This window comes from Kitasatospora sp. NPDC089797 (assembly GCF_040684795.1).
Taxonomy (GTDB): Bacteria; Actinomycetota; Actinomycetes; order Streptomycetales; family Streptomycetaceae; genus Kitasatospora.
The window spans coordinates 52778-103407 of record NZ_JBFBGS010000025.1 but is presented as its reverse complement, the minus strand read 5'-3'; the positions used below and the strand labels follow the sequence as shown (position 1 = coordinate 103407).

40 protein-coding genes and 3 tRNA genes (1 of these 43 cut by a window edge) are annotated in these 50630 nt (G+C 73.5%); 36 read left to right on the top strand and 7 right to left on the bottom strand.

Annotation, left to right across the window (positions count from 1 at the left end; translation table 11 throughout):
• Window positions 1–69: 69 nt before the first annotated feature.
• Together AB0O91_RS21485 and AB0O91_RS21480 are read right to left on the bottom strand one after the other, a co-directional pair.
• Window positions 70–867: a hypothetical protein gene (locus AB0O91_RS21485; protein WP_363435560.1), complete on the bottom strand. Its 798-nt coding sequence runs from the start codon at window positions 865–867 to the stop codon at window positions 70–72.
• An 88-nt stretch (window positions 868–955) separates the two neighbouring features.
• On the bottom strand, window positions 956–1822 hold the full coding sequence (locus tag AB0O91_RS21480; RefSeq protein WP_363435557.1) for a hypothetical protein: 867 nt from the start codon (window positions 1820–1822) through the stop codon (window positions 956–958).
• 194 nt (window positions 1823–2016) lie between these two features.
• On the opposite strand from AB0O91_RS21480, the gene AB0O91_RS21475 reads away from it, so the two are divergent.
• Both AB0O91_RS21475 and AB0O91_RS21470 read left to right on the top strand, forming a co-directional pair.
• A complete protein-coding gene (locus tag AB0O91_RS21475; protein ID WP_363435554.1) occupies window positions 2017–4656 on the top strand; it encodes a valine--tRNA ligase in 2640 nt (879 codons plus the stop codon).
• Window positions 4657–4979: 323 nt separating this feature from the next.
• Entirely contained in the window at window positions 4980–5504 is a 525-nt protein-coding gene (locus AB0O91_RS21470) for a hypothetical protein (protein WP_363435552.1), read from the top strand.
• 22 nt (window positions 5505–5526) lie between these two features.
• Here the strand turns inward: AB0O91_RS21470 and AB0O91_RS21465 are convergent, their stop codons facing one another.
• The 3 genes from AB0O91_RS21465 to AB0O91_RS21455 form a co-directional block, all read right to left on the bottom strand.
• Window positions 5527–7083 carry a glycosyl hydrolase family 18 protein gene (locus AB0O91_RS21465; protein ID WP_363435549.1) on the bottom strand — a complete coding sequence of 519 codons (1557 nt, stop codon included), beginning with the start codon at window positions 7081–7083 and terminating at the stop codon, window positions 5527–5529.
• Window positions 7084–7245: 162 nt separating this feature from the next.
• The gene (gene wecB, locus AB0O91_RS21460; RefSeq protein ID WP_363435546.1) at window positions 7246–8391 is read right to left on the bottom strand and encodes a UDP-N-acetylglucosamine 2-epimerase (non-hydrolyzing); all 1146 of its coding nucleotides are present in this window, start codon (window positions 8389–8391) and stop codon (window positions 7246–7248) included.
• 58 nt (window positions 8392–8449) lie between these two features.
• A complete protein-coding gene (locus tag AB0O91_RS21455; RefSeq protein WP_363435543.1) occupies window positions 8450–9883 on the bottom strand; it encodes a glycosyltransferase family 2 protein in 1434 nt (477 codons plus the stop codon).
• Between the two features lie 242 nt (window positions 9884–10125).
• On the opposite strand from AB0O91_RS21455, the gene AB0O91_RS21450 reads away from it, so the two are divergent.
• The 8 genes from AB0O91_RS21450 to rodA all read left to right on the top strand — a co-directional run bounded on the left by AB0O91_RS21450 (window position 10126) and on the right by rodA (window position 19029).
• The gene (locus AB0O91_RS21450) at window positions 10126–11517 is read left to right on the top strand and encodes a folylpolyglutamate synthase/dihydrofolate synthase family protein (RefSeq protein ID WP_363435541.1); all 1392 of its coding nucleotides are present in this window, start codon (window positions 10126–10128) and stop codon (window positions 11515–11517) included.
• Window position 11518: 1 nt separating this feature from the next.
• Window positions 11519–11863, top strand: a complete 345-nt coding sequence (locus AB0O91_RS21445) for a DUF4233 domain-containing protein (RefSeq protein WP_363435538.1) — start codon at window positions 11519–11521, stop codon at window positions 11861–11863.
• A gap of 88 nt (window positions 11864–11951) precedes the next feature.
• Complete coding sequence (gene ndk, locus AB0O91_RS21440) at window positions 11952–12365, top strand: nucleoside-diphosphate kinase (RefSeq protein WP_350505447.1); 414 nt, start codon at window positions 11952–11954, stop codon at window positions 12363–12365.
• Window positions 12366–12683: 318 nt separating this feature from the next.
• Window positions 12684–13709, top strand: coding sequence for a rod shape-determining protein (locus AB0O91_RS21435; protein ID WP_030283777.1), 1026 nt, complete (start codon window positions 12684–12686; stop codon window positions 13707–13709).
• Between the two features lie 97 nt (window positions 13710–13806).
• Window positions 13807–14736, top strand: a complete 930-nt coding sequence (mreC, locus tag AB0O91_RS21430; protein WP_363435535.1) for a rod shape-determining protein MreC — start codon at window positions 13807–13809, stop codon at window positions 14734–14736.
• A gap of 3 nt (window positions 14737–14739) precedes the next feature.
• A complete protein-coding gene (gene mreD / locus AB0O91_RS21425) occupies window positions 14740–15381 on the top strand; it encodes a rod shape-determining protein MreD (RefSeq protein WP_363435532.1) in 642 nt (213 codons plus the stop codon).
• A 100-nt stretch (window positions 15382–15481) separates the two neighbouring features.
• Window positions 15482–17833 (top strand): penicillin-binding protein 2, encoded by a 2352-nt coding sequence (mrdA, locus tag AB0O91_RS21420; RefSeq protein ID WP_363435529.1) that lies wholly within the window; start codon window positions 15482–15484, stop codon window positions 17831–17833.
• A complete protein-coding gene (gene rodA, locus AB0O91_RS21415; RefSeq protein ID WP_363435526.1) occupies window positions 17830–19029 on the top strand; it encodes a rod shape-determining protein RodA in 1200 nt (399 codons plus the stop codon). The genes mrdA and rodA overlap by 4 nt, the downstream gene beginning before the upstream one ends.
• Window positions 19030–19144: 115 nt before the next feature.
• Here the strand turns inward: rodA and AB0O91_RS21410 are convergent, their stop codons facing one another.
• A complete protein-coding gene (locus AB0O91_RS21410; RefSeq protein ID WP_363435524.1) occupies window positions 19145–20452 on the bottom strand; it encodes a M14 family zinc carboxypeptidase in 1308 nt (435 codons plus the stop codon).
• A gap of 452 nt (window positions 20453–20904) precedes the next feature.
• Here AB0O91_RS21410 and AB0O91_RS21405 point away from each other — a divergent pair, with 452 nt between their 5' ends.
• The 11 genes from AB0O91_RS21405 (at window position 20905) to AB0O91_RS21355 (ending at window position 35691) form a co-directional block, all read left to right on the top strand.
• The gene (locus AB0O91_RS21405; RefSeq protein WP_363435521.1) at window positions 20905–22833 is read left to right on the top strand and encodes a TIGR03960 family B12-binding radical SAM protein; all 1929 of its coding nucleotides are present in this window, start codon (window positions 20905–20907) and stop codon (window positions 22831–22833) included.
• A 253-nt stretch (window positions 22834–23086) separates the two neighbouring features.
• Window positions 23087–23848, top strand: a complete 762-nt coding sequence (locus AB0O91_RS21400; RefSeq protein WP_363435519.1) for a TIGR03936 family radical SAM-associated protein — start codon at window positions 23087–23089, stop codon at window positions 23846–23848.
• Window positions 23849–24283: 435 nt separating this feature from the next.
• Entirely contained in the window at window positions 24284–27829 is a 3546-nt protein-coding gene (locus tag AB0O91_RS21395) for an Rne/Rng family ribonuclease (protein WP_363435516.1), read from the top strand.
• Between the two features lie 230 nt (window positions 27830–28059).
• Entirely contained in the window at window positions 28060–28377 is a 318-nt protein-coding gene (gene rplU, locus AB0O91_RS21390) for a 50S ribosomal protein L21 (RefSeq protein WP_188307842.1), read from the top strand.
• Window positions 28378–28391: 14 nt separating this feature from the next.
• A complete protein-coding gene (rpmA, locus tag AB0O91_RS21385) occupies window positions 28392–28649 on the top strand; it encodes a 50S ribosomal protein L27 (RefSeq protein WP_363435514.1) in 258 nt (85 codons plus the stop codon).
• A gap of 120 nt (window positions 28650–28769) precedes the next feature.
• Window positions 28770–30245 (top strand): GTPase ObgE, encoded by a 1476-nt coding sequence (obgE, locus tag AB0O91_RS21380; protein ID WP_363435511.1) that lies wholly within the window; start codon window positions 28770–28772, stop codon window positions 30243–30245.
• A 311-nt stretch (window positions 30246–30556) separates the two neighbouring features.
• The gene (proB, locus tag AB0O91_RS21375; protein ID WP_363435509.1) at window positions 30557–31693 is read left to right on the top strand and encodes a glutamate 5-kinase; all 1137 of its coding nucleotides are present in this window, start codon (window positions 30557–30559) and stop codon (window positions 31691–31693) included.
• Window positions 31694–31841: 148 nt separating this feature from the next.
• Window positions 31842–32366 (top strand): hypothetical protein, encoded by a 525-nt coding sequence (locus tag AB0O91_RS21370; RefSeq protein ID WP_363435506.1) that lies wholly within the window; start codon window positions 31842–31844, stop codon window positions 32364–32366.
• Between the two features lie 130 nt (window positions 32367–32496).
• The gene (locus AB0O91_RS21365; RefSeq protein ID WP_363435503.1) at window positions 32497–33819 is read left to right on the top strand and encodes a glutamate-5-semialdehyde dehydrogenase; all 1323 of its coding nucleotides are present in this window, start codon (window positions 32497–32499) and stop codon (window positions 33817–33819) included.
• A 136-nt stretch (window positions 33820–33955) separates the two neighbouring features.
• The gene (locus AB0O91_RS21360; protein WP_363435644.1) at window positions 33956–34525 is read left to right on the top strand and encodes a hypothetical protein; all 570 of its coding nucleotides are present in this window, start codon (window positions 33956–33958) and stop codon (window positions 34523–34525) included.
• A 104-nt stretch (window positions 34526–34629) separates the two neighbouring features.
• Window positions 34630–35691, top strand: a complete 1062-nt coding sequence (locus tag AB0O91_RS21355; RefSeq protein ID WP_363435500.1) for a hypothetical protein — start codon at window positions 34630–34632, stop codon at window positions 35689–35691.
• An 87-nt stretch (window positions 35692–35778) separates the two neighbouring features.
• Here the strand turns inward: AB0O91_RS21355 and AB0O91_RS21350 are convergent, their stop codons facing one another.
• Window positions 35779–36846 (bottom strand): M48 family metallopeptidase, encoded by a 1068-nt coding sequence (locus AB0O91_RS21350; protein WP_363435497.1) that lies wholly within the window; start codon window positions 36844–36846, stop codon window positions 35779–35781.
• Between the two features lie 281 nt (window positions 36847–37127).
• Between AB0O91_RS21350 and AB0O91_RS21345 the strand changes: the two genes are divergently transcribed.
• The 15 genes from AB0O91_RS21345 to AB0O91_RS21275 form a co-directional block, all read left to right on the top strand.
• Window positions 37128–37274, top strand: coding sequence for a hypothetical protein (locus tag AB0O91_RS21345; RefSeq protein ID WP_363435494.1), 147 nt, complete (start codon window positions 37128–37130; stop codon window positions 37272–37274).
• Window positions 37275–37479: 205 nt separating this feature from the next.
• Complete coding sequence (locus tag AB0O91_RS21340) at window positions 37480–37635, top strand: hypothetical protein (protein ID WP_350525618.1); 156 nt, start codon at window positions 37480–37482, stop codon at window positions 37633–37635.
• A gap of 124 nt (window positions 37636–37759) precedes the next feature.
• Entirely contained in the window at window positions 37760–38395 is a 636-nt protein-coding gene (gene nadD, locus AB0O91_RS21335; RefSeq protein WP_350510949.1) for a nicotinate-nucleotide adenylyltransferase, read from the top strand.
• A 13-nt stretch (window positions 38396–38408) separates the two neighbouring features.
• Window positions 38409–40277 (top strand): LytR C-terminal domain-containing protein, encoded by a 1869-nt coding sequence (locus AB0O91_RS21330; protein WP_363435490.1) that lies wholly within the window; start codon window positions 38409–38411, stop codon window positions 40275–40277.
• A gap of 137 nt (window positions 40278–40414) precedes the next feature.
• Window positions 40415–40873 carry a ribosome silencing factor gene (gene rsfS, locus AB0O91_RS21325; RefSeq protein WP_363435487.1) on the top strand — a complete coding sequence of 153 codons (459 nt, stop codon included), beginning with the start codon at window positions 40415–40417 and terminating at the stop codon, window positions 40871–40873.
• Window positions 40870–41517: a histidine phosphatase family protein gene (locus AB0O91_RS21320; protein WP_363435641.1), complete on the top strand. Its 648-nt coding sequence runs from the start codon at window positions 40870–40872 to the stop codon at window positions 41515–41517. Before rsfS ends, AB0O91_RS21320 begins: the two co-directional genes overlap by 4 nt.
• Before the next feature lie 300 nt (window positions 41518–41817).
• Window positions 41818–41890: transfer RNA gene (locus tag AB0O91_RS21315), tRNA-Ala, on the top strand.
• A 56-nt stretch (window positions 41891–41946) separates the two neighbouring features.
• A tRNA-Ala gene (locus AB0O91_RS21310) sits at window positions 41947–42019 on the top strand.
• 391 nt (window positions 42020–42410) lie between these two features.
• Window positions 42411–42483, top strand: a tRNA-Ala gene (locus AB0O91_RS21305).
• 97 nt (window positions 42484–42580) lie between these two features.
• A complete protein-coding gene (locus tag AB0O91_RS21300) occupies window positions 42581–43879 on the top strand; it encodes a hypothetical protein (protein WP_363435484.1) in 1299 nt (432 codons plus the stop codon).
• A 336-nt stretch (window positions 43880–44215) separates the two neighbouring features.
• Complete coding sequence (gene leuS / locus AB0O91_RS21295; RefSeq protein WP_363435481.1) at window positions 44216–47101, top strand: leucine--tRNA ligase; 2886 nt, start codon at window positions 44216–44218, stop codon at window positions 47099–47101.
• A gap of 299 nt (window positions 47102–47400) precedes the next feature.
• A complete protein-coding gene (locus AB0O91_RS21290) occupies window positions 47401–48207 on the top strand; it encodes a hypothetical protein (RefSeq protein WP_363435479.1) in 807 nt (268 codons plus the stop codon).
• Window positions 48208–48300: 93 nt separating this feature from the next.
• Window positions 48301–49146 carry a DegV family protein gene (locus tag AB0O91_RS21285; protein WP_363435477.1) on the top strand — a complete coding sequence of 282 codons (846 nt, stop codon included), beginning with the start codon at window positions 48301–48303 and terminating at the stop codon, window positions 49144–49146.
• 201 nt (window positions 49147–49347) lie between these two features.
• On the top strand, window positions 49348–50241 hold the full coding sequence (locus AB0O91_RS21280) for a helix-hairpin-helix domain-containing protein (RefSeq protein ID WP_363435474.1): 894 nt from the start codon (window positions 49348–49350) through the stop codon (window positions 50239–50241).
• Between the two features lie 131 nt (window positions 50242–50372).
• Window positions 50373–50630: the 5' portion of a ComEC/Rec2 family competence protein gene (locus AB0O91_RS21275; RefSeq protein WP_363435472.1), read on the top strand. The gene runs 2343 nt beyond the window's last position; only the first 258 of its 2601 coding nucleotides appear in the window; the start codon lies at window positions 50373–50375; the stop codon falls past the right edge of the window.

Genomic DNA, 50630 nt, shown 5'->3' with positions numbered 1-50630 from the left:
ACGCGCAGGGGCCCCGCACCGGATCCGGTGCGGGGCCCCTGCGCGTACGGGCCGTGTACGGGGTGGGCCTTACTTGGCGACCTCGGCCACCGCGCGCAGGTCGCGGGTGTCGGCGGCGATCTTGTCGAGGTCGGGCTGGCCGCCGGCGTCGGACGGCATCTGCATCACGATGACCAGGCTGCTGTTGTCGGCCCAGGCGCACATGCCGACCTTGCTGTCGGTCTCGGTCATCACGCCGCACTCCATGGTGCCGCCCTTGGGGCCGGCGTCCACCGTGCGGCGGTCGGTGACGGTCGCGCCGCCCTTGCCGCCGACGCCGTTGAAGGCCTGGTCCAGCTCCTGCTTGGGCAGCAGGACCTTGCCGTAGGCCCCGGCGACGAGTATCTGCGGCTCGGACTGGGCGTTCTGGTACATGCCGGCCACGCCGGTCGGCTTCCAGTTGCCGTCGCCCTGACCGAGGCTGTCGGTCATCGCCTTCTCCATGGCGGAGGTGACCTCGCTGTCGTCGTTGCGGCTGAGGTCCTTGAAGGTGGCCGGCAGGACGATCTTCTGGGTGCCCGCGCTGCTCGCCTTGTCCCAGATGAAGTAGGCGAGCGTGCCGCCGCCGAGCACCACGACGGCGGCGATGGTCCCCAGCACGATCCAGAGCGTCTTGCGGGACTTGCGCGGCGGCGGCACCGGCGGGTACCCGCCGTACCCGGGCGCCGCCTCCGCGTACCCCGGGTAGCCGCCGGCCGCCGGCGCGCCGGGCGCGGGGTAGCCGGGCGGCGGGGCCTGCGGCGGGACGCCGCCGTAGCCGGGGTCGGCCGGCGGCGGGGTCGCCGGGTAGCCGGGCTGCGGAGGCCCGTACGGGTTCTGATCGGACATGCGAGGCCCTTTCTGGACGTCACGCGGAAATGCCGCCGGGGGCTCCGGCGGTGGGGTGCGGTGTGGGGGTTCCGGGCCGCTGCCCGGACTACTTGGCGACCTTCATGGCGTCGCGGACGGCGCGGGTCCGCTCGGCCGCCTGGGCCGGGGTGAGGGCGCTGCCGCCGGTGCCGGTGAGGCCGCCCTTGAGGAAGGTCACCCGGGCGTAGGTCGACCGGTCGGCCCAGATGCAGACCGTGGACTGGCTCTTGCCGCCCAGCAGTGAGTAGACGCCGCAGGCGAGCCGGGCGGAGGAGCTGTGGCCGTCCTGGGCGGGGAAGTCGGTCAGCGGGGTGGTCCAGGTGAGGCTGCTGCCGCCGGTCCTGGAGTCCTCGATGATCCGGTCGGGGCTGTTGAGCGTCCCGTACAGGCCGGCCACCGTCACGGCGTCCAGCGGGTCGCCGCCCTTGGTGTAGTTGGCGACCACGACGGTGAGGTCGCTGCCGTACTTGACGGCCTCCTTGGCGTCCGCCTTGGCGGGGTCGACCGCCTCCTCCTTGGCCGTCTTCTGGACGTAGCCGTCCGGGAGGGTCTGCGGGGTGGAGATCTTGTACGTGCCGCCCGGGTCGCCGTCGGAGCCGAGGAACTTCCAGGCGGCGAAACCGCCGCCGCCGAGCACCAGGGCGCCGATCACCAGGCCGGCCACCAGGCCGCCCCGGCCCTTGCGCGGGGGTGGAGGGTAGCCCGGCTGGCCGTACGGGGCCTGCGGGGGGTAGCCCGGCTGGCCGTACGGGGCCTGCGGGGGGTAGCCGGGCGGGCCGTACGGGGGCTGCGGCGCGCCGTACGGCTGCTGGGGCGGGTACCCGTACGGCTGCTGGGGGGCGCCGTGGGGCGGCTGCTGCGGCGGCGGGCCGCCGTACGGCTGGCCCCCGTAGGGCGGCTGTCCTTGCGGGTACTGCTGTCCCTGGCCGTACATCTGTCCTCGTGCTCCCCCGCCGCACCCGCGGCCGTTCCTCTGGTGTGGGTAGTTCTCCGTGCACGTCCGGTCACCTGGACGAGTGCCCGGGCACGCTACCGCACGGCACCCACACCGGGAGGGCCCGGAGGGGCCGGGCCCGCGGACCGAAAGCGGTTCGTAACCAGCGCCCGCGGTTACGTAAACTGTGCGTCGTGACCGACACGACGAACCAGCGCCCCGTGAGCACCTTTGCCGGGGACGATGCGGCAACCCTCCCGACGACCTACACCCCCGCGGACGTAGAGGGCGAGCTGTACGAGCGCTGGGTGGAGCGTGGTTACTTCACCGCGGACGCGAAGAGCGACAAGCCCGCGTACACGATCGTCATCCCCCCGCCGAACGTCACCGGCGTGCTGCACCTGGGCCACGCGTTCCAGCACACGCTGATGGACGCGCTGACCCGCCGCAAGCGCATGCAGGGCTTCGAGACGCTCTGGCTGCCCGGCATGGACCACGCCGGCATCGCCACCCAGAACAAGGTCGAGCAGCAGCTCGCCGAGGCCGGGCTGTCCCGGCACGACCTGGGCCGGGAGGCCTTCGTCGAGAAGGTCTGGGACTGGAAGAAGAGCTACGGCGGCCGCATCCTGGGCCAGATGCGCCGCCTCGGCGACGGCGTGGACTGGTCGCGCGAGCGCTTCACCATGGACGAGGGCCTGTCGCAGGCCGTCCAGACCATCTTCAAGCGGCTGTTCGACGACGGCCTGATCTACCGCGCCGAGCGCATCATCAACTGGTGCCCGCGCTGCCTCACCGCGCTGTCCGACATCGAGGTGGAGCACGAGGACACCCCGGGCGAGCTGGTCTCGATCCGCTACGGGGACGGCGAGGACTCCATCGTCGTCGCCACCACCCGGGCCGAGACGATGCTGGGCGACACCGCCGTGGCCGTCCACCCGGACGACGAGCGGTACCGGCACCTGGTCGGCCGGACCATCAAGCTGCCGCTGACCGACCGGGAGATCCCGGTCGTCGCGGACGAGCACGTCGACCCGGAGTTCGGCACCGGCGCCGTCAAGGTGACGCCCGCGCACGACCCGAACGACTTCGCCATCGGCCAGCGTCACGACCTGCCGAACCTGACGGTGATGGACGAGCGCGGCGCGATCACCGTGCACGGCCCGTTCCTCGGCCTGGACCGGATGGAGGCCCGCTCGGCCGTCGTCGGCGCGCTGCGCGAGCAGGGCCGGATCGTCGCCGAGAAGCGTCCGTACATGCACGCCGTCGGCCACTGCTCGCGCTGCCACACGGTGGTCGAGCCGCGGCTGTCGCTGCAGTGGTGGGTCAAGGTCGAGCCGCTGGCCAAGGCCGCCGGCGACGCCGTCCGGGACGGCAAGGTCGAGATCCACCCGAAGTCGCTGGAGCGCCGCTACTTCGACTGGGTCGACAACATGTACGACTGGTGCATCTCGCGCCAGCTCTGGTGGGGCCACCGGATCCCGGTCTGGTACGGCCCCGAGGGCCAGGTCGTCTGCGTCGGCCCCGACGAGCAGCCGCCGACCGGCGAGGGCTGGGTGCAGGACCCGGACGTCCTGGACACCTGGTTCTCCTCCGGCCTGTGGCCGTTCTCCACGCTGGGCTGGCCGGAGAAGACGGCCGACCTGGAGAAGTTCTACCCGACCGACGTCCTGGTCACGGGCCACGACATCATCTTCTTCTGGGTCGCCCGGATGATGATGTTCGGCCTGTACGCGATGGACGGCGAGGCGCCGTTCAAGACCGTCGCGCTGACCGGTCTGGTGCGTGACGAGTTCGGCAAGAAGATGTCGAAGTCCTCCGGCACCGCCGTGGACCCGCTGGACTGGATGGACGCCTACGGCGCCGACGCCGTCCGCTTCACCCTGGCCCGCGGCGCCAACCCGGGCGCCGACGTGCCGATCGGCGAGGACTGGGTCAAGGGCTCGCGCAACTTCTGCAACAAGATCTGGAACGCGACCCGCTTCGCGCTGATGAACGGCGCCACCGTCGAGGGCCCGCTGCCCGCGCCGGAGGAGCTGACCGCGGCCGACCGCTGGATCCTGTCGCGGCTGAACGCCACCGTCGCCGAGGTGGACGCGCTGTACGACGGCTACGAGTTCGCCAAGGTCTCGGACGCGCTGTTCCACTTCGCCTGGGACGAGGTCTTCGACTGGTACGTCGAGCTCTCCAAGACCACCCTGGCCAAGGGCGGCCCGCAGGCGGACGCCTCGCGCCGGGTGCTGGGCGAGGTCCTGGACGTCACCCTCCGGCTGCTGCACCCGGTGGTCCCGTTCGTCACCGAGACCCTGTGGACCCGGCTCACCGGCGCCGAGTCGCTGGTCGTCGCCGAGTGGCCGAAGGACAGCGGCTTCCGCGACGCCGGGGCCGAGGCCGAGGTCGCCACGGTGCAGCAGGTGGTCACCGAGGTCCGCCGGTTCCGCATCGACCAGGGTCTGCAGGACCGCCAGCGCGTCCCGGCCGTCCTGGAGCTGGGCGGTACCGCGCTGGTCGCGCACGAGGACGCGATCCGCTCGCTGCTGTGGCTGACCGCGCCCGGCGAGGGCTTCGCGGCCACCGCCTCGCTGCCGGTGGCCGGCGCCACCGTCGCGCTGGACCTCTCCGGCACCATCGACGTCGCGGCGGAGCGCAAGCGCCTCGCCAAGGACCTCGCGGCCGCCGAGAAGGAGAAGTCCCAGACCACCGCCAAGCTCGGCAACGAGGCCTTCCTGGCCAAGGCGCCGGACGAGGTGGTCGCCAAGATCCGGGGCCGTCAGGAGGCCGCCGAGGCCGACATCGCCCGGATCACCGCCCAGCTCGCGGCGCTGCCGCAGGGCTGAGCCCGCACCGGCCCGGAGGGGCCGCACTCCGCGACGCGCGGGGTGCGGCCCCTCGGCTTTTTCCGGATCGCCGCGCGCCGGTTCCGGCGCTCGGTCTCTGCGGCTAATACGCCAGCCGCTACGCCTAATAGCGCAGCAACATTGCTCCCTTCCGGCGAATATTCATCCTGGACCGGGTGAGGTCCTATTCGGAGCGAATTGATTCCGGTCTTGCCCGCGCGCGTTCGCGGAAGTTTCCAGGTCGGATGTGTACGGTGTGCACGGAGTTTCCGAAGGTGTTTCTGCTGAGCGTTCCTGCTGAGCGACGGACGGGAGGGCATGGCGTGGTGGTGACCGAGGAGTTGGCCCAGGAACTGCCTGCCGAGGCGGTCGAGGAGGCCAAGGCCAGGGCGGCGACGCTGCTGCTCGCCTTCCGGCACGGGAACCAGCTCGCTTTCGACCACGAGCTGGACCTGCTGCTGGCGGAGAACGCCGAGCGGGAGGTGGCCACCCTGCTCACCTGGATCGCCGCCGAGGCCGTCCGCAAGGCCTACGCCCCCGAGGTCGGCGACCGGGTGCTGCGGGCGATGGCCCGGCGGGCCCCGGACGACACCGCCGCGGTCCAGGTGGACGAGGAGACCGCGAGCGCGGCCCAGCTGATCGAGGCGGTCGCGGACGGCCGGGTGGCCGAGGTGCGCGGCCTGGTCGCCGCGACGGCGGACACCACCTACCTGCTCGGCGGGCTGCTGCAGGGCGTCGCGATGATGCTGCCGCTGCTGCCCGAGGGCGAACTGGCCGAGATCACCGCCGAGTTGCGCCGCCGGCACGGCGGCGCGGTGCACGTCCCGGAGGCCCGGGCCGGGGTCTGACGCCCCGGCTCGGGCGGCCCGCTCAGTTCATCGCGTGCAGATGGGCGCCGATGGTGCCGGCGACCGGACCGCCCGCCCCGGCGTCCCAGTTGGTGGACCAGGTCATCGCCCCGCCGATGCCGGGCCAGGTGGTGTCCGGCTTGTAGCTGCCGCAGTTGGTCCCGGTGGCCAGGCAGTCCAGCGCGTTGTCCACGGTGCCCGGGTCGATGTAGCCGCCGCCCGCGGCGCTGGTGGAGGCCGGCACCCCGAGGCCCACCTGGTCGGGCCGCAGCCCGCCCTTGAGCTGGATGCAGGCCAGCGCGGTGAGGAAGTTCTCGGTGCCCTGGGAGTAGACGTTGCCGTCGCAGCCGTTCATCGCACCGGAGTTGTAGTACTGCATGTTGACGATGGTCAGGATGTCCTGCACGTTCAGCGCCAGCTTGAAGTACTCCATCCCGGTCGACTGCATGTCGATGGTCTGCGGCGCCATGGTGAGGGTGAACCCGCTGCCCGCCTTCGCCGCGAGGGAGTGCAGCGCCTGCGCCAGGTAGGTCGAGCTGACGCCGTTCTCCAGGTCGATGTCGATCCCGTCGAAGCCGTAACTCTGCATCAGTGCCCAGGCGGAGTCGGTGAAGGCGGCGGCGGAGGCGGAGTCGCCCACCCAGACCGTGCCGTTCTGGCCGCCGATCGAGAGCACCACGCGTTTGCCGGCCGCCCGTTTGGCCGCGATGTCGGCCTTGAACTGGGCGTCGGTGTAGCCGCCGAGCTTGGCGGAGAGCGCGGGGTCGAGGGTGAAGCCGAGCCCGCCGCGGGTGGCGGTGGCGTCGGCGAAGGAGACCGCGATGATGTCGTAGGCGGCCGGGACGTCGCTGATCCGCTGCGGGGTGGCGCCGTTGTCGAAGTCCTGCCAGTAGCCGGTGAGGACGTGCTTGGGCAGGCCGGGCGGTCTGGTCGGGGTCGCCGTGCCGGTGGGGGAGGAACTGCCGGTGCCGCTGGGCGAGGGGCTGCCGGTGTCGGTGGCCGTCGCGCTGGGGCTCGGGGACGCCGGGCCGGTGGGGCTCTGCGAGGGCTGGGACCCGCCCGGGCCGAGCAGGGAGACGTCGTCGGCGAGGAAGGCCGGCTGCCCGTACCAGCCGTGCAGGTAGACGGTGACGCTGGTGGTGTTCGCGCCGGTGGTGAAGCCGGTGCTCAACTGGCTCCAGCCGGTGCCGCCCGGGGTCCAGGTGCTCGGGTCGGTGCCGCCGGTGCCGCGGGCGCCCAGGTAGACGTACGAGCCCTGGACCCAGGAGGTCAGGGTGTACGTGGAGGACGGCAGGACGGCGACGGTCTGGGAGCACTCGCCGGTGTCGGAGCCGGCGGGGGTGGACTGCAGGGCGTACCGGCCGGAGTGCACGGTGGCGCTCTGGACCGTCCCGTTCGCACAGGTCCAGCCGGACAGGTTCCCGGTCTCGAAGCCTCCGTTGGTGATCAGGTCGGTGTCGGCGGCGTGCGCGCCGGTGCCGTCGGCCACGGCGAGCCCGCCGAGGCCGAGCACGACGGCGCTCACTCCGGCGAGCAGGGGGTGGACGGCGCGCGGGCGCCGCGGTCGGACAGGTGGCATGACTCCAGCTCCAGTGGGGGAGGCCCGGCGGCACTGGGTGGGGGCGGTGCCGTCCGGGGTGTCGATGGTGCGTGTGCGGGAGCTACCGACAACTCAAGTCCCTGGTGGGAAAGGGGACTTGCCTCACAAGGTGGAGTAGACCAATCCGGCTGTCAAGAGGACCTACGCGGCCTGCGGCAGCGCTGTGGCGGGGCTGTGCCCGGCCAGTTCGGCGGTCAGTCCGGCGATCCGGGCCGAGGCCAGGCCGTCGCCGTACGGGCTCGGGGTGGCGGCCAGCCGGGCCAGCCGCTCGGGGGTGTCGGACAGCCAGGCGCGGGCCTGCCCGCCCAGTTCCTCGCCGGGCCGCACCAGCGCGGCGAAGCCGGCGTCCACCGCCTCCGGGCGCTCGGTGGAGCGGCGCACCACCAGCAGCGGGCGGCCGAGCACGGTGCACTCCTCCTGCACGCCGCCGGAGTCGGAGACCAGCAGCGCGGCGTGGCTCGCCAGGCCCAGGAAGTCGCCGTAGCCGACCGGCTCGGTGACGGCGAGCCGCTCCAGCAGGGCGTCCAGCCCGAAGCGCTCGACGGCGGCCCGGGTGCGCGGGTGCATCGGGAACAGCACCGGGGTGCCGGCCCGGGCGATCCGGTCCAGCTCGGCCAGCACCGCGCCGAGCGCCTCGGCGGTGTCGGTGTTCTCCGGGCGGTGCACGGTGGCCAGCACGTAGGCGTCCGGGCGCAGCCCGTGCGCGGCGAGCAGTGCGGCGCGGGTGGCCTCGTCCGGCAGCTGACGGCGGACCACCTCGACGACGGTGTTGCCGGTGAGCTCGATCCGCCCGCCGTCGAGGGACTCGGCCCGCAGGTTGGCGACGTTGTCCTCGGTGGCGGCGCAGAGCAGGTCGGCGACGTGGTCGACCATCACCCGGTTGTGCTCCTCGGGCATCGCCCGGTCGTAGCTGCGCAGCCCGGCCTCGACGTGCACCAGCGGGATCTCCCGGGCGTTGGCGGCCAGCGCCCCGGCGAGGGTGGCGTTGGTGTCGCCCTGGACGACGACGGCGGCGGGGCGGTCCTGGGCGAAGGCGGCGTCCAGCTGGCCGAGGGATTGGGCGATCTGGCCGGCCCGGGGGCGGCCGCCGACGCCGGTGAGCAGTTCGGGCTCCGGCAGGTCGAGGTCGCGCAGGAAGCGGCCGGACATCGCCTCGTCCCAGTGCTGGCCGGTGTGGACCAGGCGGGTGGCGTCGCCGAGCTCGTGGATCAGCGGGGCGAGCTTGACCAGCTCGGGGCGGGTGCCGAGGACGACGGCGACGCTGTTCGGGGGCAGGCACATGCTCATGGGGAGGCTCCGGTGGGGCGGCGGCGGGTGGGGGAGGTGCGGGGCGCGGTGGGGCGGCTCAGGACTCGAGCGCGGTGGGGGCGCCGACGGCGACCTTCTCGGCGTTGCGCCGGGTCTTGGCCCAGCCGTTGCGGCCGAGCAGCAGCCGGACGGCGGCCCGGACGGCGACCACGAAGAGGTGGTAGGCGTACAGCCAGACCAGGACGCCCCAGAGCAGCCCGGTGAGCCGGCTGCGGTCGGGGTGGACGGCCGTGCGGTAGGCGAAGCCCCAGAACACCATCGGCAGCGTGGCGAGCGCGAAGGCCAGCAGCATCCACGGGCCCCAGCGGAGCTGGAACTCGGCGGTCTCGGCGGGGAAGAGCACCAGCCCGGCGGTGGTGATGGCGAGCGAGAGCGGGAGGAGCAGCACCAGCAGCACGCAGACCACGGGCTGGAGGAAGGTGTACAGCACCTCGGCCTTGCCGGCCGGCGTGTAGTGCGGGGAGCGCAGGATCCGGCCGGTGTAGCGCAGGCACTGCATGTTGCCCTGGGCCCAGCGGGTGCGCTGGGTGAGGAAGCGGCGCAGCGAGATCAGACCCTCCTGGGAGACGCTGGTCTCGGTGACGTGGGTGAGCCGCCAGCCGGCCAGCCGCAGGTCGAGGCCGGACTCGTAGTCCTCCAGCAGGGCGCGTTCGGGCCAGGGGCGGCCGGCCCGGCCCTCCTCGGCGGTGAGCGAGTCGAGGGCGGTCAGCCGGACGAACTGGCCGTTGCCGCCGAGGCCGACGCTGCCGGTGCGGCGGCGCAGCAGCTGCATGCCGGCGTTGTTGGCCTGGAACTCGACGTCCTGCATCCGGACCAGGGCGCGGGCGAGGGCGTTGGCGGTGCGGCCGCGACCGGGCAGCGGGCGTTCGTCGTCGGCGTTGCGCATCCGGACGCCGATCTGCACGGCGCCGGTGTCGGGGCGGCCGAGGGCCTTGGGGTTGCAGACCTGGCCGAGGGTGCCCGGGTCGAGCTGCCCGTCGGCGTCGACCACGCCGATCACCACCCGGGAGCGGTCGGTGCCCTCGGGCAGCCGGGCGGAGATCTCCCGGTAGGCGGCGTTGAGCGCGGCGCCCTTGCCGATCCGGGCGTGCGGGCGGCGGCGCTGGACGAGGTGGATCCGCGGGTCGCGGGCCGCGGCGGCGAGCACCAGCTCGCGGGTGGCGTCCTCGCTGTCGTCGTCGATCACCCAGAGGTGGGCCTCGGGCGCGCCGGCCCGCAGGCCGTCCAGGGTCTGGGTGACCACGGCCTCCTCGTCGCGGCAGGGGATGACCAGGTGCCACTGGAAGGCGGCGGGGTCGCCGGGGTGGGCGGGGCGGCCGTGCTTGAAGGCGTGGCGGGAGCCGGCCCAGTACACGAGGAAGCGTCCGAAGACGAAGGCCATGTAGCCGACGAGCGCCAGGGAGATCAGTCCGGCGAACCAGACGACGGCGTCCTGGCGGAGCACGATCCAGTCGTGCAGGGCGTCGGGCATGGCGCAGTGCTCCTTGTGATCAAAGGTTCGCGGCTCCTCGTGGTTGCGAATCGATGCTCCATTGCGGTTCAAATCGCCAAAAAGATAGTAAAGGGAGGAAACTAGATGATCATGGCAAAGTACGGGCAAAGTGGTCGTTCTCACCTCGGCCACCGCCCCGGCGGCCGCTCCGCCGCCACGCCGCCGCCACCCCCGCCGTCACCCCGTGAGGACGGACCGCCGACGCTCCGTAGACTGTGGTCGTGAGCGACAAGGCCGACCCGAACCCGTACACCCTCCGCCCCGCCGACGGCGAGAGCGGCGACGCCCTGCGCGACGTCGAGCTCGAACTCTCCAAGCGCTGGCCGGAGAACAAACTGGAGCCCTCGCTCGACCGGATCGAGGCGCTGATGGACATCCTGGGCCAGCCCCAGCGGGCCTTCCCGTCCATCCACATCACCGGCACCAACGGCAAGACCTCCACCGCCCGGATGATCGAGCAGCTGCTCAACGCCTTCGAGCTGCGCACCGGGCGCTACACCAGCCCGCACGTGGAGAGCGTCACCGAGCGGATCAGCCTGGACGGCGCCCCGATCAGCCCCGAGCGCTTCGTCGAGGTCTACCGCGACATCGAGCCCTACGTGCAGATGGTCGACGCCGCGCAGCCCGTCCCGATGTCCTTCTTCGAGGTGCTCACCGGCATGGCCTACGCCGCCTTCGCCGACGCCCCGGTGGACGTCGCGGTGGTCGAGGTCGGCATGGGCGGCTCCTGGGACGCCACCAACGTCATCGACTCCGCCGTCGCCGTGATCACCCCGATCGGCCTCGACCACACCGACAAGCTCGGCGACACCACCGGCGAGATCGCGGTCGAGAAGTCCGGGATCATCAAGTCCGGCGCCGTCGCCGTGGTCGCCCAGCAGCAGCTGGACGCCGCCGAGGTCATCCTGCGCCGGGCCGTCGAGGTGGACGCCACGGTCGCCCGCGAGGGCATGGAGTTCGGCGTGATCCGCCGGGAGCTCGCCGTCGGCGGCCAGCTGGTGACGCTGCGCGGCCTCGGCGGCGAGGAGTACGAGGACGTCTTCATCCCGCTGCACGGCGAGTACCAGGCGCACAACGCGGCACTCGCCCTGGCCGCGGTCGAGGCCTTCTTCGGCGTCGGCGGCGCCCGCGGCGGGCAGCTCGACGTGGACAAGATCCGCCAGGCCTTCTCCGGCGTCTCCTCGCCGGGCCGCCTGGAGGTCGTCCGCCGCAGCCCCACGATCATCCTGGACGCCGCGCACAACCCGCACGGCGCCCGGGCCACCGTCGCCGCGATCACCGAGTCCTTCGGCTTCACCCGCCTGGTCGGCGTGATCGGCACCTCCGGGGACAAGGACGTGGCCGGCGTGCTGGAGGCCTTCGAGCCGATCCTGGCCGAGGTCGTCATCACCCGGAACTCCACCCACCGCGCGATGGACGTGGACGCGCTCGCGGCCCTCGCCGTCGAGGTCTTCGGCGACGACCGGGTCCAGGTCGAGCCCCGGCTCGACGACGCCATCGCCGCCGCCGTCACCCTGGCCGAGGAGGAGGGCGACCTCGGCGGCGCCGGGGTGCTGGTCACCGGTTCGGTCATCACGGTGGGCGAGGCCCGCCTGCTGCTCGGGAGGAAGTGACATGAGGACGCTCTGTGCCTCGACGCTGATCGGCGAGGCCCTGCTGGTGCTCTTCGCCGCGCTGGTCGCGATGCAGCTCTCCAGCGTCTCGACGGCCACGGTGTGGATCGTCAGCGGCATCGCGATGGCGCTCTGCATCGCGCTCTGCGGCATGATCAACCGCCCCGGGGCGGTGCAGATCGGCTGGGCCCTGCAGATCGGCCTGATCGCCAGCGGCTTCGTGCTGCCGACCATGTTCGGCCTCGGTGTGGTCTTCGCCGGCCTGTGGTGGTGCTCGGTGCACTACGGCCGCAAGGTGGACGAGTTCAAGGCCGCCCGCGCCGCCGCCGAGGCGCAGGCCGTCTGACCGCGGGCCTGCGGAACCGACCGGTCGTTCACGCAAGGTAACCTCTGCCCCATACCGCATGCCGCACCAAATCCCCAGGAGACGCACCGTGTCCCAGCGCACTCTCGTCCTGCTCAAGCCCGACGCCGTCCGCCGCGGCCTGGCGGGCGAGATCATCAGCCGCATCGAGCGCAAGGCCGGCTGGCAGCTGACCGCCGTCGAGCTGCGCACCTTCGACCGGGAGACCCTGGAGACGCACTACGCCGAGCACGTCGGCCGCCCGTTCTACGAGCCGCTGCTGGAGTTCATGACCTCCGGCCCGTCGATCGCGATGATCGTCGAGGGCGAGGAGGTCGTGAAGGGCATCCGGATGCTGGCCGGCGCCACCAACCCGCTGGAGGCCGGCTCCGGCACCATCCGCGGCGACTACGCGACCATCACCCGCGAGAACCTGATCCACGCCTCCGACTCCCCGGAGTCCGCCGAGCGCGAGATCAAGATCTTCTTCCCCGCGAACGCCTGACCCGTCGGGCGACACGCCCGACAGGACGTTCGTGCCGCCCCGGTCGGGACCATTGGCCCGGCCGGGGCATTCTTATCGTGAAATAGGGAACTGAGGACGCCGACACGGCGTCCCAATCCTCGGAGAAGCGATCACGCTCCGGACAATGGACGGTATGCCCCGCGTCGATGTCCGTGCCGTGCGGCGTGACTACGATGGACGCGACTCAAGGGCCCGGTCAGGCAGCTCAGCTGGTCTCCGCCCACGCGTGGGCGCGCATCCGTCCACCCCCCAAGAACTCCGAGCCCGGGAAGGCACCCACACCCCATGGCGAGCAACCTGTCGTTCATCGGCCGCGACTTGGCGATCGACCTCGGAACAGCCAACACGCTGGTGTACGTCAGGGGCAAGGGGATCGTCCTCAACGAGCCGTCCGTCGTCGCGGTCAACACCAACACCGGCGGCATCCTGGCGGTCGGCGCCGAGGCCAAGAAGATGATCGGGCGCACGCCCGGCAACATCGTCGCCATCCGCCCGCTCAAGGACGGCGTGATCGCCGACTTCGAGATCACCGAGCGGATGCTGCGCTACTTCATCCTCAAGATCCACCGCCGCCGCTACCTCGCCCGCCCCCGGGTCGTGGTCTGCGTCCCCTCCGGCATCACCGGCGTCGAGCGCCGCGCCGTCATCGAGGCCTCCTCGCAGGCCGGCGCGCGCCAGGTGCACATCATCGAGGAGCCGATGGCCGCCGCGATCGGCGCCGGACTGCCCGTCCACGAGGCCACCGGCAACATGGTCGTCGACATCGGCGGCGGCACCACCGAGGTCGCCGTGATCTCCCTCGGCGGCATCGTCACCGCCCAGTCCATCCGGGTGGCCGGCGACGAGCTGGACAACGCGATCGTCCAGCACATCAAGAAGGAGTACTCGCTCCTCCTCGGTGAGCGCAGCGCCGAGCAGATCAAGATGAGCATCGGCAGCGCCTACGGCCTGGAGGGGGAGAAGGACGAGCACGCCGAGATCCGCGGCCGCGACCTGGTCAGCGGCCTGCCCAAGACCGTGGTCATCTCCGCCGCCGAGGTCCGCGCCGCCATCGACGAGCCGGTCAACTCGATCATCGACGCGGTCAAGACCACCCTCGACCAGTGCCCGCCCGAGCTGGCCGGCGACGTCATGGACCGCGGCATCGTGCTCACCGGCGGCGGGGCGCTGCTCCGCGGCCTGGACGAACGGCTGCGCCGCGAGACCGGCATGCCGATCCACATCGCCGAGAACCCGCTCGACTCCGTCGCGCTCGGCTCCGGCAAGTGCGTCGAGGAGTTCGAGGCGCTCCAGCAGGTGCTGGACGCTTCGCCGCGCCGTTAGCACCACGACGACACATCCGACACTCAACTGAACGGGCCGCCGCCCGGGCCCCACAGCCCCGGGCGGCCGCCAGGTACGAAGGGGCAGTACCAGCATCGTGAGGGACACACGAGAGAGTCGGCTGCTGCTCATCCTGCTGGTGGCCGTCGCCTTCGCGCTCATCACCGTGGACATCAAGGGCGGGGAGGACTCCCCGCTCGGCCCGGCCCGGCACGCGGCGGCCAGCGCCCTCGGCCCGGTCGAACGCGGCGCGGCCACCATCGTGGACCCGGTCGCGGACACCGTCCGCGCCTTCCGCGACGCCGCCACCGACAGCGGCCGCAGCGACCAACTCGCCCGCGAGAACACCGAACTGCGGCAGAAGCTCGCCTCCTCCGACATGGCCACCGGCCGCACCAAGCAGCTGGACGACCTGCTGCGCACCGCCGGGGCCGGCGGATACACCGTCAAGGCCGCCCAGGTCATCGCGATCGGCCCGGCCCAGGGCTTCTCCTGGACCATCACCATCGACGCCGGCAGCGACGACGGCCTCACCCGCGACATGACGGTCATCAACGGCCAGGGCCTGGTCGGCCGGATCACCACCGTCGCCCCCACCACCGCCACCGTGCTGCTCGCCTCCGACCCCGGCTTCTCGGCCGGCACCCGGCTGGAGGGCAGCGGCGAGATCGGCTTCGCCTCCGGCGGCGGCGACAGCCCGATGAAGGTCTCCCTGCTCAACGGCAAGGCCCAGGTCAAGGCCGGCGACCGGCTGGTCACCTTCGGCTCGCAGAGCGGCCGCCCGTTCGTGCCCGGCGTCCCGGTCGGCAAGGTCACCGAGGTCCAGGCCAACGCGGGCCAGCTGACCAAGACCGTCCTGGTCGAGCCCTTCGTCCAGTTCACCCGGCTGGACCTGGTCGGCGTGGTGGTCGTGCCGCCGCGCACCGACCCGCGCGACGCCGTCCTGCCGCCCGCCCCCACCCCGGGGCAGGGCCAGGCCCCGACCGCGCCCGCCGCCCCGCCCGCCAAGCCCACTGGGGGGAACTGAGCCATGCGCCTCGCCCGCATCCCCGTCTCCGCCGCACTGATCCTGCTCGGCCTGATCCTCCAGGTCAGCGTCTTCGGCCGGCTCCAGCTCCCGGGAGCCACCCCGGACATACTGCTGCTCGTCGTGGTCGGCCTGGCCATGGTCTACGGGCCGACCGGCGGCTGCCTGGTCGGCTTCTCGGCCGGCCTGCTCGCCGACCTCGCCCCGCCCTCCGACCACGCGATCGGCCGCTACGCGCTGGTGCTCTGCCTGATGGGCTACGCCGCCGGGCTGCTGCGCCCCGACCACGGGCGCCAGCGCTCCGTCTCCAGCGCGCTGCTGGTGGTCGGCGCCGCCGCGATCGCCTCCACCCTGCTGTACGCGACGGTCGGCGCCCTGGTCGGCGACACCGCGGCCCGGCACGTCGGCCTCGGCGGCCTGGTGATCAGCGCGCTGCTCTACGACCTGCTGCTGGCCCCGTTCGTGGTGCCGCTGGTGATGCTGCTCGGCCGCCGCTTCGGGCGCGACCCGGTGGCCGCCGCCAGCGACGACGACGAGGGCGGCCCGGGGCTGGGCTCGCTGGCCCGCTACCGCACCACGCGCGAGGCCTCCAGCGGCCCGTCGTACAAGAAGCGGCGCATGCCGGGCTTCGCGCGGCGCCCGTAGCCGACGCCCGCAGCCGTCGGGCGCGGCCCGTCGGCCGCGGCCACCGGCCCGTCCGGTCCCGGACCTCCTGACCCTTCCGCACCCCTGGAGCGCACGAGACGTGAGCAACATCCCCGAGACCGGCCGTACCCGGCGGGTGACGATCCGTCTGGTGGTGCTGCAGATCCTGGTGCTGTCGCTGCTCGCCACCCTCGGCGGACGGCTCTGGTACCTGCAGATCCGCAGCGCCAAGGAGTACACCGCCAAGGCGACCGGCAACCACATCCGCGAGGTGGTCGAACCGGCCGTCCGCGGCGAGATCCTGGACGCCTCCGGGCGGATCCTGGCCGGCAACGAGGCCCGGCTGGTGGTCTCCGTCAGCCGCACGTCGCTGCTCCAGCAGAAGGACGGCGGCAAAGGCGTGCTGGGCCGGCTGGCCGACGTCCTCGGGATGCCCGCCAAGGACGTGCAGGAGAAGGTCCGGCTCTGCGACGCCAAGACCCAGCAGCCCTGCTGGAACGGTTCTCCCTACCAGCCGATCCCGGTCACCAAGGAGGCGACCACCCAGCAGGCGATGCAGATAATGGAACGCCGCGAGGACTTCCCCGGGGTCACCGCGCAGCCGACCGCCGTCCGCCGCTACACCGGCGCCGAGGGCGCCAACCTGGCCCAGGTGCTCGGCTACCTCTCGCCGGTCACCGACGACGAGGTCAGCAAGACCGCCGACAAGAGCGGCCTGGACCGCTACCTGCCGGCCGACCAGATCGGCCGGGCCGGCCTGGAGTCGGTGTACGACCGGGACCTGCGCGGCACCGCCGGCATCACCAAGCTGGAGGTGGACAACCTCGGCCGGGTCATCGGCACCGCCGGGACGGTCGCCCCGCAGACCGGCGACAACCTGGTCACCAGCATCGACGCCCGGGTCCAGAAGGTCACCGAGGACAACCTGGCGCAGGCCATGGCCGACGCCCGGAAGACCTTCGACAAGGTCACCAACCGCAACTACGAGGCCGACTCCGGCGCCGCCGTCGTGATGGACGTGCACACCGGGCGGATCGTCGCGATGGCCAGCGCCCCGACCTACGACCCCAACCTGTGGGTCGGCGGCATCAGCGGCAAGGACTACCAGTCGCTGACCAGCAAGGACTCCAACTTCCCGCTGCTCAACCGGGCCATACAGGGTCAGTCCGCCCCCGGCTCGACCTTCAAGGTCGTCTCCACCACCGCCGCCGTCGAGGCCGGCTACTCGCTGGACGGCACCTACCCGTGCCCCAAGAGCCTGACCATCGGCGGCCGCGAGTTCAAGAACTTCGAGAGCGAGAACTTCGGCTCCATCTCCCTGGAGAAGGCGCTGGAGGTCTCCTGCGACACCGTCTTCTACGGCCTGGCGTACGACCAGTGGATGAAGGACGGCGGCATCAAGCCGAAGAAGGACCCGGGCGACTTCTTCTTCAAGACCGCCCACCAGTTCGGCCTCGGCGCCAAGACCGGCATCGACCTGCCGGCCGAGGTCCCCGGCCGGGTGCCGGACCGGCAGTGGAAGCAGTCCTTCTACGACAACAACAAGGACGCCTGGTGCGCGCAGGCGCAGAAGGGCGGCACCAGCTTCTCGGACCAGATCGCCAAGGAGAACTGCGTCGACGGCTACCAGATGCGCGCCGGTGACGCCGTCAACTTCGCGATCGGCCAGGGCGACACCCTCGTCACCCCGGTCCAGATGGCCCGGATCTACTCGGCGCTGGCCAACGGCGGCACCTTCTACCGGCCGACCATCGCCAAGGCCGTGATAAGCCCGAGCGGGGATCTCGTCCGCGAGATCGCCCCGCACGAGGACGCCAAGTTCCCCGGCAGCGACAAGCTGCTCAGCTACATCGACCAGGCCACCGCGGGCGTCATCACCAGCGGCACCGCCTCCTGGAAGTTCGCCCAGGCCGGCTGGCCGCAGAACAAGATCGAGCTGCACGCCAAGACCGGCACCGCCGAGGTCGAGGGCAAGCAGACCACCTCCTGGCTGACCACGTACAGCAAGGACTACGCCGTCGTCATGACGATCAGCCAGGGCGGCACCGGCTCCGGCGGCTCCGGCGACGCCGTCCGCCGGATCTACCAGGCGCTGTACGGCGTGGACGACAAGGGCAACATCGACAACAGCAAGGCGCTGCTGCCCGCGCCGCAGGGCGACCTGCCGAAGTTCAACCCGGACGGCACTGCGATCATCAAGCCGGCCTCCTACGGCACCGCCCCGGCGCAGGGCCCCGCGGCCTCGGCTCCGGTGCAGGGCCCCGCGGCCGTGGCGCCGGCGCTGCTGGACGCCGCCTCGGCACAGGCGCTGTCGGCGCCCGCGTACCTCCAGGGCGGCGGCGGGCCGGCGACGGCCTTCCTGGACCCGGCGCCCCCGGCCGACCACCCGGCGCCGTACACCGCGGTCGACGCCGCGCTCGAACCGAACCGCCCGGGAAGGGGACGGGCATGACCTCCTACGGCTCGTACCGGCAGCTGCGGCTCAGCCCCCAGCGCAGCGGGGTCTCCAAGGCCCTCGCCAAGGACTCCCCGATCTGGCGGCTGGACTGGATACTGCTGCTGGCCGGGCTGGCCCTCTCGCTCGGCAGCTCGCTGCTGGTCTGGTCGGCCACCCGCGGGCGCGACAACCTCACCCACGGGGACCCGCAGTACTTCCTCTACCGGCACCTGACGAACTTCGTGATCGGCCTGGTGCTGTGCGCCGTGGTGATAGCGATAGGAGCACGGCGGGTCCGCACCCTGGTGCCCTTCGTCTACGTCGGGGTGCTCCTGCTGCTGCTGGCGACGCTCAGCCCGCTCGGCTCGACCGTCAACGGCGCCCACTCGTGGATCCAGCTCGGCGGCGGCTTCTCCGTCCAGCCCGCCGAGTTCGCGAAGATCGCCATCGTGCTGTCGATGGCGGTCGTGCTCTCGGACCAGGTGGACGCGGGGGAGCGCGAGTTCCCCTCGCACCGCGCGGTGTTCCGGGGCCTGCTCTGGGCCTGCCTGCCGATGGGCCTGGTGCTGCTGATGCCGGACGCCGGGTCGGTCATGGTGATGTCCGCGATCGTGCTGGGCATCCTGCTCGGCTCCGGCGCCGCCAACCGCTGGGTGCTCGGCATCCTGGCGGCCGGCGTCGGCGGGAGCATCGCGATCTGGAAGCTCGGGCTGCTCAGCCAGTACCAGATCGACCGCTTCGCCGCCTTCGCCAACCCCCAGCTCGACCCCAACGGCGTCGGCTACAACACCGCCCAGGCCCGGATCGCGATCGGCTCGGGCGGGCTCACCGGCAAGGGGCTGTTCCACGGGACGCAGACCGTCGGGCAGTTCGTGCCGGAGCAGCAGACCGACTTCGTGTTCACCGTGGCCGGCGAGGAGTTGGGCTTCGTCGGGGCGCTGGCGATCATCGCGCTGGTCGGCGTGATCCTCTGGCGGGCCTGCCGGATCGCCCGCCAGGCGACCGACCTGTACGGCACGATCGTGGCGGCCGGGGTGATCGCCTGGTTCTCCTTCCAGGCCTTCGAGAACATAGGGATGTGCCTGGGCATCATGCCCGTCGCGGGCATCCCGCTGCCCTTCGTCTCCTACGGCGGCTCGTCGATGTTCGCGGTCTGGATCGGCATCGGGCTGCTCCAGGCGGTGCGCAGTCAGCGGCCGATAGCGGCCTGAGCGGTAGGCGGCCGGGGCGGGCGGCGGCCCGAGTCGTCGGCCTCGCGCGGAAGGGCCGGTCCGGGATCTCCCCGGGCCGGCCCTTCCGCCGTCGTCCCGCCGCGCGCCGGTGCGGTCAGACCGCCTGGAGCAGGCAGTCCGCGGCGCCGAGGACCGCCCGGGTCTGGTGCGCCAGCTGCTCCTGCACCGGCACCCAGCGGGCGCCGAAACGGTGCCGCAGCCGGTCCAGGCTGTCCGCCACCACGGCGCGGGCCCGCTCGCGGGCGGCCTCGGCGGCCGGGCCGCGGACGTCGGCGAGCAGCCGCAGCAGGATCGAGGCGACCCGCAGCGGCAGCCGGGCGGCGACCAGCCCGGCCGTGGTCGCCCGGGCGGCGCTCAGCGGCCCGGGGCACCACAGCTCCAGCCACTCGTCGGCCATCCGCGGGGCCACCGACAGGTTGAACTCGGCGGTGCGCAGCAGCGGCCCGTGCGCCTCCCGGGCCTGCGCCGGGACCCGGGCGAGCAGCGCGGTGAGCTCCTGGGCCCGGGCGGTGAGGTCGCGGGCGGCCGCGCCGACGGCCCGCAGCCCGGCCGGGTGGGTGCGGGCGTCGCCGACCGCGTCCACGGCCCACATCGGGACCTCCAGGACGGCGGTCACCGCGCCGTAGCGGGCCGGGTACGACCAGGTGGACAGCTCGGGCTCGTCCGGCAGCGCCCGGGAGGTGCCGGGGCTGCCCGGCGCCGGCATCAGGTAGGTGCCGGGCGCGGGGCTGTTCCAGCCGACCGCGTCGTAGGAGTCCACGTCCAGCGGGATGCCGGCCCGGTCGGCGGAGCGGGCGAAGCGCTCGGCCAGGCCGGGCACCGGGCCGGTCAGCTGGACGAAGGCGCCGCCGAAGTCCACCCCGTGCAGCGAGCACTGCAGGAAGGGGCGCAGTTCGTCGATCAGCCCGGTGAGCGCCAGGCTCTCCGGCATCGGCGGACGGCCGGAGCCGGGGGCGGGCAGCAGTTCGGGCTGCTCCTCGAAGGCCGGGCGGAAGAAGTGCTCGTAGTGCCGCCGCATGGTGAGCGGGCCGTCCAGCCAGCCCGCGTTGAGCGCGGCGCCGTCCGGGTCGAGGCAGAGCAGCAGGTGCCAGGACAGCCCGGGCCGGGCCGGCCGCTCCAGCAGCACCTCGGCCAGCCGGACGGCGGCGGCGGTGCCGATCGGCTCGTTCGGGTGCGGGCCGCCGACCACCAGCGCGGCGCGCGGCCCGCGGTCCACCGAGAGCAGCAGCAGCGGGCGTCCGGCCCGGGAACGGCCCACCTCGCGCAGCCGGCAGCGGTCCGGGTGGCGCAGGGCGAGCCGGCGGGCCGCGGACTCGGCCTGCGCCGGGGTCGGGTAGCGGGCCGGCCGGGCGTCGGGGGGCCGCAGGGCCAGGGGCCGGACCCGCCGACCGGTGTCGGTCATGGTTCTCCTTGCGACCGGTCGCACGGCCGCCGGGGCGCGGGGTGGGCCGCGCCGCCGGACGCGGCCTTGCGGGCCGGGGACGGGCTCTGCGGGGCCTGGGGAGGGGGCCGCGCGGGGACGGGGGAGGTCGTGCCGGGACGAGCGGGCCGCCGGGGGATCGGCGTTGGCCGAGCGTACGACCCAACTCCCGTATCCGGAAGGGGTGCAGGGCCCTGGGCAAGGCCCTGCCAGTACCGCACGGGCCGTCCGGGCGTGTCAACGGCGGACTGGCCCGGCCGGCGGGCGCGCACCGCGCGTGCCGGGGCGGTCACCCACGGGGGCGGAACGCCCCGGAGCGCGCGGGCGGGCACCGGTCGCCCGGACCGGGCGTACCCCGGATTGGGCTACCCTTGAGGGTCATCCCTCCCGTGTCGCACCTCGGCACCGAACCACGTCGTAAGGGTTCCTTCTCCATGACTGTCGAATCGGTCTTCCCACGCCTGGAGGCTCTCCTCCCGCACGTCCAGAAGCCGATCCAGTACGTCGGCGGCGAGCTCAACTCGACCGTCAAGGACTGGGACGCCTGCGACGTCCGTTGGGCGCTGATGTACCCCGACGCCTACGAGGTCGGCCTGCCGAACCAGGGCGTCATGATCCTGTACGAGGTGCTGAACGAGCGCGAGGGCGTGCTGGCCGAGCGCACCTACAGCGTCTGGCCGGACCTCGAGGCGCTGATGCGCGAGCACGACGTCCCGCAGTTCACCGTGGACGCCCACCGCCCGGTCAAGGCCTTCGACGTGTTCGGCCTGTCGTTCTCCACCGAGCTCGGCTACACCAACATGCTGACCGCGCTCGACCTGGCCGGCATCCCGCTGGAGGCCAAGGACCGCACCGAGGACGACCCGATCGTCCTGGCCGGCGGCCACGCGGCCTTCAACCCGGAGCCGATCGCGGACTTCCTGGACTGCGCGGTGATCGGCGACGGCGAGCAGGCCGTCCTCGACATGACCGAGATCATCCGGGCCTGGAAGGCCGAGGGCCGCCCGGGCGGGCGCGACGAACTGCTGCTGCGCCTGGCGCGCACCGGCGGGTTCTACGTGCCCAGGTTCTACGACGTGGAGTACCTGGCCGACGGCCGGATCGCCCGTGTGGTGCCGAACGCCCCGGGCGTGCCGTGGCGGGTGTCCAAGCACACCGTGATGGACCTCGACGAGTGGCCCTACCCCAAGCAGCCGCTCGTCCCGCTCGCCGAGACGGTGCACGAGCGGATGTCCGTGGAGATCTTCCGCGGCTGCACCCGCGGCTGCCGCTTCTGCCAGGCCGGCATGATCACGCGCCCCGTGCGGGAGCGAAGCATCACCGGCATCGGCGAGATGGTCGAGCGCGGGCTCAAGGCGACCGGTTTCGAGGAGGTCGGGCTGCTGTCGCTGTCCAGCGCCGACCACACCGAGATCGGCGACATCGCCAAGGGCCTGGCGGACCGCTACACCGAGGACAAGATCGGCCTGTCGCTGCCGTCCACCCGCGTCGACGCCTTCAACATCGACCTCGCCAACGAGCTGTCCCGCAACGGGCGCCGCTCCGGGCTCACCTTCGCCCCCGAGGGCGGCAGCGAGCGGATGCGCAAGGTGATCAACAAGATGGTGTCGGAGGAGGACCTGATCCGCACCGTCGCCACCGCGTACGGCAACGGCTGGCGCCAGGTGAAGCTGTACTTCATGTGCGGCCTGCCCACCGAGACCGACGAGGACGTGCTCCAGATCGGCGAGATGGCGAAGAACGTCATCCAGAAGGGCCGCGAGGTCACCGGCCAGAACGACATCCGCTGCACCGTCTCCATCGGCGGGTTCGTGCCCAAGCCGCACACCCCGTTCCAGTGGGCCCCGCAGCTGTCCGCCGAGGCCACCGACGCCCGGCTGGCCAAGCTGCGCGACTCCATCCGCGGCGACCGCAAGTACGGCAAGAACATCGGCTACCGCTACCACGACGGCAAGCCGGGCATCGTCGAGGGCCTGCTCTCCCGCGGCGACCGCCGGATCGGCGCGGTCATCCGCGCCGTCTACGAGGACGGCGGCCGCTTCGACGGCTGGCGCGAGTACTTCTCCTACGACCGCTGGATGGCCTGCGCGGACAAGGGCCTGGCCGGCACCGGCGTGGACGTCGACTGGTACACCACCCGCGAGCGCTCCTACGAGGAGGTGCTGCCCTGGGACCACCTGGACAGCGGCCTCGACAAGGACTGGCTGTGGGAGGACTGGCAGGACGCCCTGGAGGAGGTCGAGGTCGACGACTGCCGCTGGACGCCGTGCTTCGACTGCGGCGTGTGCCCGCAGATGGACACCAAGATCCAGATCGGGCCCACCGGGAAGAAGATGCTGCCGTTGACGGTCGTCAACAAGTAGGCGGCGCACCGTCGACCGCGGCGTCCGCCGCCAGACGGACACGCGCATCCGACCCCCGTCCGGAGTGTTCCGGGCGGGGGTCGGTCGTCGGGGGCCGAGCAGGGGCGGAGCGAGGGGTGTGGCGGGGCGCGTACCCTTTGGGGTGACAGAGTCCGGACAGGGGCGGGTTCGCGCCACGCCGGACGGAGAACTGATTAAGGACTGAGCGACCCTGGCACGCCGTACGCCCGACGGTCCGCCGCCCGCGCCGACGGTGCAGCGGATTCGTCTCCGCTACACCAAGCGCGGCCGGCTCCGCTTCACCAGCCACCGTGACTTCCAGCGTGCTTTCGAGCGCGCCCTGCGCCGGTCCGCCGTCCCGATGGCCTATTCGGCCGGCTTCACCCCGCACCCGAAGGTGTCCTACGCCAACGCGGCCCCGACCGGGGTGGCGAGCGAGGCGGAGTACCTGGAGATCGGCCTGGCCGCCGAGCGCGACCCGGAGCAGTTGCGGGCGCAGCTGGACGGGTCGCTGCCGGCGGGGCTGGACGTGATCGACGCCGTCGAGGTGCGGACGTCGAACTTCGTGGAGCGCCTGGAGGCCTCCGAGTGGCTGCTGCGCCTGGACGGCGTGGAGCCGGTCGAGGCGGTCGAGGCGGTCCGCAGGTTCCTCGCCGAGGAGCGGGTCGAGGTCGAGCGCCTGACCAAGAACGGCGTGCGGGTCTTCGACGCGCGCGGTGCGGTGGCGGCGCTGGAGGCCGTCGAGCCGCAGGTCGACGGCGGTGCGGACACGGCGGTCGGATCCGACCGCGATGTTCGGACCGGCCGTCCCTGTGCGATACTGCGGCTGGTAGTACGACACGCCACACCCGCCGTACGACCCGACGACGTATTGTCCGGTCTCCGTGTGACGGCCGACCTGGCGCCGCCGGTCCCCGCAGAGGTGACCAGGCTGGCGCAGGGGCCGCTCGACGAGGAGTCCGGCACGGTGACCGACCCGCTGGCGCTCGACCGCGCCGCGGCCCCGGCCGGCTGAAAAACGGCTGCCGGGCCGCGCGCTCCCGCGTCCGCCTAGTGGGCGGAGGCCGGGTCCAGTGCCTCACTGGACCCGACGGTCCTCCAGGGTTCCCGCGGCTCCCCAGGGGAGCGAGCGTCGTCGCAGCACAGGCCGGCCATTCGGGGCCCGTCGACCAGGAAGGTCGGTGGGCCCGGGACCCCCTCCGGGAGCCACCCGGGGTTGGGGGACGGCTCAGCTTGGGAAAACCTCAGAAGACTGGTCAGACCAGAAGACTTTCGACACCCCGCGGAACGCGGGGCGCCGAGCGAGACTACGAGCCCCTGTGCGGCCTCGCGTCCGCGCGGCGGCACCGTCAAAGGGTCCGGCCCGAGCATCCTCGCGATGCCGGCCGCCCACTGGTGTCGCGCCGTGCCCGGATGCGGAGCCCGGGGGCCTGACGGGAGATCCACCCGCATGCTCGATAACACCGATCCGCAGCAGACTGCGGCCACGGAACAGAACGAGACCGCCGTGACCGGTGGCGAGGGCGCGTCCGCCGCGCCGCCGCGCCGTCGTCGCCGGGCGGTCTCCCGCCCGGCGGGCACCCCGCAGGGGGCGGCCGCCGAGTCCGCCGAGACGGTCGTCCCGGTCGAGACGACGACCGCGCCGGTCGAGGCGCCCGCCGCCGAGCCGGTGGCCGAGAAGCCGGTCCGGGCCCGCCGGACCCGCAAGCGCGCCGAGGCCCCGGCCGGTGCCCCGGAGGAGACCGCGATCGTGGTCACCGCACCGGAGGCGGAGCAGCCGAAGGCGGAGAAGGCCAAGGCCGGGGAGGTCAAGGCCGAGGCGGCCGGGGCCGAGTCGCCGAAGGCCGAGGAGAAGGCGGAGAAGCCCGCTCGGGCCCGCCGCACCCGCAAGAAGGCCGAGGCGCCGGTCGAGGAGCCGGTGGTCGAGGCCGCCGCTCCGGTCGAGGCGCCCGCCGCCGTCGAGCCGGTGGCCGAGGAGGCCCCGGCCGCGCCGGCCCGTCGCCCCCGCCGCCGTCGCGTGGTCGAGGCCGCGCCGGTGGTCGAGGCTCCGGTCGAGGAGCCGGTGGCCGAGGAGCCCGCCGTCGAGGAGGAGCCCGCCGAGGAGGCCGTCGAGGCCCCCGCGCCGGCCGCCGCCCCCGCCCCGGTCGCCGAGGCCGAGCCGCACCACCGGGTCCGCCGCCGCGCCGTGCGTCCGGCCACCGCGGTCTTCCAGGCCCCGGTGTTCCAGGAGCCCGCCCCCTTCGTCGCACCCGCCGCTCAGCAGCAGCCCGCCGCCGCCCCGGCGCCGGTCGAGGCGCCCGTGGCGGCTCCGGCTCCGGCTCCGGCCGCGGCCGAGCGTGAGGACGAGGACGAGTACGAGTACAGCGGCGTCGGCCGCCGCCGCCGGGTCCGCGCCCGGGTCGAGGCGGGCCGCCGCAGGCCGGTCGCCGAGGCGCCGGTGAAGGCCGCGGCCAAGGCTGCGACCAAGGCCGCCGCGAAGGCCCCCGCCAAGGCCGTCGTGGTCGAGGCCCCGGCCGTCGAGGCGCCGGTCGTGGAGGCCCCCGCCGCCGGTCCGGAGACCGAGGACGAGTGGGAGGACGGTCGTCCGTCCCGCCGTCGCCGTCGGGGCGGCCGTCGTCGCCGTCGCGGCGAGGCCGAGGAGTTCGAGGCCGCCGAGGCCGAGCAGCCCGCGGTCGAGGAGCCGGTCCGGGCCGCCGCCGCCGAGGAGGAGGACGAGGAGGACGACGACGACCTGGCCGCCGGCCTGTCCTCGTCCCGCCGTCGTCGCCGTCGTCGCCGCCGCAGCGGCGAGACCGGTGCCGTCGAGACCGCCGAGACCACCGAGGACGGCGTCCGCACGGTGGTGAAGGTGCGCGAGCCGCGCCGTCGCTCCACCGAGCCGTCGTTCGACCCGGACGAGGTGCAGTCCATCAAGGGCTCGACCCGTCTGGAGGCGAAGAAGCAGCGCCGCCGCGAGGGCCGTGAGCTGGGCCGCCGCCGGGTGCCGATCATCACCGAGGCCGAGTTCCTGGCCCGCCGGGAGTCGGTCGAGCGCGTCATGGTGGTGCGCCAGAACGGCCAGCGCACCCAGATCGGCGTCCTCGAGGACGGCGTGCTGGTCGAGCACTACGTCAACAAGGAGCAGGCCACCTCGTACGTCGGCAACGTCTACCTGGGCAAGGTCCAGAACGTGCTGCCGTCGATGGAGGCCGCCTTCGTCGACATCGGCAAGGGCCGCAACGCGGTGCTGTACGCCGGTGAGGTCAACTTCGGCGCGCTGGGCCACGGCGGCCCGCGCCGGATCGAGTCGGTGCTGAAGTCCGGGCAGTCCGTGCTGGTGCAGGTCTCCAAGGACCCGATCGGCCACAAGGGCGCCCGGCTGACCAGCCAGATCTCGCTGCCCGGCCGCTACCTGGTGTACGTGCCCGAGGGCTCGATGACCGGCATCTCGCGCAAGCTGCCCGAGAACGAGCGCGCCCGTCTGAAGCAGATCCTCAAGAAGATCGTCCCGGACGACGCGGGCGTCATCGTGCGCACCGCCGCCGAGGGCGCCTCCGAGGAGGAGCTGACCCGCGACGTCCAGCGCCTCCAGCAGCAGTGGGAGGACATCCAGAAGAAGGCCGCGACGGGCAACGCCCCGGCGCTGCTGTACGGCGAGCCGGACATGACCGTCCGGGTCGTGCGCGACATCTTCAACGAGGACTTCACCAAGGTCATCGTCTCCGGCGATGAGGCGTGGCAGACCATCCACGAGTACGTCTCCAACGTGGCGCCGGACCTCGCCGAGCGGCTCCAGCGGTGGACCTCCGAGGTGGACGTGTTCGCCACCTACCGGATCGACGAGCAGCTGATGAAGGCGCTGGACCGCAAGGTCTGGCTGCCCAGCGGCGGTTCGCTGGTGATCGACCGCACCGAGGCGATGGTCGTCATCGACGTCAACACCGGGAAGTTCGTCGGCCAGGGCGGCAACCTGGAGGAGACGGTCACCCGGAACAACATCGAGGCGGCCGAGGAGATCGTGCGCCAGCTGCGGCTGCGCGACCTCGGCGGCATCATCGTGATCGACTTCATCGACATGGTGCTGGAGTCCAACCGGGACCTGGTGCTGCGCCGCCTGCTGGAGTGCCTGGGCCGGGACCGGACCAAGCACCAGGTGGCCGAGGTCACCTCGCTGGGCCTGGTCCAGATGACCCGCAAGCGGGTCGGCCAGGGCCTGCTGGAGTCCTTCTCCGAGGCCTGTGTGCACTGCAACGGCCGCGGTGTGATCGTCCACATGGAGCAGCCGAGCGCCCACGTCCACGCCCCGGCGGCCGCCGCCGTCGAGGCGGGCGCGGGCAGCGGCAAGCGCCGTCGCCGGGGCAAGGGCGGCGCGGGCCACGAGGAGCCGCAGGCCGTCGAGGCCGGGTCGGCGGTGGCCGAGGCCGTCGTCGAGGCGGTCGTCGAGCCCGCCGAGCCGGTGCGCGAGGAGATCGAGGGCCAGCTGGCCCTGGAGGTCCCGGGCGTCGAGGAGCCGCCGGTGGCGGCCCCGGCCGTCGAGGCCGCGCCGGTCGCCGAGGCGCCCGCCGCCGCCCCGGGTGGCCGGCCGCGCCGCCGCGCGGTGCGCAAGGCGACCGCTCCGGCGGGTGCGCCGCAGGCGGCCGAGATCGTGGTGCTGCAGGCGAAGGCCGACGCGGCCCTGGAGGCGGCCCTGGCGGCCGCCGCCCCGGCCGTCGAGGCCGAGGCCGACGCCGTGGTCGCGGCCGTCGCGGAGGCGGCGCCCGAGGCCGTCGTCGAGGCCGTCGTGGTGGAGGCCGTCGAGGCCCCCGTCGAGGCCCCCGCCGCCGAGCCGGAGGCCCCCGCGGAGGAGGCCCCGGCCCCCAAGAAGCGGGCCGCCCGCAAGACCGCCGCGAAGAAGACCGCCGCCAAGAAGACGACCACGGCGGCCAAGAAGACCACCGCCCGCAAGACCGCGACCAAGCGGACGAGCGCGGCGGCCAAGAAGGCCGCGGCCGCCGAGGGTGATACGGCGGCCGAGTAGTGCCCACGCCCGGGGCGGGAGTCCTCCCGCCCCGGGTCGTACGGGCCGGTTTGCCCCACGGGCGACCGGTCCGTATTCTTGACCATCGGCGTGTCTACGCCGCGCTCCCGAGCACATCACCTTCCCGAGAGCTCCGCGCCCTGCGCGAGGCGAACGGGGAGAGGCTCCTGTGTCCGTACCCAGGTGGCTGGCGTCGGGAGTTCCGACCGAGTTGGGAAAGTAGGTACCGCATGTACGCGATCGTTCGCGCAGGCGGCCGCCAGCACAAGGTCGCCGTCGGCGACGTGCTGGAGATCGACCGTATCGAGGCCAAGCCGGGTGACTCGGTGGAGCTCTCGACCATCCTGGTCGTCGACGGTGAGGCCGTCACCTCCGACCCGTGGGTCCTGGCCGGCGTGAAGGCTCACGCCGAGGTGGTCGACCAGACCAAGGGCGACAAGATCGTCATCCTGCGCTACAAGAACAAGACCGGCTACCGCCGTCGTCAGGGTCACCGTCAGAAGCACACCGCGGTGCGCATCACCAGCATCGACTCGGTCAGCAAGTAAGGGGATAGCGAAAAATGGCACACAAGAAGGGCGCAAGCTCTACTCGTAACGGCCGTGACTCGAACGCCCAGCGCCTCGGCGTGAAGCGCTTCGGTGGCCAGGTCGTCTCGGCCGGCGAGATCCTCGTCCGCCAGCGCGGCACCCACTTCCACCCGGGTGCCGGTGTCGGTCGCGGTGGCGACGACACCCTGTTCGCGCTGACCGCCGGTGCGGTCCAGTTCGGCAGCCGTCGCGGCCGCAAGGTCGTCAACATCGTGGCCGTCGAGGCCTGAGTCCCCGCGGACTCACGAGTCGTCTGACGACTCACAGTGAAGGGTGGGCCGGAATGTTCCGGTCCACCCTTCGCGCTTTACGCAGAAGCAAGCAGACTCATCCGTACTGGAGGCACACCCATGACCACCTTCGTGGACCGCGTCGAACTTCACGTCGCCGCGGGTAACGGAGGCCACGGCTGCGCCTCCGTGCACCGCGAGAAGTTCAAGCCGCTCGGCGGGCCGGACGGCGGCAACGGCGGTGAGGGCGGCAGTGTCATCCTCACCGTGGACTCGCAGATCACCACGCTGCTCGAGTACCACCACTCGCCCAAGCGCAAGGCCACCAACGGCAAGCCCGGCGCGGGCGGCCACCGGACCGGCGCCGAGGGCGGGGACCTCGTCCTGCTGGTGCCGGACGGCACCGTGGTCCTGGACCGCCAGGGGAACGTGCTCGCCGACCTGGTCGGCCAGGGCACCAGCTTCGTCGCCGCCCAGGGCGGCCGCGGCGGCCTCGGCAACGCCGCGCTCGCCTCCGCCCGTCGTAAGGCCCCGGGCTTCGCGCTGCTCGGCGAGCCCGGCGAGGCCCGTGACATCGTCATGGAGCTCAAGTCCGTCGCCGACGTGGCGCTGGTCGGCTACCCGAGCGCCGGCAAGTCCTCGCTGATCTCGGTGCTCTCCGCCGCCAAGCCGAAGATCGCGGACTACCCGTTCACCACCCTGATCCCCAACCTCGGTGTGGTCACCGCCGGCGAGAACGTCTACACCATCGCCGACGTGCCCGGCCTGATCCCCGGCGCCAGCCAGGGCCGCGGCCTGGGCCTGGAGTTCCTGCGGCACGTCGAGCGCTGCTCGGTGCTGGTGCACGTGCTGGACTGCGCCACCCTGGAGCCGGGCCGTGACCCGCTGACCGACCTGGAGACCATCGAGGCCGAACTCGCCCAGTACGGCGGTCTGGAGGACCGTCCGCGACTGGTCGCGCTCAACAAGGTGGACGTCCCGGACGGCCAGGACATCGCCGACCTCACCCGCGCCTCGCTGGAGGAGCGCGGCTACCGGGTGTTCGAGGTCTCCGCCGCCTCCCGCAAGGGCCTGCGCGAGCTGAGCTTCGCGCTGGCGCAGATCGTCACCGAGGCGCGCGCCGCCAAGCCGGTCGAGGAGTCCACCCGGATCGTGCTGCGGCCCAAGGCCGTGGACGACGAGGGCTTCACCATCACCGAGGAGGACGGCGCCTACCGCATCCGCGGCGTCAAGCCGGAGCGCTGGGTCCGCCAGACCGACTTCAGCAACGACGAGGCCGTCGGCTACCTGGCCGACCGGCTGGCCCGCCTCGGCGTCGAGGACCGGCTGTGGAAGGTCGGTGCGCACGAGGGCGACACCGTCATCATCGGCCCGGACGAGAACGCCGTCGTCTTCGACTGGGAGCCGACCATGGCCGCCGGTGCCGAGATGCTCGGCCGCCGCGGCGAGGACCACCGGATGGAGACCCAGCGCCCGGCGGTCGACCGCCGTCGCGAGAAGCAGAAGGGCCGGGACGCGGCCGAGGCCGAGTTCCTCGCCTTCGAGGCGCTGTCCAGCGGCCGCCAGGCGGCCATCGAGGACGACGAGGACCAGTGAGTCCGGCGGTCGACCCAATGGACCGCTGAGTCCGGTGGTCGACGACGCGGACGGCCCCGCCACCTGTGGAGGTGGCGGGGCCGTCCGCGTTGTTCGTGACTGACGGTCCGTCAACTGCCCGGGGGCGTCGGCGGGTTGGGCCGTCCGGCCGGGTGTGCGCGGCCGGTCGCCGCTCGGCGGGCCGGTGCTCCTGCACGGTCCGGCGGCTGGAACGCCCTGGGGGTGACCTGCGCGGATCGCGTAGATTTCGGGCATGACGGCCGGGCCGGGCCCCGCCGCACCCGCACCACTCCGGAAGGGCGTACAGCGAGATGAGCGAGGACTCACTGCGGGAGGAGGTGCTGACCGCACGGCGGATCGTGGTCAAGGTCGGCTCCTCCTCACTCACCACGGCGGCCGGGGGCCTGGACGCCGACCGGGTGGACGCCCTGGTGGACGCGCTCGCCAAGGTGCGCAGCCGCCCGGACGCCCCCGAGGTCGTCCTGGTCTCCTCCGGCGCCATCGCCGCCGGGCTGGCCCCGCTCGGCCTGGAGAAGCGGCCCAAGGACCTGGCCCGCCAGCAGGCCGCCGCCAGCGTGGGCCAGGGACTGCTGGTCGCGCGCTACACCGCCTCCTTCGCCCGGTACGGCATCCGGGTCGGCCAGGTGCTGCTCACCGCCGAGGACGCCAGCCGCCGGGCCCACTACCGCAACGCCTACCGGACGCTGGACCAGCTGCTGGCGATGGGCGCGATGCCGGTCGTCAACGAGAACGACACCGTCGCCACCGCCGAAATCAAGTTCGGGGACAACGACCGGCTGGCCGCGCTGGTCGCCCACCTGGTCCGGGCCGACCTGCTCGTGCTGCTCTCCGACGTGGACGGCCTCTACGACGGGGACCCGTCCCTGCCCGGCACGAGCCGGATCGCCGAGGTGAGCGGTCCGCAGGACCTGGACGGCATCCGGATCGGCAGCGCCGGCAAGGCGGGCGTCGGCACCGGCGGCATGGTCACCAAGGTGGAGGCGGCCCGGATCGCCACCGGCGCGGGCATCCCGGTGGTGCTGACCGCCGCCAGCCACGCCGCCGACGCGCTGGCCGGGCGGCCCACCGGCACGCTGTTCCGGCGCACCGGCAGCCGCAGCTCCGACCGGATGCTCTGGCTCGCCCACGCGAGCAGCCCGCGCGGGGCGCTGCACCTGGACGCGGGCGCGGTCGAGGCGGTGGTCTCCGGCGGCGCGTCGCTGCTGCCCGCCGGGGTGACCAAGGTCGACGGGGAGTTCACCGCGGGTGATCCGGTGGACCTTCTTGCCGAAAACGGCCACATCGTGGCCCGCGGACTGGTCAACTTTGATGCGAAGGAGTTGCCCCGCCTGCTCGGTCGGTCCACCCGCGACCTGGCCCAGGAGTTCGGCGCCGGCTACGAGCGCGAGGTCGTCCACCGCGACGACCTGGTCGTTCTGCACGGCTGACCGGCCGAGCCGCGCCGTGCGGTCGGTGGGCCGCTCCGTACCGGGAGCGGCCCGGCCGCGGGCGAGGAGGGGCGCAGCCGTACCGGTCGGCCGAGGGCCGGCGGGTCCGGTGGGGGACGACACGAGATCGCCGAACAGGAGGCCGCCGGTGGAACGCACGCGCGAGGGAGCGCTGACCGGAGGGACGGCGGGCCGACGGCTGACCAGTATCGACGGCGGACGCGAGGACGGACCCGCCGAGCCGGCCGGTCCGCCGCCCCAGGGGCCCGGCGGGGTGCGCAGGCTGCGGCCGCAGCGCGCGCAGGCCGCGGACCCGCCCAGCGTGCCGGAGCAGGCGCGGCTGTGGCACGTGGTGCTCAGCGTGGCCGGGCAGACCACCCCGCTGTCCTCGCTGCGGGCCTCGCTGGAGCGGCTGGCGCACGACCACTCGTTCTTCCTCACCGCCCGCTACGCGGCCGACCACGCCGAGATCCGGTACTGGGAGCAGGCCCGGGACCTGCACGACGCGGCGGCGATCGCGCTGCGGCTGTGGGGCGAGCACAAGGTGACCGCCGGTCTGCCGCCGTGGGAGATCGTCGGGCTGGAGGTGGTCGACCGGGCGACGTACCACAAGCGGGTGGCGGAGGGCTTCGGCGATCCGTCGCCGCACCTGGGCGGGGTGCACCCGTACTAGGGCGGGGTGCGGCCGTGCTGGGGGAGGCGCCCGTACCGGGCCGTCTCAGGCGGGGTGGGCCCGCACCGGGCCGTCTCAGCGACCGGAATCCGGGCCCGGCACCGGCGTCGCGGTCGCTACCCTTGGCGGCATGACCAGCGACCTCAGCACCGCCGACAGCCCCGTCCTCGCCGTAGCGCGCCGAGCCCGGGAGGCCGCCGCCGCGCTCGCCCCGCTGCCGCGCCGGGCCAAGGACGCCGCGCTGCTGGCGATCGCGGACGCGCTGGTCGCCCGCAGCGCCGAGATCGTCGCGGCCAACGCCGAGGACGTGGCCCGGGCCCGGGAGGCCGGGACGGCCGAGTCGGTGATCGACCGGCTGAGCCTGACCGACGAGCGGATCGCGGCGATCGCGGCCGACGTGCGCGACGTGGCCGGCCTGGCCGACCCGGTCGGCGAGGTGGTGCGCGGCTACACCCTGCCCAACGGCCTGGACGTGCGTCAGGTGCGGGTGCCGCTGGGCGTGGTCGGCATCATCTACGAGGCCCGGCCGAACGTCACCGTGGACGCCGCCGCGCTCTGCCTGAAGTCCGGCAACGCGGTGCTGCTGCGCGGCTCCGCCTCCGCCTACCGCTCCAACACCGCGCTGGTCGGGGTGCTCCGGGACGCCGTCGTCGCGGCCGGACTGCCGGCCGACGTGATCCAGCTGGTGCCGGGGGAGAGCCGGGACTCGGTGCAGGAGCTGATGCGCGCCCGCGGCCTGGTCGACGTGCTGATCCCGCGCGGCGGGGCCTCGCTGATCCGCACCGTGGTGGAGGGTTCGACCGTTCCGGTGATCGAGACCGGCACCGGCAACTGCCACGTGTACGTGGACGCGCGGACCGACCTGGCGATGGCCGTCGGCATCCTGCTGAACTCCAAGGCGCAGCGGGTCAGCGTCTGCAACTCCGCCGAGACGCTGCTGGTGCACCAGGACGTGGCGGACGACTTCCTGCCGCTCGCGCTGGCCGCGCTGGCCGGGGCCGGGGTGACGGTGCACGGCGACGAGGCGGTGCTCAAGGCCGCCGAGGGCAGCGGCGCCACCGTGGTGCCGGCCACCGAGGAGGACTGGGGCACCGAGTACCTCTCCTACGACCTGGCCGCGGCCGTGGTGCCCTCGCTGGACGCCGCCGTCGAGCACATCCGCCGCTGGTCCTCCGGCCACACCGAGGCGATCGTCACCACCTCGCAGGCCGCCGCCCGCCGCTTCACCCAGTTGGTGGACTCGACCACGGTGGCGGTCAACGCCTCGACCCGCTTCACCGACGGCGGCGAGTTCGGCTTCGGCGCGGAGATCGGCATCTCCACCCAGAAGCTGCACGCCCGCGGCCCGATGGGGCTGCCGGAGCTGACCAGCACCAAGTACATCGTCACCGGTGACGGGCACGTGCGGGGCGAGTCGACGCAGACCGTGGGCGGGGACGCGGAGGCCCGCTGAGCGACGGCCCGGGGGCTTGCCGGGCGGTGGCCCGGGGGCCCGCCGGGCCGGGTCCGTCACACGTGTGACGGACCAACTGCCGGGAGCCACAGACAAATCGCCCGGCCGGTAATACGCTGAATCCGTGGCTGAGGATGTGGGGGGCTTGCCGTACCCCGACGGCGCCGACCACGGTGGTGCGGACGACGAGTTCGCCACCGTGGTCTTCGATGAGGCCTTCGTCCGGTCCGCCGCCGTGCACGAGCCGACGGCCAAGGAGCGGCAGCTCGCCGCCGCCGAGGCCCGGTTCGAGCCGGATGCCGCGGGACCGGGCTGGAGCTATGAGGTCCCGGCCGGGGACGGGCTGCCGCTGGAGCTGCGCCCGTACCCCAGCGGACTCGACGAGGACCACCTGTACCCCGATCCCTGGTCGGGCCCGGGCCGGGTGACCGGCCGCCGGGGCCGGCGGTGGGGCCGGCGCTACGATCCGGTGCGCGCCCGCGGGCGGTACGTGGCCCAGCAGCGCTGGCACCGGCCGGTGGCCTGGGTGCTCGCCGTGCTCATGGGCGTGAGCCTGGTGGCGGTGGCGGTCGCGGCGATCTACCAGGGCGTGGGCGGCTCCTCGGGCGCGCCCCGGCGCCCGGAGTCGGGCAGCAGCAGCCCGGGGGCGGACCCGCGGTCCGCGCCCGCCGAGCCGTCGCTGGTGGTCACGGCGCCCGCGGGCTGACCGGGGAGCCGGGGCGCACGCCCCGGGCGGCCGGTCACGGAGCGTTCCCGGCAATCCGGGTCGGGGCCCTCGTAGCGGGGTCGGTGTGCGCCTACCCTGGTGGTATGGGTGACCCGCGCGAGCCTCCTGAGGGTCCGCCCGAGGGCGGTTCCGGCAACGAGGACGAGTTCCGGTCCGTCGTGTTCGACGAGTCGTTCGTCCGGGCTGCCCGGATCCAGGAGCTGTCCGCCCGGGAACGGCTCGCGGGCCCCTTCGGCAGGGCCACCCGGGCCAGGGTGCGGCTCGGCCCGCTGGGCACCGTGCCGCGCCAGGCGCTGGCCCTGCTGCTGCTCATCCTGTTGGCGTTCGGGGCCGCGGTGTACTTCGGGGTGAACTCGCCCAAGGACGGTCCGATGCGGCCCGACGGCAGCCAACTGACCGTCAGCCTGGTCGCGTTGAGCCCGGCTTCGACCGTGCGCCCGGTCGCCGACCCGGCGCACCCGTTCGCCGCGCTGCCGCCCGGGTACGGGGTGGGGGCGGCCGGGCTGAACACCCCGGCCGGGGCCGCCACCGAGCACTTCTCCAAGGCCGAGGTGACCAAGGCGCTGGACACCGTGCAGCACTACCTGGTGGCGTCCTCGCTGAGCCCGTCGGCGCTGGTCCAGGGCGCCACCGCCGACGTGCGGACCTTCGTGACGCCCGGTGAGCAGGCCCAGTTCGACGCCGCCACCGCCCAGCCGGTGGACGACCGGCACCACGCGGTGACCGGCTGGATCGTCCGCTTCGACCCGGCGCAGGTGGCGCTGGCCTCCGACACGGTCGAGGTGGTCGGCGCGATGCGGGTCGACGAGGCGGACGGCGGCACCCTGCAGATCACCACCGACCACACCTTCGTGTACGCGCTGAAACCGGCCGGGGCCGCCGCCGGGGCGCCGGTCACCCTGCAGACCGTGCGGCGCGAGCTGACCTTCCAGCTCGACCGGGTGGACCTGGCCACGGGGCAGCTGCGGCTGGTGGACGCGGTGGTGCAGGCCGGGCCGGAGCCGTGCGGCGCCCCGCTGGCGGGCTTCCTGCAGCCGGTGCTGGCCACCGCCGGGGGCACCTCGGTGGCGCCGCCGGCGGCGGTGGACCCGGGCAACCACGCGCGGCCGGCCTGGCAGGTGTGCGGGGTGCTGGCGGGGAGCTGAACCCGGACGGTGCGGCGGCGGGTGGCCGGCCGGGCCCACCCGCAGCGGCGCGGTGGTCCACCGGGTCACCCGCCGCGGCGCGGTGGTTCAGCTCTCGTCGCGGTCCTTGGGGCCGCCCGGGGAGGCGCCGGCGCGGGGGCCGCCGGTGAAGGTGTCGCGCAGCTTGCCGCCGACGGTCGCGGCGCCGCCGGCCACGTCCCGCAGCAGGCCCATCAGCGGGTCCTTGCTCTCCTTCACCGAGGTCGTGTAGTGCTCGGCGGCGGCCTTCCACTGCTCGCCGACCGAGGTGTCCGGGTCGTCCGAGCGGCGCGGGTAGGCCCCGGCCATGATCGAGCGGTACTCGTCGCTCTCCGCCCACTTCTTCAGCTGGGCGACCCGCACCACCGCGAACGGGTGGGTCTGCGGCAGCAGCTGGAGCAGCTTGAGCACGCCGTCGCGCAGGTCCCCGGCCTTCTCGTACTCCTCGGCCTGCTCCAGGAAGGCGTCGACGTTCATCTCGGCCAGGTTGTGCCCGCCGGCCAGCTTCATCAGGGCCCGCATGGACGCCTGGAGGTCCTGCCCGGCGAGCAGGCCGGCCCGGTCGCTGGAGAGTTCGGCCTTGCGGAACCACTCCTTGAGCGCGGTCACGAGGGCCGTGATCGCCAGGTTGCCGAGCGGCACCCAGGCGATCCGGGTGGCGATGTTGGTGAGGATCATCAGCATCGTCCGGTAGACGGCGTGGCCGGACATCGCGTGGCCGACCTCGTGGCCGATGACGGAGCGCAGCTCCTCCTCGTCCAGCAGTTCGACCAGGCCGCTGGTGACCACGATGATCGGGGTGTCGATGCCGATGGTGAACGCGTTGACCGACGGGTCCTGGGTGACGTACAGGTCCGGGACCTGCTCCAGGTCGAGCACGTAGGCGGCGTCCCGGACCATCCCGTGCAGCTCGGGGAACTGGCGCTCGGAGGCCTTCACGGCGGTGGCCAGGAACATCAGCCGGATCGCGCGTTCGGAGACGAGCCCGGCGAGCTTCTTGAGGACCTCGTCGAAACCGGACAGCCGGCGCAGGGCGACCAGCGCGGAGCGGTCGGCCGGGTGCTCCCAGGCCCGGGTGGAGATCTCGGGGAAGCGGGTCCGTCGCCGGCTCGGGGTGTTCGCGGTCGTGTCGGTCATGGTCTGAGTACCTCCTGGTCGACGGCGGCCCCGGCGCGATGCCCGGCCCCCGCTGGTCTTCGCCTGCAACGACTCGTCTGCCGGTCCGCAACTCGTCGGCAACGACTGCCTGTGCAACGTCCGCGGTTGCGTACTCGTCCCCGCGGCCAGGGTACGCGCGGCGCGGGCGCGTCCCGGGGGGCCGGTGGGCGGCGCCGCTGTGAGGCCGGTTTACCCTGAATGCCCTGGAGAACCGAGACCGGACCCGGCCGCGGTACCGAGCAGTTCGAGGAGCCCCGCAGATGTCCACCGAAGCGCTGGTCAGCCTGGCCGCACCCATCTCCGACGAGCCCGGCCCGGGCCTGTTCCTGCGGATCATCGTGATCGCGTCGTTCGTCGGGATCGGTCTGCTGGTCTGGATCATGGCCCGCGCCTTCCGGGGCCAGTAGGCCGACCGGCGGGCCGACCGGCAGGCGGGGCCGGCGGTCGGGGCCGGCGGTCGGGGGTGCCCGGTGGTGCCCGCTCACGCGCGGTCAGCGGCGGTGGGCCGCCGAGCGGTTGCCGTGTAACCCCCCGTACGATGACGGGTGGGCCCTCACCGGCCCGGAACCACCCCCCAGGTCCGTTCACCGAGCCGAGAAGGTCCCGCCGACCATGAGCACTGCTGCCGCACTCCCCGTTCTGAACCTCCTCGCCGAGGGCGAGGGGGGCAACCACGACAGCCTGAACCCGCTGCTGACGGGTGGCGCCGCGCTGTTCATCCTGCTGCTCCTGCTCTTCATCACCACCCGCTTCAACCGGGACCGCTGAGCCGGGTTCCGGGACCGCTCGGGGAGCGTCCGGCCGACGGGCCGGCCGCTCCCTCACGCATCTCCGGGCAACCCCCACACGGTCGTTCCCGCCCCGCAACGGGCGTCGCGTAAGGTGTGGCGGCATGGGAGAGCAGGCCGGGATTCCCGGCGGACCGGAACCGGTGAAGAAGCGCCTCGGCGTGATGGGCGGCACCTTCGACCCGATCCACCACGGCCACCTGGTCGCCGCCAGTGAGGTGGCGAGCGCGTTCCACCTGGACGAGGTGATCTTCGTCCCGACCGGGGAGCCCTGGCAGAAGAGCGACCGCCACGTCACCCCGGCGGAGGACCGCTACCTGATGACGGTCATCGCCACCGCCGAGAACCCGCAGTTCTCGGTGAGCCGGATCGACATCGACCGCCAGGGCCCGACGTACACCGTCGACACCCTGCGCGACCTGCACGCGATGCACCCGGACGCCGACCTCTTCTTCATCACCGGCGCCGACGCGCTCGCCCAGATCCTGTCCTGGCACGACTCCGACGAACTCTTCTCGCTGGCCCACTTCATCGGCTGCACCCGCCCGGGACACACCCTGTCGGACGCGGGCCTCCCGGTGGGCGGGGTCTCCCTGGTGGAGGTCCCGGCGCTGGCGATCTCCTCCACGGACTGCCGCAACCGGGTCGCCAAGGGCGAGCCGGTCTGGTACCTCGTCCCGGACGGCGTGGTCCGCTACATCGACAAGCGGGCGCTGTACGCGACGCCGCACGGGACCTGAGCCAGGAGCAGGCGTGACCGATCGCAGCGGTAACGGCAACGGCGGCGGGCAGCAGCCGGAGGAGTGGTCCACCGGGCAGTACCAGCAGCCGTACCAGGGGCAGGGGCAGGGCTCCGGCCCCGGACGGCAGCAGGGGCAGCAGCCGCAGCAGCCGTCGGCGTACCAGCAGCCGTACGAGCAGTACGAGCAGTACGACCAGTACGGGCAGTCGGTGTACGGCCAGGGCGCGTACGGCGGGCAGCAGGCCCAGGGCTACCAGCAGGGCGGGCAGTTCCCGCAGCAGCAGGGGCAGGGGCAGCAGTACGGACAGTCGTACGAGCAGCCCTACGAGCAGTACGACCAGTACGGGCAGCCGGTGTACGGCGGCCAGGACGCCTACGGCGGCTACCAGCAGCAGGGGTACCAGGGGTACCAGCAGCCGTACCAGGCCGCGCCGGCCGCCCCGGTGGTCGCCGAGCCGCAGCCCGAGCCGCCCACCGCCGCGCCCGCGTCGGCGCCCGCGTCGCCCGTGGTGCCGCCGCCGCGGCGGCGCACGCCCCGGCCGGCCGACGGGGCGGCCCCGGCCGAGCCGGCGTCGCCGTCCGAGCAGGTCGCCGGGGCCCGTCCGGGCAAGGCGGCCGACCGAGCGCCCAAGGACGACTACGCGACGGGTGAGTTCGCCTTCGCCGACGAGGAGGCGGAGGAGACCGAGGACGTCATCGACTGGCTGAAGTTCACCGAGTCGCGCGGCGAGGTGCGCGCCGAGCGCCGCCGCAAGCTCAAGAACCGGCTGATCGGCCTCGGGGTGGTGCTGGCGCTCGCGGCCGGCGGCGTCGGCGGCTACCTGTGGTTCAGCGGGGACAAGCCGACCGCAGCGGCCGCGGCCGGCGGGCGGCAGGTCAACGTCGTCCACCTGCGCGACCTCCAGGGCAAGGTGTCCAGCGCGCTGCTGGTCGACGACGTCTCCGGGCACCGGGGCACGGTCCTGCTGCTGCCCGACGTGCTGCGGCTGCCCGGCCCGGGCGACCCGCCCGTCACCACGGTCGGCCAGGCGATGGACGCGATCGGCGCCTCGGCGACCCGCGACGGCCTGTCCACCGTGCTCGGCGCCCCGGTGGCCGGCACCTGGCGGCTGGACACCCCGTACCTGGAACTGCTGGTCTCCCAGCTCGGCGGGATCCGGGTGGACACCAACGCCGAGACCCACGAGGGCGGCAAGCCGGACGGCAAGCTGCTCGCCCCGGCGGGCAAGAACACCCTGCTCAGCGGAAAGGCGGCGGTCGGGTACGCCACCCTCCAGGGGCCCAACGAGAACCGGGACGCCCAGCTGGCCCGGTTCGGGCAGGTGATGGACGCGGTGGTGCGCACCATGCCGACCGCGTTCAAGGACGCCAAGGACGACGTGCACCGGATGAACGCGGTGCTCGACCCCTCGCTGCCCGAGGACGCCCTGGCCGGTGTGCTCGCCCAGCTCGCCCAGCAGGCGAAGGACGGCCACTTCGGCACCACCGCGCTGACCGTCAAGCCCGACGGCACGCTGGACGAGGCGACCGCGGGCAAGCAGGTCAAGGACGTGCTGGGCGGCACCGTGAAGTCCGCGTCGGCCGCCGACGCCCCCGTCCGGGTCGCGCTGCAGGACGCCTCCGGCAACGACGCGGCGGGCGCCGCCGCCCAGGTCCAGATCGTCAACTCGGGCCTGACGTTCATCCCGGGCGGCGCCAAGACCGCGCCGCAGGCCACCAGTGAGATCCGCTACACCGACGACGCCAAGCAGGCCGCGGCGAAGTCCCTGGCGGTCAGCCTGGGCCTGCCGGACACGGCGGCGAAGAAGGTCGGCGACGCCCAGAACGCGGACCTGCTGGTCGTGCTCGGCAAGGACTACCAGCCGCCGAAGAACCAGTAGCCGGCGTCGCCGCCCGCCCGGGCGGCCCCGCGGCCCCGGAAATGCGTTCCGAGGCCGCGGGGGCGGCGTGAGATCCTGGAAGGCGACCCCGGCCGCCGTGCCGGGGCCGCCCCACGCAGCCGAGCCGGAAGAACACCGTGACCGTCACCGACCACAGCCAGCAGCTCATCACCGTCGCCGCGCAGGCGGCCGCCGACAAGCTCGCGCACAACATCATCGCCTTCGACGTCAGCGAGGTGCTGTCGATCACCGACGCCTTCCTGATCGCCTCCGCGAACAACGACCGCCAGGTCCGCTCGATCGCCGAGGAGATCGAGGACCAGCTGCGCGAGCAGCTGGACATCAAGCCGGTGCGCCGCGAGGGCGAGCGCGAGGGCCGCTGGATCCTGCTCGACTACCTGGACATCGTCGTGCACGTCCAGCACTCCGAGGAGCGCTCCTTCTACTCGCTGGACCGCCTCTGGAAGGACTGCCCCGAGCTGCCGCTGCCCGCGGACGCCATGGAGTCCCGCAACCGCCCGGACGCCGTCACCGACGAGGCGGGCAACGCGGTCGCCCCGGCCGACGACTTCGGCAAGCCCGAGGACCTGCACTGAGCCGGGACGCGCGCGGCCCGCGCATCGTCTTCTGGCGGCACGGCCAGACCTCCTGGAACCTCGAATCGCGGTTCCAGGGCACCACGGACATCGATCTGACCGGCCAGGGCGTGCTGCAGGCCCAGCGGGCGGCCCGGCTGCTCTCCGGGCTCCACCCCGACCTGCTGATCTCCTCGGACCTCACCCGCGCCCGGCGCACCGCCGAGGAGCTGGCCGCGGTCACCGGGCTGGACGTGCAGCACCACGAGGGCCTGCGGGAGACGTACGCGGGCTCCTGGCAGGGCCTGACCAACGCCGAGATCCGTGAGCGCCACCCGGAGGAGTACGCGGCCTGGGCGGCCGGGGAGCCGGTGCGCCGCGGCGGCGGCGAGTTGGCCACCGAGGTGGCCGACCGCTCGGTGCCGGTGGTGCTGGAGGCCGTCGCCAAGCTGCCGGAGAACGGCACGCTGGTCGTGGTCAGCCACGGCGGCACCATCCGGACCATGCTCGGGCGGCTGCTGGGGCTGGAGCCGCCCCTGTGGGAGTGCTTCGGCGGGCTGTCCAACTGCTGCTGGTCGGTGCTCGGCAAGGGCGCGCGCGGCTGGCGGCTGCTGGAGCACAACGCGGGCACGCTCCCGCAGCCGGTCATCGGCGACGACACCTGACGGCCCGGACCCCGGCGGTCCGGCGCCGGTGGTTCGGGGCTGGTTGATTCGGGGCCGGTGATTCGGCCGGGGACGGTGCGGCTCTGGTGGTTCGGCAAGGACGGCTCTGTCCGGCGGGCGCGCGCCGTCCGGGGCGCGCCGGGCGCCCGGCTGTCGGGGGCTTCGGCGGCCGGGCGGCGGAGGCTTCGCGGGGGCCCGGAAGGAGCGGATTTCGCAGTTCCGGGCCTGACCGGCTAGAGTCTTCCTCGTTCGCAGGGAAGGAACGCGGCCCGGAAGGGAAGCGGGAGATCCGGTGAGTGCGGGGCTATAGCTCAGTTGGTAGAGCGCTTGCATGGCATGCAAGAGGTCTGGGGTTCAATTCCCCATAGCTCCACTCCGCATCGGCGGTCGTGGAAATCGGAATTCCGGAGCCAGGGTCGTCCGTGTCGCGGGGCTATAGCTCAGTTGGTAGAGCGCTTGCATGGCATGCAAGAGGTCTGGGGTTCAATTCCCCATAGCTCCACAGCAGTTCGGAAGGCCGTCACCCATCGGGTGGCGGCCTTCCGGCGTTTCCGGTGCCTGGTGCCTGGTGCCTGGTGCCTGGTGCCTGGTGCCTGGTGCCGAGCCGGCGCCGGGTCGGTCCCGGGTCGGTCCCGAGTCGCTCGCGGCGTGCAGGCGGGCCGCCGGTCGCTCCGCGGCGGGGAGGTTCGGTGCTCCTGTCCGCACTCGCACTCCGGGCGCGGTCGGCCGCCGCCGCGCCCGCCCGGCCCGGGGCACCCGCGGCTGCCTGCGCTTTCCCGGAGCGGCCCCGGGAAACGGATTTCAGGAGCACGCCCCGGAGCGTGTAAAGTAGTCGATGTCGCCGAGGGAAACCGGACGGAAACGACGGGAAACCCGGTGACATCGCAGGTCAAGGGGCTATAGCTCAGTTGGTAGAGCGCTTGCATGGCATGCAAGAGGTCTGGGGTTCAATTCCCCATAGCTCCACAGTGATTGAGAGCCGCCACCCGAATCGGGTGGCGGCTCTTCGCCGTTGTGTGCATGCCACCGGCGGGCAGGGCGGAAAGACCGCTACCGTCGTGCCATGGCCGATCTGCAGCGAAGGCGGAACGAGGAGCTGGCCCGGATACTGCACCAGCTCGGCTGGAGTCCGGAACGGCTCGCCCGCGAGGTGAGCCTCGCCCTGCCGCCCGGTCTGGCGATCAGCTCCACCGCCCCGTACAAGTGGCGCGACCGCGGCATGGTGCCCCGCAGCCCGCACGACCAGACCGTCTGCGAGGTGCTCAGCCGCACCCTCGGCATCGCCGTCACCTACGAGCAGCTCTGGGGCCGGATGGGCGGCCACCGCGGCGCCAAGATCCTCTCGCCCCGGCTGCTCACCGACCCGTGGACCGCGGACACCGCCCAGACCGCGCTGCGCGAGGCCGCCACCGACGCCGGACCGGTCCGCCTCACCGACCTGTTCCGCAGTGCCGACCTCGACCACGCCGCCGAACGGCTCTCCTCCCCGCCGCCCCCGGTCGGCGGCGGCGAGGGCGCCCTGCGCGTCGACCCCACCCTGGCCGGCGAGCTCGGGCTCTCCTACCGCAGCAAGCAGCGCCTCGAACGCTCCTGCGGCGGCGGCCTCGTCCTCGGCCCGGCCCGCGCCGAACTCGCCATGCTGGCCAAGCTGTTGGAGCTGGGTGCGTACGACGAGCGGCTCGGCCGCGAGCTGTACGGCACCGCCAGCAGACTCGCCCGGCTGGCCGGCTGGGCCGCCTACGACCTCGGCCACGACGCCGCCGCCCAGCGGGCGTTCGTCGCCGCGCTGCGCGCCGCCCACGTCAGCGGGGACGCCCGGCTCGGGGTCGGCGGCCTCGGCGCGCTGGTGGTGCTCGCCACCCAGGGCAGCGGCGGGCGCGGCCTGGACGCCGTCACCGCGCTGCGCACCGCCCTGGACGCCCACGGCCGGGTGCTCGGCCCCACCGCCCGGGCCCGTCAGCTCGGCCGGATCGCCCGCGCCCACGGCCGCCGCGGCGAGGGCGAGCAGGCGGAGGAGGTCGCCGCCCGGGCCTTCGCCGAACTCGACGGCGTCCCCGGCACCGAGGAGGCCCGGGCCGACCTGGCCGGGATGGTGGGGGAGGGGCGGCTGGCGCTCGGCCAGCACCGGATGGCCAAGGCGCTGCTCGCCGAGGCCGTCGCCGGGCTCGGGCCGGGGCGGGCCCGCGCCAAGGCGCTGCTGATGGTCCGGCTCGCCGAGACCCACCGCCGGCTCGGCGACCAGCGGGAGGCTGCCCGGACGGCGGGGCTGGCGCGCGCGCTGGCGGCGGGGATGCAGTCGGAGCGACTGGCCAGGGCGCTGCGGGACTTCGAGGCGTCGGGGCGGGCGGCGGGGGGTTCGTAGCGGTCGGGTGCGCGGGGGCCGTGGCGGGTGGGGTGCGGTCGGGTGCGCGGAGCGTGGCGGTGAGGCCGCGGCGGTGGGGTGCGGTGGGGTCGTGGGACGGCCCGGAGTGCGCTGACCTGCTTGCGGTACCCTGAGCCCATGCGAACCGTGCGCCTGCTCCTTAGCCGGCCGCGCTGACCAGGACCGGCCGCGCCCTCGGGCGGTGCCGGAGTCGGCGTGGCGTCCCCTCCTGCGAGGGGATTTTTTGTTTTCCGCCCCCGCCCGCGTCGTGGGACGGGTCCACGGTCGGCCGCGTCGCGCGGTTCGCCAACTGACACCGATGGAGCTTGAAGGACCATGAGCGAGACGACCCCTGCGTCCGGCGCGGCCGAGACCGCGACCGAGCCGTTCCGGTACAGCGCCGCGCTGGCGGCGGAGATCGAGTCCCGCTGGCAGGACATCTGGGAGAAGGAGGGCACCTTCCACGCCCCCAACCCCACCGGTGAGCTGGCCGACCCGTCCGCCGGTGACGTCGCCGCGAAGCCGCACAGCTTCATCATGGACATGTTCCCGTACCCCTCGGGCGCGGGCCTGCACGTCGGCCACCCGCTGGGCTACATCGCCACCGACGTCTTCGCCCGCTACCAGCGGATGACCGGCCACAACGTGCTGCACACGCTGGGCTACGACGCCTTCGGCCTGCCCGCCGAGCAGTACGCGGTGCAGACCGGCACCCACCCGCGGGTCTCCACCGAGGCCAACATCGCCAACATGCGCCACCAGCTGCGCCGGCTGGGCCTGGGCCACGACCCGCGCCGCTCGATCTCCACGATCGACCCGGACTACTACCGCTGGACGCAGTGGATCTTCCTGCAGATCTTCAACTCCTGGTACGACGAGGCGGCCGGCCGGGCCCGCCCGATCGCCGAGCTGGTCGCCGCCTTCGAGTCCGGCGCCCGTGAGGTGCCGGGCGGCCGCGCCTGGGCCGAGCTGTCCGCCGGCGAGCGGGACGAGGTGCTGGGCGAGTACCGCCTGGCGTACGCCAAGGAGGTGCCGGTCAACTGGTGCCCCGGCCTGGGCACCGTGCTGGCCAACGAGGAGGTCACCGCGGACGGCCGCTCCGAGCGCGGCAACTTCCCGGTGTTCAAGTCCAACCTGCGCCAGTGGATGATGCGCATCACCGCGTACTCCGACCGCCTGATCGCCGACCTGGACCTGCTGGACTGGCCCGAGGCCATCAAGCTGCAGCAGCGCAACTGGATCGGGCGCTCCGAGGGCGCCCGGGTGGACTTCGCCGTCGACGGCGGGAAGATCACTGTCTTCACCACCCGGCCCGACACCCTGTTCGGTGCCACCTACATGGTGCTGGCCCCCGAGCACGGCCTGGTCGACTCGATCGTCCCCGCCGCCTGGCCGGAGGGCGTGCCCGCCGAGTGGACCGGTGGCGCCGCCACCCCCGCCGAGGCCGTCGCCGCCTACCGTGCCGCGGCCGCCGCCAAGTCGGACGTCGAGCGCCAGGTCGAGGCCAAGGTCAAGACCGGTGTCTTCACCGGCGCCTACGCCGTCAACCCGGTCAGCGGCGCGGCCGTCCCGGTGTTCATCGCCGACTACGTGCTGATGGGCTACGGCACCGGCGCCATCATGGCCGTCCCCGCCCACGACCACCGCGACTTCGCCTTCGCCCGCGCCTTCGCGCTGCCGATGCGCTGCGTCGTCGAGCCCACGGACGGGCGCGGCGCCGACCCGGCGGAGTGGGACGACGCCTTCGACACCTACGACTCGGTCATCGTCAACTCGGCCCGCGCCGAAGGCGACCTGTCCCTGAACGGCCTGAGCGTGGTCGAGGCCAAGGCCGCCGCCACCGCCTGGCTGGCCGAGCGCGGCATCGGCGAGGGAACCGTCAACTACCGCCTGCGCGACTGGCTGTTCAGCCGCCAGCGGTACTGGGGCGAGCCCTTCCCGATCGTCTACGACGAGGACGGCGTGATGCACGCGCTGCCCGAGTCGATGCTGCCGGTCGAGGTCCCCGAGGTCGACGACTACTCGCCGCGCACCTACGACGCCTACGACTCGGCCTCCTCGCCGGAGACCCCGCTGTCCCGCAACGAGGACTGGGTCACCGTCGAGCTGGACCTGGGCGACGGCGTCAGGACGTACCGCCGCGAGACCAACACCATGCCCAACTGGGCGGGTTCGTGCTGGTACGACCTGCGCTACGTCGACCCGACCAACGCCGACACCCTGGCCGACCCGGCCAACGAGCGCTACTGGCTGGGCCCGACCGAGGCCAAGCCGGCCGGCGGCGCCGACCTGTACGTCGGCGGCGCCGAGCACGCCGTGCTGCACCTGCTGTACGCGCGCTTCTGGCACAAGGTGCTGCACGACCTGGGCCACGTCTCCTCCGTCGAGCCGTTCCACAAGCTGTTCAACCAGGGCATGATCACCGCGGACGTCTACCGCGACGAGCGCGGCTTCCCGGTGCCCGCCGCCGAGATCGAGGAGCGCGACGGCGCGTACTTCTGGCAGGGCGAGCCGGTCAAGCGCGAGGCCGGCAAGATGGGCAAGTCCCTGAAGAACGCCGTCGCCCCCGACGAGATCGCCGACGAGTACGGCGCGGACACCCTGCGCCTGTACGAGATGTCGATGGGCCCGCTGGACGTCTCCCGTCCGTGGGACACCCGGGCCGTCGTCGGCTCCTACCGCTTCCTGCAGCGGCTGTGGCGCAACGTCGTCTCGGAGGCCACCGGCGAGCTGGTCGTCACCGAGGAGGAGCCGGACGACGCCACGCTGCGCGCGCTGCACAAGGCGATCGACGGCATCCGCGGCGACATGGCCGGGCTGCGCTTCAACACGGCCGTCGCCAAGGCGATCGAGCTGAACAACTTCCTGGTCAAGCGCGGCTCCACGCCGCGGGCCGTGGCCGAGCAGCTGGTGCTGATGGTCGCGCCGCTGGCCCCGCACATCGCCGAGGAGCTGTGGCGCCGACTGGGCCACGGGGAGTCCCTGGCGCACACCGACTACCCGGTCGCGGACCCGGCGTACGTGGTCGACGAGTCGGTGACCTGCGTGGTGCAGATCAAGGGCAAGGTCAAGGCCCGGCTGGAGGTGCCGCCGAGCATCACGGACGCGGAGCTGGAGGCGCTGGCGCTGGCGGACCCGGCGGTCGTCGCGGCGATCGGTGACGCGGCGGTGCGCAAGGTGATCGCGCGGGCGCCGAAGCTGGTGAACATCGTCACCGGCTGAGGCCGGGGCGGGAACGCCGACTGATCGGGCGGGTGTCCTCCGGGGCGCCCGCCCGGTGGTTTGTGGGGGCGACGTCGTGGGTGGTCGGCTGAGGGGACGTGGGCGGAGGGGGCGCGGGCGGATCCCTTGGTGAGGGTGGGCGGGCCCTCGGGGAGATCCCCGATCTGTCCCTGATCTCCGCCCGTCGGGCGCCGGAGCACTGCCCTCCGGCCCGGTGTCGCGGCTACGGTGGAACCCTCGGCATTGCGGCCCGCGTTGGGACCGTTGGGGACCGGAACGGTAGCGGAAGGTGGCGCGCGATGGACGTGTTCGGCGTGTTGATCGGCTTGGTCCTGCTCTTCGGGATCGCGACGCTCGTCCTGGCCGTGGTCGGCACGGTCAAGGCGGCCAAGGCCGTCGCGGCGAAGGTCGAGAAGCACGAGGCCAACGCCCGGCGCGCCGTCGAGACCGCCACCCTCAAGGCGAAGACGTACACCAAGATCGGCCCGCCCGCGCAGATCGCCAACGTCCGGCTCGCGCTGCGCACCTCGCTCGACGGCACCCGGCAGGTGCTGGAGGGCGGGCTGGCGCAGGACGGCCAGCTCGGCGAGTCCCTCGCGCTGCTGACCCGGCTCGACGCCCACGCGGCCGAGCTGGACGGCGAGCTGCGGGTCCTGGAGCGCGAGCCGGACACCGCGCGGATCGCCGCCAAGCTGCCGGAGCTGCGGGAACGGGCGGAGCGGATCACGCACGCCGCGGAGACCATGCGGTGGGCGGCGCAGGACCGGATGCACCGGTTCGCGGACGACGAGCTGAGCCGGCTGAGCCAGGAGTGCGAGAGCGAGGCGGGGGCGCTGCGGCACTGGGACACGGCGGGGGGCCCGGGGGCCGGAGCCTCGGGTTCCCGTCCGGGCCCGCGTTCGGCTTCGGGGTCGGGAACGGGCTCGGGGCCGGCTGCCGGTGGTGCTGGTACCGGCGGTGCGCCGGGGGCTCCGGGTGCGGCCCGGGCGGGGCTGACGGACGGGAGGGGGCGGCCGAGCGCCGAGGACCTGCTCGCGCTCGCCGACCCGCTGGCGAAGCTGGCGCAGCGGCTGCGGAAGCCGTCGACGGGGCCCTCGGCGGGCTGAGTCCGGCGCCCGTACCGATGCCCGCCCGGGCCTCCGGGGGAGTGCGTCGGAGGGCGCTGTCCTCCCGGACGAACGGGGAGTAACCTCCGCCTCATGCCCTCCGACCTCGCACTTGTCACCGATTCCACGGCCTACCTGCCGCAGGAGACCCTGGACCGGCACGGGATCACGGTGGTCCCGCTGAGCGTCGCGGTCGGCGACTCGGTCCTCTGCGAGGGCATCGAGATCTCCCCGAAGGACGTCGCCGAGGCCCTGCGCGGCAAGCAGCGGGTGACCACCTCCCGGCCCAACCCGGAGACCTTCGCCGCCGCCTACCGGGCGGCCGCCGAGGCCGGGGCGAGGGGCGTCGTGTCCGTGCACATCTCCGGCGAGCTGTCCGGCACCGTCGAGGCCGCCCGGCTCGCCGCCGCCGAGGCGCCGGTACCCGTGCGGGTGGTCGACAGCAGGCTGGTCGGCATGGCCCTCGGCTACGCGGTGCTCGCGGCGGCCGAGGCGGCCGCGGCCGGCCGGGACCTGGCGCAGACGGCCGAGGAGGCGAGCCGGCGGGCGGCCGGGACCAGCGGCTTCTTCTACGTGGACACCCTGGAGCACCTGCGCCGGGGCGGGCGGATCGGGGCGGCGCGGGCGCTGCTCGGATCGGCGCTGGCGGTCAAGCCGCTGCTGCACCTGGACGGGGGGCGGATCGAGCCGCTGGAGAAGGTGCGGACGGCTTCGCGGGCGATCGCGCGGCTGGAGGAGATCGCGGTCGAGCGCTCGGGGGAGGGCGAGGTGGACATCACCGTCCACCACCTGGCGGCGGAGGAGCGGGCCGAGGCGCTCGCGGAGCGGCTGCGGGAGCGGGTGCCGGGGGTGCGGGAGCTGTCCGTGGGGGAGGTCGGGGCGGTGATCGGCGCGCACGTGGGGCCGGGGCTGCTCGCGGTGGTGGTCGCGCCGCGCTGAGGCGGGGCGGGGTCGGGGTCGGGGCGGGGCGGGGCGGGGTCGGGGCCGGGGCGGCTGGAGTGGGTCGGGGCGGCCGGGTCGTCAGCTCCGACACGTGCTCGCCACTCGTGTGAGTGACACTTTTTATCCACAACCCCCGGGTTATCCACAGGCTTTCGGTAATCTCCGCGCACATGCCGGAGGCCTCCTACCGTCCTCGTCATGACGACCTTGAGCCTGGGCGCGGCGAAGCGCCAAGCGATCGACGAGACGGTACGGCTGCGGATGGCGGCGCTGCTGCCGACGGAGGACGAGCCGGTGGGTGCCGCTCCGCCGGGTGTTCCGGTCCCCGTTCCGGGGGCTGAGCAGGAGAAGGGGCAGGGGCAGGGGCAGGGCCCCGAACAGCTTCCCGATCCGCCGGGCGCCGGGGCACGCCTGCGGTTCGCCTCGATGCTGGCGCTCGACCGCCGGGCGGTGGCGGGGCTGGTCGTCCTGCTGCTCTTCGCGGTGGGCTACGCGGTGCAGCACTTCTGGCTGGCCCGGCCGGAGGCGGTGGCCGTTCCCGCACTGGCCGCCGCGTCGGCGCTCTCCGCGCCGGGGCGCCCCACCGCCGACGGCCCTCCGGCCAGCGGGGCCGGCCCTCCCGAGGCCACCGCCGCCCCGGGCACCGAGCCCGCCGTCGTCATCGACATCGGCGGCCGGGTCCACCTGCCCGGCCTGCACACGCTGCCCGGCGGATCACGGGTGGCCGACGCCCTGCGGGCGGCCGGCGGTCCGCTGCCGGAGACGGACACCCGGGGCCTCAACCTGGCCCGGGTCCTGGCGGACGGTGAGCAGATCCTGGTCGGCGAGCAGGGACCGGCCCCCGTTCCCGTCCCCGTCCCCGGCGCCGTCGGTGGACGGCCGGGGGCCAGTGCCGCCCGACCGTCCGTCAGCCTCAACCGCGCCACCCTCGAACAGCTCGACGCCCTCCCCGGCGTCGGCCCGACCCTCGCCCAGCGCATCCTCGCCTTCCGCGCCTCGCACGGCTCGTTCCGATCGATCGACCAGCTCCGCCAGGTCAGCGGCATCGGCGCCCGGACGATCGCGGAACTCCGTCCGCTGCTCACCCTCTGACGCCTTCCCACTCGCCGCTCCGTCCGCCCCGGCGGTTCCTCCGCCGGTCCCCAGCCGCTCCCGGCCGTGCGCCGTCGACCCCCTACCGCTCCTTCACCACCTCGTGCCGACCCCCGAAGGGAGGTGCCACCGTGTCCGCCGTCACCGTTCCGCACCCGCACGCCCGTTCCTCGGCTGCCGACTTCCGACTGCTGTTGCCCGCCGTCTCGGCCTGGCTGGTCACGGCGGTGCTGCTGCCCCTCGGCCCGGGGTCCGAGGTGCTGCTCCTCGCGCTCGCGGGCGCCGCCGTGCTCGTGGCCCTCCTGCTGCTCGCCCGACCGGGCCTGCTGCGTCGGCGCGGAGCGGCGACGGCCCTGGCGGCCGTGCTGCTCACCGCCGCGGCGGCCGCG

Coding starts and splice junctions, on each gene's coding strand:
- AB0O91_RS21485 (WP_363435560.1), bottom strand. CDS start 867: ATGTCCGATCAGAACCCGTACGGGCCTCCGCAGCCCGGCTACCCGGCG.
- AB0O91_RS21480 (WP_363435557.1), bottom strand. CDS start 1,822: ATGTACGGCCAGGGACAGCAGTACCCGCAAGGACAGCCGCCCTACGGG.
- AB0O91_RS21465 (WP_363435549.1), bottom strand. CDS start 7,083: ATGCCACCTGTCCGACCGCGGCGCCCGCGCGCCGTCCACCCCCTGCTC.
- wecB (WP_363435546.1), bottom strand. CDS start 8,391: ATGAGCATGTGCCTGCCCCCGAACAGCGTCGCCGTCGTCCTCGGCACC.
- AB0O91_RS21455 (WP_363435543.1), bottom strand. CDS start 9,883: ATGCCCGACGCCCTGCACGACTGGATCGTGCTCCGCCAGGACGCCGTC.
- AB0O91_RS21445 (WP_363435538.1), top strand. CDS start 11,519: ATGAGGACGCTCTGTGCCTCGACGCTGATCGGCGAGGCCCTGCTGGTG.
- mreD (WP_363435532.1), top strand. CDS start 14,740: ATGCGCCTCGCCCGCATCCCCGTCTCCGCCGCACTGATCCTGCTCGGC.
- rodA (WP_363435526.1), top strand. CDS start 17,830: ATGACCTCCTACGGCTCGTACCGGCAGCTGCGGCTCAGCCCCCAGCGC.
- AB0O91_RS21410 (WP_363435524.1), bottom strand. CDS start 20,452: ATGACCGACACCGGTCGGCGGGTCCGGCCCCTGGCCCTGCGGCCCCCC.
- AB0O91_RS21405 (WP_363435521.1), top strand. CDS start 20,905: ATGACTGTCGAATCGGTCTTCCCACGCCTGGAGGCTCTCCTCCCGCAC.
- AB0O91_RS21395 (WP_363435516.1), top strand. CDS start 24,284: ATGCTCGATAACACCGATCCGCAGCAGACTGCGGCCACGGAACAGAAC.
- rplU (WP_188307842.1), top strand. CDS start 28,060: ATGTACGCGATCGTTCGCGCAGGCGGCCGCCAGCACAAGGTCGCCGTC.
- rpmA (WP_363435514.1), top strand. CDS start 28,392: ATGGCACACAAGAAGGGCGCAAGCTCTACTCGTAACGGCCGTGACTCG.
- obgE (WP_363435511.1), top strand. CDS start 28,770: ATGACCACCTTCGTGGACCGCGTCGAACTTCACGTCGCCGCGGGTAAC.
- proB (WP_363435509.1), top strand. CDS start 30,557: ATGAGCGAGGACTCACTGCGGGAGGAGGTGCTGACCGCACGGCGGATC.
- AB0O91_RS21365 (WP_363435503.1), top strand. CDS start 32,497: ATGACCAGCGACCTCAGCACCGCCGACAGCCCCGTCCTCGCCGTAGCG.
- AB0O91_RS21355 (WP_363435500.1), top strand. CDS start 34,630: ATGGGTGACCCGCGCGAGCCTCCTGAGGGTCCGCCCGAGGGCGGTTCC.
- AB0O91_RS21350 (WP_363435497.1), bottom strand. CDS start 36,846: ATGACCGACACGACCGCGAACACCCCGAGCCGGCGACGGACCCGCTTC.
- AB0O91_RS21345 (WP_363435494.1), top strand. CDS start 37,128: ATGTCCACCGAAGCGCTGGTCAGCCTGGCCGCACCCATCTCCGACGAG.
- AB0O91_RS21340 (WP_350525618.1), top strand. CDS start 37,480: ATGAGCACTGCTGCCGCACTCCCCGTTCTGAACCTCCTCGCCGAGGGC.
- nadD (WP_350510949.1), top strand. CDS start 37,760: ATGGGAGAGCAGGCCGGGATTCCCGGCGGACCGGAACCGGTGAAGAAG.
- AB0O91_RS21300 (WP_363435484.1), top strand. CDS start 42,581: ATGGCCGATCTGCAGCGAAGGCGGAACGAGGAGCTGGCCCGGATACTG.
- leuS (WP_363435481.1), top strand. CDS start 44,216: ATGAGCGAGACGACCCCTGCGTCCGGCGCGGCCGAGACCGCGACCGAG.
- AB0O91_RS21290 (WP_363435479.1), top strand. CDS start 47,401: ATGGACGTGTTCGGCGTGTTGATCGGCTTGGTCCTGCTCTTCGGGATC.
- AB0O91_RS21285 (WP_363435477.1), top strand. CDS start 48,301: ATGCCCTCCGACCTCGCACTTGTCACCGATTCCACGGCCTACCTGCCG.
- AB0O91_RS21280 (WP_363435474.1), top strand. CDS start 49,348: ATGACGACCTTGAGCCTGGGCGCGGCGAAGCGCCAAGCGATCGACGAG.